Raw genomic sequence first — 57,303 nt, forward strand, 5'->3', positions numbered from 1 at the left:
GTGCCGCCCCCGTCGGACGGTGCGGCGGCGGGCGCGACCGACGGCTGTGCGGGCGCCATCGACGGCTGCGGCGGCACGCCGACGCCCGGACGCGTGGGCGCGGTGCCCTGCGCCGACGCGGGCGCATTCGGCGGGTATGTCACGTGACCTCCCCCTCGGTCGATGACCCGGCCCGTCCTGCCGGTGGTCCGGAAGACGACTGTCCGGCCAGCAGTATGGCCTCAGGGGCCCCACCCGCACACCAGGATTGACTCGATCTTGTACCTATCGTGCCCCATGCCCTCGCCGTCCCCGCAGGCGAACCCCCTACTATCCATACGCCGCCCGGCCGGAATCGGTTCCACCACGAACGGGTGATGGCGGGAACACGGGGACGTTCAGGGGCGCCCCCTCGTGAGGGGGCGCCCCTGAACGGCGAGCGTGCGGGTGTCGGCTCAGGCGTAGTGCTCCCGCAGCCGCGCCGCCGCCTCCGGCCCCGCCGCCACCTCGTCGAGGGCGAGCAGCGCCGCGCCGAGGACCGGTGGCGAGGTGACCACGCCGACCACTGCCTTCGGCGCCTTCACGGCCAGCAACCGCGCGATGTGATCGTCCAGTTGGGGATGGCGCGCGGCGAGCACGCTGCCGCCGAGCATCACCGGCGCCTCCTCGTCGAGCAGCCCGAGCCGCCCGAGCGCCACCGCGGACAGGGCGACGACCTCCTCGGCGAGCCGGTGCACCAGCGAACGGGCGACGGCGTCGCCCTCCGCGCTCGTACGGAACAGCACGGGCGTCAGCTCGTGCCGCCGCTCGAAGGGGACCAGGCCCAGATGCAGCGCCTCGATCAGCGCGTACATCGTCTCCAGACCGAAGTGCGCCGGCAGCGTGCGCGCCAGCGCGGTCGGCTCGCCCCGCCCGTCCTCGGCGCGGGCCGCGAACCACAGGGCCTCCTCGGCGAGTCCGCTGCCGCCGCCCCAGTCGCCGGAGATCTTCCCGATGGCGGGGAAGCGGGCGGTCCGCCCGTCCGGCAGCATGCCGACGCAGTTGATCCCGGCCCCGCACACCACGGCCACGCCGCGCGGCTCGTCGAGACCGGCGCGCAGGATGGCGAAGGTGTCGTTGTACACCTGCACCGACGGGCTCCAGCCCCTCGCCTTCAGGGCGGAGGTCAACGCCGCCTCCTCCACCGGGAGATCCGCGTTGGCGAGGCAGGCGGAGACATGGGCGAACGCCAACGGAAGCCCCGCTTCCGATGCCGCCCGCCCCACGGTCTCCGCGAGACCGTCGAGCGCCGCCTCGACCCCGACCACCGGCGGCTGGAACCCGCCGCCCCGCGCCGCGCCGAGGACGCTGCCGTCCACGCCGACGACCGCGACGTCGGTCTTGCTGTTGCCGGCGTCGATCGCCAGCAGGACTTCGTTCGGGCTCCTTCCGTTCAGGCCCACGCGAGGTGCTCCCGGTTGTGCGCGATCAGCCGGTCGGTGAGCCCCTCGGCGTACGCGTACTGCCCGACCAGCGGGTGGGCGAGCAGCGCCTTGAACACCCGGTCCCGGCCGCCGCGCAGCGCCGCCTCCAGGGCCAGGTCCTCGTAGGCCGTCACGTTCGCGATCAGTCCGGCGTACAGCGGGTCGACCGGCGCCACGGCCAGCGGCGTGGCACCGCCGGCCCCCACCGCGGCCTGCACCTCGATGACGGCGTCGTCCGCCAGGAAGGGCAGCGTGCCGTTGTTGTACGTGTTCACCACCTGGTACGGGGATCCCCCGGATCCCAGCAGCGACGCGGCCAGGTCCACGGCGGCCTCCGAGTAGAAGGCGCCGCCCCGCTTGCCGAGCAGGGCGGGCTTCTCGTCGAGCGCCGGGTCCCCGTACATCTCCAGGAGTTCCTTCTCCATGGCGGCGACCTCGGCGGCGCGCGAGGGCTTGGTGCCGAGCTCCCGTACGACCTCGTCGTGCGCGTAGAAGTAGCGCAGGTAGTACGAGGGGACGACGCCGAGCCGGTCCACGATCTGCCGCTCCATGCGCAGGTCGCCGGCGATGGCGTCACCGTGCTCGGCGAGCAGCCGGGGCAGCACGTTCTCGCCCTCGGGACCGCCGAGGCGGACGGCCGTCTCCCAGGTCAGGTGGTTGAGCCCGACGTGGTCGAGGTGGATGTCGGCCGGTGCCACGCCGAGCAGCCCGGCGAACTTCCGCTGGAAGCCGATGGCCACGTTGCACAGGCCGACGGCCTTGTGGCCGGCCTGGAGCAGCGCGCGCGTCACGATGCCGACCGGGTTGGTGAAGTCGATGATCCAGGCGTCCGGGTTGGTGCGCCGGACCCGCTCGGCGATGTCCAGGACCACCGGAACGGTCCGCAGCGCCTTGGCGAGGCCGCCGGCACCGGTCGTCTCCTGCCCGACGCAGCCGCACTCCAGCGGCCAGGTCTCGTCCTGCTCGCGTGCGGCCTGACCGCCGACCCGCAGCTGCAGCAGGACGGCGTCGGCGCCGTCGACGCCCGCGTCGACGTCCGAGGTGGTGACGATCGTTCCCGCGTGGCCCTGCTTGGCGAAGATGCGCCGGGCGAGCCCGCCGACCAGTTCCAGGCGGTCGGGCGCCGGGTCGACGAGGACGAGTTCGGTGATGGGCAGGGTGTCGCGCAACCGCGCGAATCCGTCGATCAGTTCGGGGGTGTAGGTGGAGCCGCCCCCCACGACAGCGAGCTTCATGTGGCGTATCAGCCCTTCACTCCGGTCAGTGTGACTCCCTCGACGAACGCCTTCTGGGCGAAGAAGAACACGACGATCACAGGGGCCATGACCAGGACGGTCGCGGCCATGGTCAGATTCCAGTCGGTGTGGTGCGCGCCCTTGAAGGACTCCAGGCCGTAACTCAGGGTCCAGGCACCGGGGTTCTCGGAGGCGTAGATCTGCGGCCCGAAGTAGTCGTTCCAGCAGTAGAAGAACTGGAAAAGGGCCACGGCGGCGATGCCGGGCTTCGCCATCGGGAGCACGATCTTGACGAGGGTGCGCAGCTCCCCGCAGCCGTCGATCCTCGCGGCCTCGATGTACTCGTTGGGGATGGTCAGCAGGAACTGGCGCAGCAGGAAGATCGCGAAGGCGTCGCCGAACGCCATCGGGACGATCAGCGGCCACAGGGTGCCGGAGAGGTCCAGCTGCTTCGCCCAGAACAGGTACATCGGGATGATGACGACCTGCGGCGGCAGCATCATCATCGAGATGACGAGCAGCAGCGACAGATGCTTGCCGCGGAAGCGGAACTTGGCGAGGGCGTACGCCACCGGGATCGAGGACACCACCACGAGCGCGGTGCCCAGACCCGCGTAGAGCAGCGAGTTCCTCCACCAGGTGAGGAAGCCGGGGGTGTCGAGGACCGTGGCGTAGTTCTCCCAGTGCCAGGTGTTCGGCGTCAGGTCCCGGGTCAGCGCCTGCTGGTCGCTCATCAGGGAGGTCAGGAAGACGAAGACGAACGGGAGGACGAAGAACAGGGCCGCGGCGATGCCGAGCGAGTGGACGGCGATCCAGTGCAGCAGCGCCGTGCGGCGGGCCCGCTTCTCGGCGGGGCTCACCGTCGCGGGGCGGTCGGGGAGGGTTGTGGTCGTCATGGATCAGTCACCCGAGCCGATCAGGCCGCCGCGCCGGCGCATGAGGAGCGCGGTGAAGGCCATGGAGAGGGCGAAGAGTACGAGCGCCACCACGCACGCCGCGCCGTAGTTGAACTGGCTGAAGCCGAGGCTGTAGACGAGCTGCGGCAGGGTGAGCGTGGAGTCGTCCGGGTAGCCGGGCTGGAAGGTCACACCGGAGCCGCCCATCACCCCCGAGGCGACCTTGGAGGCCACGATCGGCTGGGTGTAGTACTGCATCGCGCCGATGATCCCGGTGACGACCGCGAAGAGCACGATCGGCGCGATGTTCGGCAGGGTGATGTAGCGGAACCGCTGCCACGGGGACGCGCCGTCCAGCTCGGCCGCCTCGTACTGCTCCTTCGGTACGTCGAGGAGCGCGGCCATGAAGATGACCATGAGGTCCCCGACGCCCCACACGGCCAGGACGGTCAGCGCCGGCTTGGCCCAGTCGGCGTCGTTGAACCACGAGGGGGCGGGGATGCCCACCGCCTCCAGGAGCGAGTTCACCGGCCCGGTGCCCGGGTTGAGGAGGAAGACGAAGGCCAGCGTGGCGGCCACCGGCGGGGCCAGGTACGGCAGGTAGAAGAGGGTGCGGAAGACTCCGGCACCCGTCTTGATCTTGGTGATGAGCATGCCGACGCCGAGGCCGAAGACCACGCGGCAGGCCACCATGACGACGGCCAGCCAGAGGGTGTTCTGCATCGCCGGCCAGAACTTCGGCAGGTCGGAGAAGACGTACGACCAGTTCTCCACACCCCGCCAGGTCGGCGGGTTGAGGCCGTCGTACCGCATGAACGAGAAGTACAGCGTGGAGATCAGCGGATAGGCGAAGAAGACGCCGAAGCCGATCAGCCAGGGCGACATGAAGGCCAGGGCGCGCAGCGCGTTCCGCCGGCGCTTGGACTTCAGCGTGTGTGTCCCCCGCGGGGAGGCGGCCGGGACGGCGGCCGCCTCCTTGGCGGGCAGGGTGTCCGTGCTCATGGGTGCGTTGTCCCGGCCGTCACTTCGCCGCGGCGATGTCGCGGTCGATCTGGGCCGCGGTGTCGGCGAGGCCCTTCTTCAGGTCGGTGACCTGGCCCTTCTCGTACTGCTGGGCGAGCCTGGAGAGGGTCTCCTGGTAGGCGGGGCCGTTCACCGCGCCGGCCATGGTGGTGGACTCGGCGTGCTGGGCGATGTCCAGGAAGACCTTGAAACGGTCGTCGAACTTCAGGTTCGGGGACTTCAGCGCCTCCAGGGTGGAGGGGACGTTGCCGATGTCGTTGGCGAAGTTCACCACGGCGTCGGTGTCCGTGGTCATGTACTTGATCAGTTCCCAGGCCGCGTTCTGCTTCTTGCTCTGCGGCGCGATGCCCATGATCGTGCCGGAGAGGTAGCCCTTGCCGTACTCGGCGATCTCGTCGTCGGCGACCGGCAGCGGCGCGACGCCGACCTCGAAGCCGACCTTGGCGTTCTTGACGAAGTTCAGCCGCCACTCGCCGTCCAGCTGCATGGCGACCTGGCCGGTGTGGAAGGGATGCTTGGCGCCCCACTCGTCACCGAAGGTGGTGCGGTACTTGTCGAGTTTCCGGAAGCCGCCCAGGGCGTCCACGAGCGACTTCTGGTACGTCATCATCTCGGCGAACGCCGGGTCCTTGGCGACGTTCGACTTGCCGTTCTCGTCGAAGTACGTGTGGTCCCACTGCGACATGTAGTGCTCCACGACGGTCTCGTAGCCGAGGTAGTTCGGCATGAAGCCGAGCTGCTCGTAGGAGTCCCCCTTGGGCGTGGTGAGCTTCTTGGCGACCTGGGTGAACTCGGACCAGGTCTTCGGCGCCTCCTTGATGCCGGCCTTCTCGAAGGCGTCCTTGTTGTAGTAGAGGCCGTACGCGTCCGAGAGCAGCGGCAGGGCGCAGCGTCTGCCCTCGAACTGGGTGTACTCCTGGAGGACCTTCGGGAAGATCTTGTCGAGGTCCAGCTTGTCCTTGTCGATGAAGGGCTTGAGGTCCGCGAGGGCGCCCGAGGAGCAGAACTTGCCGACGTTGGAGGTGGTGAACGAGGAGACCACGTCCGGGCCGTTGGACCCGCCCGCGCGCAGCGCCTGGCCGAGCTTGTCGTCGTTGATGTCGCCGACGACCTTGACCTTGATGTTCGGGTGGGACTTCTCGAAGCGGGCGACGTTGTCCTGGATCGCCTTGACCTCGGCGGGCGCCGACCAGCCGTGCCAGAACGTGATCGTGGTCTTCGCGTTCGGGTCGTCGCTCGCGCCGCCGGCCGGAGCGCCCGTACAGGCGGAGCCGAGGAGGGCTATCGAGGCGGTGGCGGCGAGCGCGACGGCGGCTCTGCGCGGACGTACGGGCATGACGGAGTCTCCCTGTGACGGAGTACGGAGGACGGAGTACGGGTGAAGGGGGCTGCTGGGGCGGCGGGTTACATGGAGTGCCTGGAGGTGTCGAAGACTTCGTCGCGGGTGGTGACGAGGGCGCTTTCGAGGGCCCCGCGCAGCACGGGGTGCTCGGCGACGGCCCCGAGGACGAGCCGGGGCCGGGAGGCGGCGAGTTCGGCCAGCTCGGACTGGACGCGCTCACGCAGCGGTTCCCCGCCGGCGACGATCACATCGCCGGACAGGACGACGAGCTCGGGGTCGAGTACGGCGACGAGGGAGGCGAGACCGGTCGCCAGGCGCTCGGCGTACTGGTCGAGGAGCGCCGCGTACCGCGGGTCCTCGCCGTGGTGCGCGGCGGCGTGCGCGAGCAGTCCGGAGGCGGTGGGTACGTAGGGCTGCTCGGCGGTCTCGATCCCGAGAGCCCGGGCGATCCGGGGCACCGACTGGACGCCGGCGAGCTCCTGGAAGCCGCCGGAGTTGGCCTTGGTGACCTGCCGCACGAGCGGGGTGCCGGGGACGGGCAGGAAGCCGACCTCGCCGGCGCCGCCGGTGAAGCCGCGGTGGAGCCGGCCGCCGAGGACGAGGGCGGCGCCGAGGCCCTCCTCGTTCCACAGCAGCACGAAGTCCTCATGGTCGCGGGCCGCGCCCAGACGCTGCTCGGCGACGGCGACGAGGTTGACGTCGTTCTCGTACTCGAACGGCATCGGGAGCACCGCCGCCAGCTCCTGCAGGAGCGTGGGGGAGTGCCAGCCGGGCAGGTGGGAGGCGTACCGGAGCCGCCCGGTGGCGGGGTCGAAGGCGCCGGGGGTGCCGATGACGAGCCGGTGCACGTCGGCCGGGGTGATGCCGGCGTCCTTGACGGCGCCGTCGAGGGCGGTGGTGACCTGCCGTACGACGCCTTGCGCGGCGCGCCCCGGGGTCGGGAGCTCGAACTCGCCGACGACCTCGCCGGTGATGTCGGCGACGGCGGCCCGGATGCGGTGCGGGTTCACGTCGAGCCCGGCGGCGAAGGCGGCCCGGGCGTTGACCGCGTACAGCTGTGCGCTGGGGCCGGGCCGTCCCGCGGTGGTCCCGGTGGCGACGACGAGTCCGGCCGCTTCGAGCCGTGCGAGCAGCTGGGAGGCGGTGGGCTTGGACAGGCCGGTGAGCTTGCCGATCCGGGTGCGGGAGAGCGTCCCGTGCTCCAGCAGCAGGTCGAGGGCGGCACGGTCGTTCATGGCCCGCAGCACGCGCGGTGTGCCGGGGGTCCCCGGGGTCGTACCGGCCATGAGAGACGCACCTGCCCTTCGTCCTCCAGTGCGGTGGGGAGACCGCTGCACTGTTAGGAAAGTTTCCTATTCGGTTGGGAGGACCGTAGGACGGCCGTCGCCGGGGCGTCAATACCCGAAGACGCGGGACGCCCCCGGAGGCAACCAAAGTGTTACCTGCGGGGGCGTCGGGGACGAACGGAGCCCTACTTCGAGAGGTTCGGCTGCGACGCCGGGATCGGGGTCGCGGCCGTCGACTGCGGGGAGGTCGCCGAGGCGAAGGCCGAGGGGGCCGCCATGCCGGCCGTCGGGTCCGCCGCGGACTCCTCCGGCTGGGCCGGAACGCCGCCGACGATGCGGATGCCCGCCACGTCCAGGGCGCGCTTGATCCGCCAGCGCAGCTCCCGCTCGACGCCCAGGCTCTTGCCCGGCATCGTCTTGGCCGAGACCCGGATCGTCATGGAGTCCAGCAGGACCTCGTTCAGACCGAGGATCTCCACCGGGCCCCACAGGCGCTCGTTCCAGGGCTCGACCTTGGAGATCTCCTCCGAGACCCCGGTGATGATCTCGTTGATCCGGTCCAGGTCCTCGGTCGGCCGGACCGTGACGTCCACCGCCGCCGTCGCCCAGCCCTGGCTGAGGTTGCCGATCCGCTTGATCTCGCCGTTGCGGACGTACCAGATCTCACCGTTGTCGCCCCGCAGCTTCGTCACCCGCAGACCGACCTCGATGACCTCGCCCGAGGCCACCCCGGCGTCGACCGAGTCGCCGACGCCGTACTGGTCCTCCAGGATCATGAACACGCCGGAGAGGAAGTCGGTGACCAGATTCCGGGCGCCGAAGCCGATCGCCACACCCGCGACACCGGCCGAGGCGAGCAGCGGCGCCAGGTCGATCTTGAAGGCGCCCAGGATCATCAGCCCGGCCGTGCCCAGGATCACGAAGGACGCGACCGAACGCAGCACCGAACCGATAGCCTCGGAGCGCTGGCGCCGCCGTTCGGCGTTGACCAGCAGACCGCCCAGCGCCGTGCCCTCCACCGCCTGCGCGGAGCGGTTCATCCGCTCTATCAGCTTCGTCAGCGCGCGCCGGATCGCCATCCGCAGCAGCAGCGCGACGACCAGGATGAGGAGGATGCGCAGACCGGTGTTCAGCCAGGTGGACCAGTTCTCCTCCACCCAGCCCGCGGCGTTCGTCGCCTTCTCCGCGGCCTCGTCCAGGGTGACGGGGACGGGCTGCGGATCGTCGGCGGTCGGCAAGGCGGACCAGGACACGTGGGAAACCTCCGGGCGTGGCGTACGCGGACCATCCACACTAACGGGGCATCGGATGTACTCCCGTTGTCCTGTTCGAGGGAGAGACCGACTTCACCCGGGGAAGTACCAGGAGACGGTTTCCGTGTGGTCGAGAACACTTCGAGCCCGTTACCGGTACGTGGTGGCGCTTCGACCTGGCATGAGGAGAGACTGAGAGCAGTTCGTCCCGGCGCGAGCCACGCGCCGCCGGCGTATTAGGAGGCATCCGTGCCGCATGTCCTGGTCCTCAACGCGTCGTACGAGCCCCTCGGCGTCGTACCGCTCCGCCGCGCGCTCGTCCTCGTCCTCGAGAACAAGGCCCTCTGCCTCGAGGAGTCCGGCGCCTTCCTGCACAGTGAGACCCGCGTCATCGCCGCGCCCAGCGTGGTCCGGCTGAAGCGGTTCGTACGGGTCCCCTACCGGGGGCCCGTTCCTCTGACCCGCAGAGCGCTCTTCGCCCGCGACGGCGGACGCTGCATGTACTGCGGTGGCGTCGCAACCAGCGTCGACCACGTCATTCCGCGCAGCCGCGGGGGTACGCACGCCTGGGAGAACGTCGTGGCGGCCTGCCGCCGCTGCAACCACGTCAAGGCCGACCGGCACCTGCGGGAACTGGGCTGGCGGCTGCGTCACCAACCCGCGCCGCCCAGTGGCCTGGCCTGGCGGATCATCGGCACCGGTCATCGGGACCCGCGCTGGCTGCCGTACCTGCAGCCGTACGGCGCGGACGATGTGATGGCCCGGATCGACGCCGTCTCCACGGCCCCCACGGGGGCCGTGAAGGCGAGCTGATCCGGGCCTTCGTCGTACGGGGGCGTCTCCTGGAGGCGCCCCTACCCCTTCGGCCGCCCGGACTCTTCGGGCTCCTCGTGCTTCTGGGGCTCCTCGTGTCTCTGGGGCTTCTCGGGCTTCTCGGGCTTGAGCGGCGGGGCGACGGCGTACGTCTCCACCGACCAGAGCGAGTACCCGTACTCCGTCGCCCGCGTGTCGCCCTGCACCCGGAGGAAGCGGGTGTCCGCCGCGTCCATGCGGACCGACTCGCGGCCGCCGCGGCCGTCGGCGACGGTCGCCGCGGTGCGCCAGGTACGGCCGTCGGCGGAGACCTGGATGCGGTAGCGGGAGGCGTACGCGTCCTGCCAGTGGAGGACCACCTGCCCTATCCGGGCCGGTCGCGGAAGCTCCAGCTGCCACCAGGCGCCGTCCTCGGCCGGTGAGGACCAGCGGGTGGTGGGGTCGCCGTCCACGGCCGAGGAGGCCGGGAAGTCGGCGGTCTCGTCGCCCGACGAGGAGGCCGTCGCCGAGCGCGCCAGGTCCGGACCCGCCGTGCGCGGGAAGGCGCGGACCGTCAGGACCCGCTCCTCGCCCGCGAAGGAGACCGGCACCTGGTAGGAGCCGGCCGGTACGTCCGGCGCGACCGAGATCTCCAGCGGCACCGTCGTCCGCGTGCCGCGGGGCACCAGGGCCTCCTTCGGCAGCGTCACGGTGATGCCCTTCGGAGCCCGCGCCGTCAGCGGCCCGCGCACCTCGCCGGCGCGCCGGCCCGTCAGCCGGACGTCCACCCGCCGCACCGGCCCGCCGATCTCGGCGTCCGTCTCGCCCCGGGCCAGCTCCAGCTCGGCGCGCGGCTCGTCCGCGAACCACGGCACCAGGGACCGCACCTCGGGAGCCGAACCGTTCCCCACGACGCGGACGGCGTCCGCGCGCAGCCCCTTCACGTCCGTCTGCGTCCAGCCGGAGGCCGACAGCGGGCCGAGGTCACGCCACCCCTCTCCCGGGACGTACGCCTCCACGCGCGCACCGTCGCCCGAGCCCGGCTCCGTCATCACGGTCACCGTCTCCACCGGACGCGAACGCTCCAGCCGAAGCGTGTACGCGCCCTCCGCCCGGTCCACCGCCTGCCGTCGGTCACGGGCCCGGTCGGCGCCGGTCCAGGCCGCCGACTCGGCCACCGCGCGCGTGAGGAAGGCATCGAGGACGCCCTTGCCGACCGTCACCTCGCTCGCCCTCAGCGCCTCGCGCTGCGTCTCAAGACGCAGCTGCGCCTGCCAGGCCGTCGTGCCGTCGCCGCGTGCCTGGGCGAGCAGCATGTCGACCGCCGTCTCACCCGCGAGGCCGTACCGCGACAGCTGCTCCAGCCAGGGCCGCACCTCGTCGTCCAGGGTGCCGTCCGCCGTCGCCGCCAACCGCCGGGGCGCCTCCCGCATCACGGTGAACGCGGCCCGCAGCTCGCGCGCCGCCCTCTCCCGCGCCGCCCGGTCCGACGCCGTGCGGCTGTTCCAGAACGCGGTCGTCAGCGGCTTCAGATAGGCCGACTCGCCCGCCGGGTCGAGGATCGAGGAGGCGTCATTGCCGGCCAGCGCCCGCAGCGCCTCGCGCGCCGCGGGGTCCGGCCCCGCCAGCTCGTCGACGGCGGCCCGCCAGGACTCCTGCGGCCGGTACCCCTTCGGGTTCCAGGCGTAGTCCGCCGAGGTGAACAGCGGGATGCGGGAGACCGCGGCCTGCTCCATGGCGTTGGCGAGGAACGCGGCCGAACCGGCCGCCACCGCCGGCTCGCGGCCCGTGGAGGGGCCGAGGAAGAGCCGGTCCTCGGCGTAGTCGTTGACCGGGTAGTTGTCCAGGGTGACCAGCGGGCGGCGCAGCGCGTCGCGGGCGCCGGCCAGTTCGCGTCCGGTGATCGTGCGGGGGACGACGCCGACCCCCGTCCAGGCCACCTGCACCCGCTCGTCGAGCCGTGCCGCGAGCGCCGTGCGGTACTCCGTCGCGCCGTCCTGGTAGTACTCCGTCGGCATCAGGGTCAGCGGTTCCGCGTCCGGGTGCCGCTCGGCCAGGTGCCGGGCGACCGCGCTCGCCACGCGCGCGTGGGCGGTGGCCGCGGCCTCGGGCCCCCGGCCGAAGGTGTCCGCGTCCTTCGAGCAGTGCCACTCGGTGTAGCTGACGTCCTGGAACTGGAGCTGGAAGGAGCGCACCCCCAGCGCCCACATCGCGTCGATCTTGCGGGTGAGCGCCGTCACGTCGTCGTCCGACGCCAGGCACATCGACTGGGCGGGCGCCACGGCCCAGGCCAGCGTCACATGGTTCGCGCGCGCCCGTTCGGCGAGCGCGCGGAACCCGGCGCGCTGGTCGGCCGGGTAGGGGTCGCGCCACTGCGTCTGGCGGTACGGGTCGTCACCGGGCGCGTAGAGGTACCGGTTCTGCTTGGTGCGGCCCATGAAGTCGAGCTGGGCCAGGCGCTGGTCCTGGCTCCAGGGGTGGCCGTAGAACCCCTCGGTCAGGCCGCGCACGGCGGTGCCGGGCCAGTCGCGGACCCGGACACCGGGCACCCGGTCTCCGACGCCGGTGAGCTGACGCAGCGTCTGGACGGCGTGGAAGAGACCGTCCTCGCCGACCCCGTCCAGGGCCACCGTGTCCCGGCCCTCGAACCGGCCGGTCGCCAGCCGGTAGCCGCCGCGCGGCAGATCGCCCCGCTCCGGCACACGCAGCGCCCGCAGGGCCTCCTGCGTGCCGGAGGCACCCGAGCCGCCCGGCCCGGCCGCACGCACGACGGTGCCGGCACCCGGCAGGGACGTGTGGACCGTCCGTACCCCCGCCGCCCGCAGCACCTCGCGCAGTGCGGCGACGGCGTACGGATCGGCGTCGGAGTCCGTGAGGAGTGTCACCTCGTCGCCGAGCGGCACCGGGGAGCCGGCCGCGGTGAGGACCTGCGGGCGCGGCCACACGGAGGGCACGGCCCGCTGCTCGTCCGGGGTGGTCACCGGAGAGACCGGTGCGGCCTGGGCGACGCCCGGGACGACCCCGCCGAGGAGGCCACCGATCACCGCGGCGGCCACGGCCGACGCGGTCCGCTTCCTGCGCCCGAGGTGCACGGGGGGACTCCTTTGTCACGAGGGGGTTACGAGCCCACCACCCGCCCGCCGGAGGTGTCAATGCAGCTGGTCGATGTGTCTGCTTTGCCCGGCGGCCTTTCGGCGAGGTGGCACCCCTGCGCCAACTTCGGCCGGTAAAACGGGGTGCGCTGGGTAGGGCTCACTCGTTGTCCCCTCGTCCCACCTTTCGAGACAAACGGGAGCCCCCATGTCCGTGACCACCCCCCACCACCCCACGACCGCCCCCCACCACTCCAAACGCATACCGGTCCTGATCCCGGGACCGCTGACCAGCGAACCCCCGCTCGCCGACGCCGCGCCCCTCACCAGCGAGCCGCCCCTGACCGACGCGGCCCCCCTGACCAGCGAACCCACCGCCCTCGGCACCGCGGGCGGTACCGAGTCCCCCGGAGTCTGACTCCCCCTCGGGCCGCGTCCTCCCGGCCCCGGAGCCCTCGGAGTGTGAAGTGACCCTGGCCCGCCTCGCCGCCCTCCATGGCGTCGCCACGGAGTACGCGCCCTCCGAGGGCGTCATCGTCCAGGTTCCCGACGCCACGGTCGTGGCCGTGCTCGGCGTCCTGGGCGTCGACGCGTCCACGCCGGAGGCGGTCGCCGCCTCGCTCGAAGCGGTGCTGCGAGGCGAGCGGGAGCGCCTTCTTCCGCCCACCCTGGTGCGGTGGCAGGACGGCCCGGTGCACCCGCCGGGCCCGGCCGAGGGGCTGCCGCCCGGCACCCGGCTGCGCGTCACGACCGAGTCCGGTGAGGTGCTGGAGAGCGCCGACTGGGAGGGGCTGCCGCTCGGCGTCCACGAGCTCGACGCGCTCGCGCCCGACGGCAGAGCCGGCCGGAGCACGCTCATCGTCGCCCCCGCGCGCGTGCCCCGGCCCCGGGAGCGGGCGTTCGGCCTGCTCGTCCAGCTCTACTCCGTGCTCTCCGCCCGCTCCTGGGGCATGGGCGACCTGGGCGACCTGCGCGAACTCGCCGCCTGGGCGGGCCGGACGCACGGCGCGGGGTTCGTCCAGGTCAATCCGCTGCACGCGGCCGTGCCCGGGGCGCCCACCGACCCGTCCCCGTACCGCCCGTCCTCACGGCGCTTCCCCGACCCCGTCCATCTGCGGATCGAGGACATCCCCGAGTACGGGTTCCTGGCCCCCGAGTACCGCGACGAGCTGGAATCCGTCCTCGCCGACGCCACCGAGCTCCGTGAACGGGTGCTGCGCAAGGGTGCGCTGATCGACCGGGACGCGGTGTGGGAGGTCAAGCGGCGCGCCCTGGAGCTGGTACGGACCGTGGAACTCGGCCCCGGCAGGCGCGCCGAGTACCGCGACTTCCTCGCGCGGCGCGGCCGGGCCCTGGAGGACCACGCCACCTACTGCGCCCTCGCCGAGCGCCACGGGCACCACTGGCGGTCCTGGCCCGAGGAGCTGCGCGACCCCCGCTCAGCGGCGCAGGCCGTCCGCGCCGACGACGAACTGGCCGCCCGTGTCGACTTCCACTGCCGGCTCGCCTGGCTGACGGACCGGCAGCTCGCCGCGGCCGGCGAGGCCGCGCGGGCCGCCGGGATGGCCGTGGGGATCGTCCACGACCTCGCGGTCGGCGTCCACCCGGACGGCTCCGACGCCTGGGCCCAGCAAGACGCCTTCGCCGCGGGCATGTCGGTCGGCGCCCCACCCGACGCCTTCAACGCCCGCGGACAGGACTGGGGCCTGCCGCCGTGGCGCCCCGACACGCTCGCCGCCTCGGGCTACGCGCCGTACCGCGGGCTCCTCAAGGAGCTGCTGCGCCACGCGGGCGCGCTGCGGATCGACCATGTGATGGGCCTGTTCCGGCTCTGGTGGGTGCCCGAGGGGCGCGAGCCCACCGAGGGGACGTATGTCCGCTACGACTCCGAGGCCATGCTCGCCGTCCTCGTCCTGGAGGCCCACCGCGCGGGCGCCGTCGTCATCGGTGAGGATCTCGGCACCGTCGAGCCGGGCGTGCGGGAGCGGTTGGCCCGGTGCGGGGTGCTGGGCACCTCGGTGCTCTGGTTCGAGCGGGACTGGGCCGGTGACGGCCGCCCGCTCTCCCCGGAGGAGTGGCGCACCGACTGCGTGGCCACCGCCACCACCCACGACCTGCCCTCCACGGCGGCCCGGCTGAGCGGGGACCATGTCGCCCTGCGCCACCGGCTCGGGCTGCTCACCGGCGATCTGGAGCGGGAGCGCGGCCGGGACGCGGCCGAGGTCCGGGAGTGGCTGGGCTGCCTGGAGCGCCTCGGGCTGCTGCCGGAGGGTCCGGGCGAGGAGGAGGCCGAGATCCGGGCCGTCCACCGGTTCCTGCTGCGTACCCCCGCCACGATGGTGGGGGTGTGGCTGCCGGACACGGTCGGGGACCGGCGGCCGCAGAACCTGCCGGGCACCTGGGACCAGTACCCCAACTGGCGGCTTCCGTTGGCCGGCCCGGACGGCCAGCCGCTCGCTCTGGAGGAGCTGGCCGCCTCGCCCCGCCTGCACCGCCTGCTGAGCGTCTTCGGGTCCCGTACGGCACCCCCGGACGCGCGGGCGGTTTAGGTGTTCGCTACGTTTGCACCGTGGACAAGAAGAACGCTCTGCGCGCCGGTGCTGTCGCGGCCGGTACGACGCTGATGATGCTGCTCATGTCGTCCCCCGCGCTCGCGCTCACCCGCGACGACGGTGACGACCCGGCCCCCAAGCTGAGTGTCGTGGAGACCCTCGGCCTGTACGTGGCGGCGCCGATCGTGCTGTTCCTGGTGATCGCCGGTCTGGTGATGGTGCTCGACAAGTCCAAGAAGCGGGCGTAACCCCCAGCCTTTCCTCTTCACGAGGCCTGACGAGGGCGCCGCACGGTACGACGTACCGTGCGGCGCCCTCGCGTGCGTTCAGGCCGTGGTCGCGAGCAGCTTGCGCAGCAGCCCGGCCAGCTGCTCCGCCTCCTCCTCGGTGAGAGCTGACTCCAGGGCCGCCCGCTGCTGGGCGAGACCGGCCCCCACCGCCTGATCCACCAGCTCCCGGGCGTCCTCGCCGAGGGTGACCCGCAGCCCGCGCCGGTCGTTCGGGTCGGGACTGCGGCTGAGCAGTCCGGCCTTCTCCAGCTTGTCGAGCCGGCCCGTCATCCCGCCGGTGGTGATCATCAGGGTCGCGGCGAGTTCGCGCGGCGAGAGAGTGTACGGCTCGCCCGAGCGGCGCAGGGTCCCGAGCACGTCGAACTCCCCGAGCCCCATTCCGTATGGCGCGTACGCCTTCTCGACCCGGCCGCGCATGGCGGCGGCCAGCCGGTAGATCCGCCCGAAGACGGCCATCGGCAGGGTCTCCAGATCGGGCCGGACGGCTGCCCACTGGTCGATGATCGCGTCGACGGCGTCGTGAGCGGGCCCGGGGCCCGGGGTGTGCTTCTCCATGGCGTCAGTCTCCCCTTCCCCTCCACTCGATGACAAGAAAGCCACTTGCAAGTAAGTAGCTTAGTGCTAAGTTAATTACCGCCAAGCCAGTTCGGGGCCCGAAGCCCCGGAGCACCGGCATTCCCGAGGGGGGAACCGTCATGTCCCGTAAGGCCGCCGTCGTCGCGCTCACCGCGCTCGCCCCGATCTCCTGGGGCTCCACCTACCTCGTCACGACCGAGTTCCTGCCGCCCGACCGGCCGCTGTTCACCGGACTGATGCGCGCGCTGCCCGCCGGGCTCCTGCTCCTCGCCCTCACCCGCAAGCTCCCGCAGGGTGCCTGGTGGTGGAAGGCGGCGGTCCTCGGGGCCCTCAACATCGGCGCCTTCTTCCCGCTGCTCTTCCTCGCCGCGTACCGCCTTCCCGGCGGCGTCGCCGCCGTCGTCGCCTCCGTGGGCCCGCTCTTCGTGGTCGGCCTGGCCGCCCTCTTCCTCGGTGACCGCCCCACCGTGCGCTCCCTGCTCACCGCGATCGCGGCAGCCTTCGGCGTCAGCCTGGTGGTCCTGAAGGCGGGGGCGGCGCTGGACCTGGTCGGGGTGGCCGCCGGACTGCTCTCCGCCCTGTCGATGTCCGCCGGCACGGTCTTCACCAAGCGCTGGGGGAGGCCCGAGGGGGTCGGCGCGCTGGCGCTGACGGGCTGGCAGCTCACCGCGGGCGGGCTGATCATCCTGCCGATCGCCTTCCTGATCGAAGGCGCCCCGCCCGCCCTGGACTCCACCAACCTGCTCGGCTACGCCTACCTCGCCTTCGGCAACACGGCGGTCTCCTACTTCCTCTGGTTCCGCGGGATCGAGCGGCTGAGCGCCTCCTCGGTGACGCTCCTCGGACCGCTGTCGCCGATCACCGCGGCCGTCATCGGCTGGGTGGCGCTCGGTCAGGCGCTGGGGCCCGTGCAGCTCGCGGGAATGGCGGTCGCGTTCGGGGCGACGCTGGTCGGCCAGCTGGGCGGTCCGCGGACACCCGCCGCCAAGAAGGCAGGATCATTCGTTTCTTCTGAAAGGAATGGTCAGGAACTTTCGATGGACCTTGAGGGTTCGGGGGTGCGACGGTAGGGCCACCGCAATCGAAAGGACCACCGTGGCACTCCTGGACCGCGTCCGCACCGAACCCAGAACGACCGACGAGCCGGCCACCGCGAAGAACCTCGCGCGGGGAGCCGGCCTCGGCGTTCTCCTCGCGCTCGTGGCCACGGTCGTCTGGTCCGGCAGCTTCGTCGCCGTCCGCGCCCTCGCCGACTCCGTTCCGCCCGTCCAGCACGCCTTCTGGCGCTGGATCATCGCCATCGTCGCCGTCGCCCCGTTCGCGGCCCGCGAGACCTGGCGCCAACGCCGGCTGATCCGCCGCCACTTCGGCTTCGTCGCCCTCGCCTCCCTGCTGGGCGTCGCCCTCTACAACACCCTCGTCCACCAGGCCGGACTCACCACCTCCGCCGGCAACATGGGCATGATCATGGCCGCCTCGCCGGTCCTCATGGCCCTCTACGCCCGCCTCGGCGGCGCCCGACTGGGCGCCCGGCGCGTGACCGGAATGCTGATCGCCTGCGCCGGGGTGCTGCTCCTGGTCGGCAAGGGCACGCTTCCCACCTCGCTCGCCGCCGGCGACCTCTGGATGCTGGCGGCGGCCGTCAGCTTCGCCTCGTACAGCGCCCTGCTCAAGCGCCGCCCCGCCGAACTCGGCGGCGTCGTCTTCCTCTTCACCACCTTCGTCCTCGGCGCGCTGATGCTGCTGCCCGCGTACGGGATCAGCCTCGCCGTCCAGGGCGGCTTCGAGCCCTCCCTCGGCACCCTCGGCCCCCTGGCCTACGTCGGCGTCCTCTCCTCCGCCGTCGCCTTCTTCGCCTGGAACAAGGCCATCGGCCTCATCGGCGCGGCCCGCGCCGGAGTCGTCTACTACCTCCAGCCCGTCTGCGTGGCCCTCCTCTCCTTCGCCCTGCTCGGCGAGGAGCCGGGCGTCCTGGGCGCCGGCTGCATGGTCCTCATCCTGAGCGGGGTGGCCCTCGCCTCGGCGCGCGGGAAGTGACCGCCCCGGTAGGTTGCGCCCCATGACCGAGTGGGACATCAAGAAACTCCAGATCCTCCGTACCCTCCGTGATCGCGGCACCGTCACCGCGACCGCGGAGGTCCTGCTCATGACCCCCTCGGCCGTCTCCCAGCAACTCACCAACCTCGCCAGACAGCTCGGTGTCCAGCTTCTGGAGGCGCAGGGCCGGCGGGTCCGGCTGACCGACGCCGCCCATCTCGTACTGCGCCACGCCGAAGTGGTCTTCGCCCAGCTGGAACGCGCCGACGCCGAACTCGACGGGTACCTGCGGGGCGAGGCGGGACAGGTGCGGGTGGCGGCGTTCTCGACCGCCGTACCCGCCCTCGTCGTCCCCGCCGTGCAGCAGCTGCGCACCGCGCACCCCGGGCTCGACGTCCGCGTGCGCGAGGCCGAGGCGGCGGAGGCGTACGAACTGCTCGCCGCCGGAGAGGTCGACCTGGCGCTCTCGCTCGCCGCCCACGCCCCCTCCGTACGCGACCCCAAGTTCAGCCGCCTCCCCCTCCTTGCCGACCCGCTCGACGTCGCCCTGCCCGCCGGGCACCCGCTCGCCGACGCCCCCGGGCTGCGGCTCGCCGACCTCTCCGCCGAGCCCTGGATCTTCGGCGGCTCCGGCCCCTGGTCCGAGATCACCACCGCCGCCTGCGAGGCCGCCGGCTTCGTGCCCGAGCAGGCCCACAGCGCCTCCGGCTGGACCGCGATCCTCGCCATGGTCGAGGCCGGGATGGGCGTCGCCCTGGTGCCCCGGATGGCCTCCGCCGAGCGCCGCACCGGCGTCGTCATGAGGGTCCTCGCCGCCGACCAGCCGCGCCGCCACATCGTCGCGGCGGTCCGGCGCGGCGCGGAGGAGGGGCCCGCCCTGGCCCGGGTCCTCGCCGCGCTCGGGCAGGCCGCCGCAGCCCGCGAGACCGTTCAGCAGAACTGAAAAGGTACGTCGAAAACATTCGATGGACCGCGAGGCTCCGCAGCGGGCAAGGTCGAGGGCATGAGCAGCTTCGACGAGAACCAGGACCCGCACGCCAACGACGCCGCCCCCTACGGCGGGGGTGACCCGTACGCCGACTACCGCACCGGTGACTTCCCCTTCACCGAGCTGGTCGACCTGGCCGACCGCCGCCTCGGCGCCGGCGTCGTCGCCGCCAACGACGAGTTCTTCGCCGAGCGCGAGAACCTCCTCGTCCGCGAGCGCGCCGTCTTCGACCCGGAGCACTTCGGCCACAAGGGCAAGATCATGGATGGCTGGGAGACCCGCCGCCGCCGCGGCGCCGACGCCGAGAACGTCTTCCCCGCCTCCGAGGACCACGACTGGGCGATCGTCCGCCTCGGCGCCCCCGGCGTCATCCGCGGGATCATCGTCGACACCGCCCACTTCCGCGGCAACTACCCGCAGCGGGTCTCCGTCCAGGCCGCCGCCGTCGAGGGATCGCCCAGCCCCGAGCAGCTCCTCGCCGACGACGTGAAGTGGGAAGAGCTCGTCCCGCCCACCCCCGTCCGCGGACACGCCGCCAACGGCTTCGAGATCAGCAGCGAACGGCGCTGGACGCACATCCGTCTCTGCCAGCACCCCGACGGCGGCATCGCCCGCCTCCGGGTCCACGGCGAGGTCGTGCCCGACCCCGAGTGGCTGGAGCTGCTCGGCACCCTCGACCTGATCTCCGTACTCAACGGAGGGGTGTACGAGGACGCGTCGGACAAGTTCTACTCCTCGCCGACCCAGATCATCCTGCCCGGCACCTCCCGCAAGATGGACGACGGCTGGGAGAACCGCCGCCGCCGGGTGCGCGGCACCAACGACTGGGTCCGCTTCCGGCTCGCCGCCCAGGGCGCCGTACGCGCCGTCGAGATCGACACCGCCTACCTCAAGGGCAACTCGGCCGGCTGGATCGCCCTCCAGGGCCGCAACGGCGATCCCTCCGGAGACGGGGAGTGGTTCGAGATCATCCCCCGCACCAAGCTGCAGCCCGACACCCTGCACCGCTTCAAGCTCCCCGAGCAGGTCGTCGTCACCCATGTCCGCCTCGACGCCTTCCCCGACGGCGGCGTCGCCCGGATGCGGCTGCACGGCACGCTGACGGAACAGGGCGCGGCCGACCTGCGCGCCCGCTACGAGGCGCTCGGCGGCTGACCCCTCCGACGCACAGCTTCCGCCCGGCGGAGCGGCCGCGCACCGACGCCCGCCCGCCGGGCGGACCTCACCACGACGAAGGGGCGCCCCCCGGGGGAGGGCGCCCCTTCGTCGTTGGCCGTGAACCGGCTAGACGGCCGCCGCCGCGTCCGCGGCCCGCGCCTTCAGGGCGCGCTCCACGCCCGCGCGGGACTCGGTCACCATGCGCCGCAGCGCCGGAGCCGGGTCGTTCGCCTCGATCCACGCGTCCGTGGCGTCCAGGGTCTCCTGGGAGACCTGGAGCGTCGGGTAGAGCCCGACCACGATCTGCTGGATCATCTCGTGGCTGCGGGTCTCCGCGATGCCCTTGATCGAGGCGAAGTACTTCGCCGTGTACGGGGCGAGCAGCTCACGCTGGTCGGTCTGGACGAAGCCGCCGATGACCGCCTCCTGCACGGCGTTCGCCAGCTTGTCGGACTCCACGACCGACGCCCACGCCTCCGCCTTCGCGGCCTCCGTCGGACGCGCGGCCCGCGACGTCGCCGCGTGACGCTCACCCGCCGCCGTCCGGTCCCGCGCCAGCTCGGCCGCGATCTCCGGCTCGTCGTAGACCCCGGTCGCCGCCAGACGGTGCACGAACGCCCAGCGCAGCTCGGTGTCGACGGCCAGACCCTCGATCGTCTCCCGGCCCTCCAGAAGAGCGGCCAGCAGGTCGAGCTGCTGCGGGGTCCGCGCCGTCGCGGCGAACGCCCGCGCCCACGCCAGCTGGTGGTCGCTGCCCGGCTCGGCCGCCCTCAGGTGCGCCAGCGTCGCGTCCGTCCAGCGGGTCAGCCCCGCCTCGCGCCACTCCGGCGCCGCGTACAGGTCGAGCGCGGCCTTCACCTGGCCCTGCAGCGACTGCACCACGCCGATGTCGGACTCCTTGGCGATGCCCGAGAGCACCAGGTCCAGGTAGTCGCGCGTGGCCAGCTCGCCGTCGCGGGTCATGTCCCAGGCGGAGGCCCAGCACAGCGCGCGCGGCAGCGACTCGGTGAAGTCGCCGAGGTGCGCGGTGACGTTCTTCAGCGACACCTCGTCGAGCCGGACCTTGGCGTACGACAGGTCGTCGTCGTTGAGCAGCACGACCGCCGGGCGGGCCTTGCCCACCAGCTGCGGCACGGAGGTCAGCTCGGTGGCGGTGACGTCCAGCTCCACCCGGTCCGTACGGACCAGCTTGCCGGCCTCGTCCAGGTCGTAGAAGCCGATCGCGATCCGGTGCGGACGCAGGATCGACTCGCCCTTGGCACCGGCGGGCAGCGCGGGCGCCTCCTGCTTGACCGCGAACGAGGTGATGACACCGGAGGCGTCCGTCTCGATCTCCGGGCGCAGGATGTTGATGCCGGCCGTCTCCAGCCACGCCTTCGACCAGGCCTTGAGGTCACGGCCGGAGGTCTCCTCCAGCGCGCCGAGCAGGTCCGACAGACGTGTGTTGCCGAAGGCGTGCGCCTTGAAGTACGCCTGTACGCCCTTGAAGAACTCGTCCTGTCCGACGTACGCGACCAGCTGCTTGAGCACCGAGGCGCCCTTGGCGTAGGTGATGCCGTCGAAGTTGACCAGCACGTCCTCGAGATCGTTGATCTCGGCCATGATCGGGTGCGTGGACGGCAGCTGGTCCTGGCGGTAGGCCCAGGTCTTCTCCGCGTTGGCGAAGGTCGTCCAGGCGTTCGGCCAGCGGGTGCCCTCCGCGGACGCCTGGCAGGCGACCGAGGTGAAGGTCGCGAACGACTCGTTCAGCCACAGGTCGTTCCACCACTCCATGGTGACCAGGTCGCCGAACCACATGTGCGCGAGCTCGTGCAGGATCGTCTCGGCCCGGCGCTCGTACGCCGCGTCCGTCACCTTCGAGCGGAAGACGTACTGGTCGCGGATGGTCACCGCGCCCGCGTTCTCCATCGCGCCCGCGTTGAACTCCGGCACGAAGAGCTGGTCGTACTTGGCGAAGGGATAGTCGTAGGCGAACTTCTCCTGGAACCAGTCGAAGCCCTGGCGCGTGACGTCGAAGATGTGGTCCGAGTCGAGGTACTCGGCCAGCGACGGACGGCAGTAGATGCCGAGCGGGACCGTCTGCCCGTCCTTCTCGTAGGAGGAGTGCACCGAGTGGTACGGGCCGACGATCAGCGCGGTGATGTACGTCGAGATGCGCGGGGTCGGCTCGAAGACCCACAGGTCGTCCTTGGGCTCCGGCGTCGGCGAGTTGGAGATCACCGTCCAGCCGCTCGGCGCCTTCACGGTGAACTGGAAGGTCGCCTTCAGGTCCGGCTGCTCGAAGGCGGCGAAGACGCGGCGGGCGTCCGGCACCTCGAACTGGGTGTAGAGGTACGCCTGGTCGTCGACCGGGTCGACGAACCGGTGCAGGCCCTCACCGGTGTTGGTGTACGCGCAGTCCGCGACGACCTTCAGCTCGTTGCGGCCCTGGTGCAGATGGGCCAGCGCGATCCGCGAGTCCCGGAAGACCGCCGCCACGTCCAGCGCGTGGCCGTTGAGCACGACCTCGTGCACGGCGGGGGCGACGAGGTCGATGAAGGTCTCCGCGCCGGCCTCGGCGGAATCGAAGTGGACGGTGGTGACGGACCGGTAGGTGCCGCCCTCCTGCGCACCGGAGAGGTCCAGTTCGACCTCGTACGCGTCCACGGTCAGCAGCTTCGCCCGCTGCCGCGCCTCTTCACGGGTCAGGTTTGTGCCAGGCACCCGGTCAACTCCTCGGTTTCGTGACGTTTGGCTCATCCTTCCACGGCGTGCCTCAGCGGCGCACCGCGCATTTCCACGGTCCGTCGCCGCTGATCCGCAGCAGTCCCGGCCCGGGCACGGGAGCGCTGACCCGGACCTCGCCGATCTCGTTGACGAGCAGCTCCTGGTCCTCGTCGTCGTACGCGGGCTCGGCGGGCGGGCGGTGCTGGTGGACGGTGAAGTTGGACTCTCCGTGGTGGATGAAGTCGAGGACTCCCGGCGGCCCGTCGTAGACGACGAGATCGTGCGCGACCCCCTCGATGTGGCTGTCGAAACGGCGTGCGTGGCTCAGCGGCAGCACCCGCAGCGTCCAGGGGGTGTCCGCCTCGACCCGCAGCGTCAGGGGCCGGTCCCGCGGCACGACGGCGACGGTGCGGGCCCGGACGTCGTCCTCGTACGCCATGAGCAGGAAGTCCTCGGCCCGGCCGTAGGCGTCGCAGGACTCGATGGTGGTGGATATCGAGTGGTACGACTCGATCTCCAGAAGTGCCCAGCCCGGCGGGACGGCGGGGTCGCACCGCACGGTCTCCTTGCCGCGGCCCTGGTGGACGGAGGGCCGGAAGGTGGTGGAGAAGGGGTCGGCGGCGGGGCCGGGGCCGTACCCGGTGACGGGGGCGGGCGCCGGGACCGGGGTGTGCGCGGGCGCCGGAGGCGGTGGGGGCGGGACGTACCCCGGGCCCGGGATCGGGGCGGGCACGGCCTCGACCTCGATGCCGAAGTCCGTCGCGAGCCCCGCCAGGCCGGAGGCGTACCCCTGCCCCACCGCCCGGAACCGCCAGCCGCCGTCACTCCGGTAGAACTCGCCGAAGACGAACGCGGTCTCCGTCGTCGCGTCCCCGATCGGGAAGTACGCCGCCGCCGTGCCGGTCAGGTCCGTGACCCGGATGTCCAGCGCAGGCACCCGGCCGAAGGGGACACCGTCGGCGGAGGCGGCGACCACCACCCGCTCGATGCCCGGCTCCAGCCGCCCGAGGTCCATCCACAGCCAGTCCGCCGCCGGGTCTCCCGGGACCCCGGGCGCCGACCTGCCCAGATGCCGTACGGCCCCCGACGGGTGCTCCTGGTGGTTGTAGAAGACGAGATCCGCGTCCCCCCGCACCCGCCCGCCCGCGTCCAGAAGCAGCGCCGAGACGTCCACGTCGGGCACGCCGGGACCGGTCCGCCAGGCGACCGCGACCTGGAGGGCCTGGGCGGGCACCGGCAGCTGGGCGCCCTTCGGTATCTGGGTCATGGGAAGCACTGTGCCACCGCGGGATCACCGGAAGCACCGCGCCACGGCCGGACACGCCGAGGGGCGGCCACCGTCACGGTGGCCGCCCCTTCGTCGCGCGGGTGGGGGCGTCAGCCCTTCAGCTCCGCCGCCACGAGCTCCGCGATCTGCACCGCGTTCAGCGCCGCGCCCTTGCGCAGGTTGTCATTGGAGAGGAACAGCGCGAGACCGTTCTCCACCGTCTCGTCCACGCGGATGCGGCCCACGTAGGACGCGTCCTTGCCGGCGGCCTGGAGCGGCGTGGGGATCTCGGAGAGCTCGACGCCCTCGGCGTCCTTCAGCAGCTCGTAGGCGCGCTCCACGCTGATCGGACGGTCGAAGCGGGCGTTGACCTGGAGCGAGTGGCCGGAGAAGACCGGGACCCGGACGCAGGTGCCGGAGACCTTCAGACCGGGGATCTCCAGGATCTTGCGGGACTCGTTGCGGAGCTTCTGCTCCTCGTCGGTCTCGAAGGAGCCGTCGTCGACGATCGAGCCGGCCAGCGGGACCACGTTGAAGGCGATCGGACGCTTGTAGACGGCCGGCTCGGGGAACTCGACGGCCTCGCCGTCGAACGCCAGCTGGTCCGCCTTCTCGGCCACGGCGCACGCCTGGGTACGCAGCTCGGCGACGCCCGCCACGCCGGAGCCGGACACGGCCTGGTAGGTGGTGGCGACGAGCGCGGTCAGGCCCGCCTCCTGGTGGAGCGGCTTGAGGACCGGCATCGCGGCCATCGTGGTGCAGTTCGGGTTGGCGATGATCCCCTTGGGGCGGTCCTTGATCGCGTGCGGGTTGACCTCGGAGACCACCAGCGGCACCTCGGGGTCGCGACGCCAGGCGGAGGAGTTGTCGATCACGACGGCACCCTGGGAGGCGACCTTCTCGGCGAGCGCCTTGGAGGTGGCACCACCGGCGGAGAAGAGCACGATGTCCAGGCCGGTGTAGTCGGCGGTGGAGGCGTCCTCGACCGTGACACCGTCGACGACCGTGCCGGCGGAGCGGGCGGAGGCGAAGAGCCGCAGCTCGTCCACGGGGAAGTTCCGCTCGGCCAGGATGCTGCGCATGACTGTGCCGACCTGACCGGTGGCTCCGACGATTCCGACCTTCACGGGGACTCCTCCGTACGTATGTGCAGGGTGCTGCCGGTCCATGATGCGTATGTCACGGGGCGCCTTGTCCAATCCATTGTCCAAGGGTCGGGACATCGATCACGACATGGATCACGACGGACGAAGGGCGGGCGCCGGTTCCGGCGCCCGCCCTCCTACCCACTCACCCGGATTTCACCGGCGAGTGGTGTGTGTCACGGCGTGACCTTGCCGATCACGACACTGCCGGAGCCCGCGACCGTGCCGCGCGCGTTCAGCAGCTGGACCTCGCCGAAGAACTGCCGGCCCTCGGGCGCGGCACCGGCGACCAGCACCTCGGCGCCGACCTGGGCGCTCGCGCCGTTGGCCAGCGGCACCGGCTTCGACGCGTCGACCCGCACGCTGCCGAGCGAGGACGAGTAGTACACGTCCTTGTAGTCGAAGGTCGTGCCGCCCTCGGCCTGCACCGAGTAGCCGTCGATCACGATGGTGTAGGTGCCGGCGGCCGGCTTGACCAGCGAGACGGCCTCCTCCGAGTCACCGTCCGCGGCCTGGCCCACCTGCTTGCCGTTGAGCAGGACCGTCAGGTCCAGGTCGGCGGCCTTGTCCGAGGTGTTGCCGATCGCCACGTCGAGCCGCTCGACACCCTCACCGATGGTGACGGTCTTCGTCTGCTGCTCGTGGTGCTTGATCGTCGGGGTCTCGACCTTGGCCGAGCCCAGCGAGCCACCCTTCAGCCTGCCGTCGATGGCGGCGAACTTGTTGGTGACCGTCCACTGGACCGGGGCAGGGGTGCCGACCTTCGCCTCGGCGACGGTCTGCACGGTCGGGTCGAAGTCGGCGCCGAGCACCGAGACGTCGAGCTTGTACGGGTTGTCCAGGTCGGGCGAGGTGCGGCGCGCCTCGACCTCGATCTCCCAGACGCCCGGCGTCGGGTTGGCGTACGAACGCAGGTCCGCACGGCAGCCGTTGCCCGGGTTGTAGTGCGGGTAGCAGACGTTGGACGCGGTGGACTCGATGGCCACGCCGTACGGGTGGATCGCGATGAACCGGGTCTGGCTCTTCTCCTTGAGACCGCCGATGGCGACCTCAAGGGTCTTGGCGCCCGCCGGCACGTTCACGAAGTACGACGCGTGGCTGTTGCGCTGCACCGAGCCGGCGCCGGAGAAGCCGTAGCCGGGCGCGACCAGGTCGTTCGCGACGACGACGGTCGACAGGATCTGCTTGTCGACGCCCTCGGTGCGCTCGTCGTCGGCCTCCAGGATGACGCTGTGCACACCGGCGGAGCGGGGCTGCGCCTGGACCTTGACGGTGACCGGCTTGTTCAGCGGCAGGTCGATCTCGTCGTCGCCGAGGATCCGGAAGGTGCCGTCGTTGTACTTCAGGTCCAGCTCGTGCTCGATGGCCCGGTTCGGACCGGTCGTGCGCGTGACGGTGACGTCGTAGACCTTCTTCTGGCCGACCTTGAGGCCGCCCTCACGGTCGTACACACCGGTGCCGGTGTGCGGGGCCGGGAAGATCACGGTGTCGACCGGGGCCTCGACCTTGTAGTCGTGGGCGGTCGCGCCGTCCTTGATCGAGTCCCAGGCGTCGTTGATGTCGATCAGACCCGAGCCCTGCTCGTGGGCCGCGACACCGGGGATCCGGTTCGCGGTCGAGGTGAGCGCGGTGCGCAGGGTGAGCGGGGAGAGCTCGATGCGCTTCTGCTTCGCGGCGGAGAGCAGCAGCGCGCTCGCGCCCGCGACCTGCGGGGAGGACATCGAGGTGCCGTTGAGCATGCCGTAACCGGCGGGCAGGGCGTAGCCGGCCTCCGGCACACCCGCGCCCGCCTGCCAGGTCGGGATGGTGTTCACGGCCGAGCCCGGACCGGTGATGGTCGGGGTGAAGCCGCCGTCCTCACGCGGGCCGCGCGAGGAGAAGGGGAACATGGCGTACGACTTCTCGACGGCCGAGCCGTAGTTGGCGGCCCAGGTGGACCTGGAGATCGCCGCGCCGACCGAGAGCACCTTGTCGGCCAGGCCGGGGTCGCCGATCGTGTTGATGCCCGGACCGGAGTTGCCGGCCGAGATGACCAGCTGGACGCCGTACTCGTCGATCAGACGGGTGTAGAGGCGCGAGCGGACGTTGTCGCCGTCGTTCTGCGCGGGCAGGCCGCCGATCGACATGTTGACGATGTCGACGCCACGGTTGACGACGAGGTCCGTCATGCCCTCGGTCAGGGCGGTGTTGGTGCAGCCGCCGGTCCAGGTGCAGGCGCGCGAGGAGACGATCTTCGCGCCGGGGGCGGCGCCGTTCATCTTCCCGCCGAACAGGCTGTGGGCGGCGGTGATGCCGGCCACGTGCGTGCCGTGCGAGGACTCGACGATGCCGATGTTGACGAAGTCCCGCTTCTGGCCCACCCAGGCGCCGCCCAGGGGGTCCATCGCGACGTCCTTGCGGATCTCGACGACGAACGGCGTCTTCTCCGCGACCTCGGTGGCCGGGTTGTCGGTACCGAACCAGCCGACCTGGTTCCCGTCCTTGTACGGCTTCATCGGCGCGTTGTCCGTGAAGTCGTTGTTCTGGTCGGTGTCCACGCGGACGGTGCCGGCGGCGGCGTCGTACAGCATGCCGAAGGTGTCGGTGGTGTCGCCGTCGCGGTTGATGTCACCGGCCGGGTCACCGCCCGCGGTGATCGACTCGGCGAAGCGGCTCCACTGGTAGGAGCCGTCGGGCGCCTTCCAGCTCTGCGTCGCGGCGGTGAAGACCGGGCCCGTGACCGGGGTGATCTGGGCGCGCCAGGTGGCGTCGCCCTCGGTCAGCGGGTCGGTGGCGGTGACCCAGTCGACGATCTTGCGCTCGCCGGTGGTGGTCTTCTGCAGCGCCGGGTGGCCGAGGTCGACACCGGAGTCGAGGATGCCGATCGTCACACCGCGGCCGTCGGCCTTGGGGTGGTCCTGGACGAACTCGACCGCGCCGGTCTCGTGCGACGGGTTGTACGGGTTCTTCGCCGGGGTGTTCTTGCCCGGGGCCGGGTACGTCGTGGTGACGGTCGTGCCCTCGACGGCGCCCGCGGTGCCCGCGTCCGGGGTCGGGTCGTCCAGCTTGATCTCCGCCTGGAGGTCGATCGACTGGACGGAGGTGAGCTTGGTGGCCGCCTTGATGGCGGCGTCCGCCTTGCCCGTCGGGATCGTGGCGCGGACGTAGCCGAGCTTGTCGTCCTGCCTGCCGACGGACGCGCCCTGGACGGCGTCGAGCTGGCCGGCGACCTGCTCGGTGGCGCCGGGGGCCGTGGCGACGAGGATGGTGACGTTCTGCTCGCCGGCGGCCTCGGCCTCGGACAGACGCTGGGCGTCGGTCGCGCCGAGCTTGTCGGCGGAGTCGGCGGACTTCACCGGGGGAGTGGTGGTCGCCGGTTCGTCGGCGGCCAGGACCGGAGCAGCACCGGCCGCGATGAGCGCGGTCACAAGTCCGGCGGCGGCGGCGATACGGGCCGCGCGTCTGTGTCCGGGGGTCGAGCGCCCGGGTATGGAGCTCTGAGATTCGGGGGTGGTCATTTACATCCCTGTTTGTGAAAAGAGAGGGTCCGGATTTCGGTACCGGATGACCGCTCAGCCTTTCGCAAGTGACAGGGGTTTGTGGAGGGTTGTCGGGGGCGGGTTACGGCCGTGGCATACATCCGCCACCGCGCGCAATGCGCCACAGAGGACGAAACGGGACCGAACGGGGCGAGCCGACTCGCCCGCGGCGCCGGTTAGTTGTCCTTCGTACGTGCGTAGTGCCGCGAGGCCTTGGCGCGGTTGCCGCAGGTCGTCATCGAGCACCACCGCCGCGTGCCGTTCCGCGAGGTGTCGAAGAAGTGCAGGATGCAGGCGTCGTGGGCGCAGGACCGGATCCGGTCGGGGGCGGTGCGCAGCAGATCGAGGTAGTCGCGGGCGGCGGTCCAGCCGGGCCCCCAGGCCGGGTCCTCGAACTCCGGCTCCTCGCCCGGTCCCTCGGCGGTGAGGGTGGCCCGGATGCGGCCGTGTCCGAGGACGGCGTCGACGCGGGTGACGGCGTTCGGGTCGCCGGGGCGGTCGGCGAGGGCGAGCAGGGCGTCCCGGGCGGTGAGGGTGTGCCGGAGGGTCGTCGCGTCGGCGGTGAAGCGGCCGTCGAGCCCGTTGGCCACGAGCCAGACGGTCAGCCCGGCCGGGTCGGTGAGCAGGTCCTGACGGACGCCGTCCTTCATCCACCGGGTGTTCAGCAGATCCAGGGAGACGGGCTCGCCGAGGAGCGGACGAGGGTCGGTGACGGTCATCGCGGGGCCCCTTTGCCGTGGTCTAACCACTCAAGAGTACGTGAACGGGTTGCACCGACCGACGGCTAACCCCTAAAGTCGAGTTAAGCGGTTAGCCCGGAGGGGGTTGGCCACACTTCGAGGGGACAGTCATGTCTGCCATCGGCACGCTGCGCACCGGTCACATCGGCCTCAACGTCACGGACCTGGAACGCTCGCTCGCCTTCTACGGCGACGTCCTCGGCTTCCAGGTGATCGGCGAGGGCAAGGAGGAAGGGCGGCGGTACGCCTTCCTGGGCCAGGACGGGCAGCTCGTCCTCACCCTCTGGCAGCAGGCGGAGCAGCCCTACGACTCCGCCCGCGCCGGCCTCCACCACCTGGCCTTCGAGGCCGAGTCGATCGACCGGGTCAGGTCGGCCGAGGCCGCGCTCAAGGCGCGGAACGTCTCCTTCGCGTACGAGGGCGTGGTCGCCCACCGCGAAGGCGCGGCCTCGGGCGGCATCTTCTTCCACGACCCGGACGGCACGCGCCTGGAGATCTACGCCCCGCAGGGCGCGGAGGGCGCGGCGGCCCCGTCGGAGTCGGCTCCCACGTGCGGCTTCTTCTAGGAGCCACCCCCTTGTAGGCAATCGTTCCGCAGGGGTCCCCCCAGGGCGAAGCCCTGGGGGAGGAACGGGTGGGCACAACCACACGAACGCGCCCACCGCGCCGAGGGCCCGCACCCCGCCCCCCGGACCCGCACCCCAGCCCCCCGGACCCGCACCCGAAAGGCCCCGCCATGAACGCGTACAACAAGGGCTCCCTGGCCGTCCAGGAAAGGGTCGGGGTCCGCGAGCTCGCCGCCCACGTCGGCCGCTCCATCACCCCCGGCATCCGCCCCGTCGCCGCCGCCTTCCTCGAGCACCAGCCCATGCTGGTGCTCGGGGCGGCCGACGCCGAAGGCCACGTCTGGAGCACCCTCCTGACCGGCGCCCCCGGCTTCGTCCGGGCCACCGGTCCGCACACGATCTCCGTCGCCACCACCATCCCCGTGGTGGACGGAGCCCCCGTCGGCACGATCGCCCTCGACCCGCGCACCCGACGCCGGATGAGGCTCAACGGCATCGCCCGGCCCAGCGCACGCGGCTTCACCGTCGACGCGGAACAGGTCTTCTCCAACTGCCCGAAGTACCTGCAGAAGCGGGAGCTGTACGCACCCGACCTCGCCACTCCGGCCGGTGTCGCGCGGCGCGGCGCGGCGCTCACCCCCGACCAGGAGCGGTTCGTCCGCGCCGCCGACACCTTCTTCCTCGCCACCGTCGCCCCCGACGGCGCGGACGCGAGCCATCGGGGCGGCAACCCCGGCTTCGTCCGGGTCGACTCGCCGACGGAGCTGAGCTGGCGGGACTACCCCGGCAACGCGATGTTCCTGTCCCTCGGCAACCTGGAGTCCGACGGCCGCGCCGGACTCCTCTTCCTGGACTGGAGCACGGGCACGACGCTCCAGCTCAGCGGCCACGCCCACACCGAGTACGGCCTCGAAGGCGCCCGCACCACCCGCTTCCGCGTCGAGCGGACCGTCGAGATCCCCTCGGCCAGCCCCCTGCGCTGGTCGCGGCCCGAGTACTCCCCGGCCAATCCGTCCCTTCCCCAGGACTCCGCATGACGACCGCCCCCGCCCGCCCGCACCCCCGTGCCGTCGCCCTCGCCACCGCCGTCAGCGTCGCCGCGCTCCTCGCCCTCGTCGCCGTCGGCACCGCGCTCGACCAGCCCCTGCTCATCCCGCCCCTCGCGGCCAGCATGGCGCTGGTCGCGGGGGCACCGGACCTGCCGCTCTCCCAGCCCCGCTCCGTCGTCGGCGGCCAACTGCTCTCCGCCCTCACCGGATTCGCCGTCCTCCTGTTCACCGGGCCGGGCCTCTGGGGCGCCGCCGTCGCCGGCGGCCTCGCGCTCGGGGCGATGATGCTCGCACGCACCCCGCACTCACCGGCCGCCGCGACCGCCGTGATCGTCACCCTCCAGAACCCGCCGTTCTGGACCTTCCTGGCGCTGCTCGCCCTCGCCTCCGTCCTGCTCGTCGCCGTCGGCCTCGCGGGCGCCCGTGCCGCGGGACGGACCTATCCCGCGTACTGGCTCTGACCTCCCGCCTCGGGGATAACCTCGGTACATGAAACAGGAGTTGAGGGTGGCGGCCTACGCCGTGTGCGTACGCGACGAGCGGGTACTGCTCGCCCGCTGGGTGGACAGGGCCGGCGCCAAGCGATGGACGCTTCCCGGCGGCGGCATGGACCACGGCGAGGAGCCGGTCGCCACCGTCGTCCGGGAGGTCGAGGAGGAGACCGGGTACACCTGCGAGCCCACGGCCCTGCTGGGCATCGACTCCATCCGCAGGGGCTGGCTGCGCCGGCTGTCGGTCCCCGGCGACTTCCAGGGCCTGCGGATCATCTACGAGGCCCGGATCACCGGAGGCTCCCTGCGCAACGAGACCGGCGGCTCCACCGACCTCGCCGCCTGGCACCCCCTCACCGCCGTCCCCGAGCTCGACCGCGTCGAACTCGTGGACATCGGCCTCGACCTGTGGCGCGAACGGCCCGCCGTCGGGCGCTCCCGCCTCGCCGATCCGGCGAACGGCTGAAAACCGCTCAACCGTCGAGGACGCCCTCAACCCTCCCGTCCGACCCGGTGTCCCCTCCCGTGACCGCAGTACGCACACCAGGGGAGCCCGCACATGTCAGCCGTACGCACCGCTCGTACCACCCGCACCGTCCGTACCGTCGTGGCCGCCACCCTCGTGACCGGTCTGGCCACCACCGTCCTCGCGACCCCCGCCCTCGCGGCGCCCGCGCGGCAGGACCACCGCGCCACCCAGCAGGCCCTCGACGCAGCGGTGGAGGCCGGGGTGCCCGGGGCCGTCGCACAGGCCCGCTCCGGCCGGGCGGCCTGGACCGGTACGGCCGGGGAGCGTGGGGGCAAGGACCGTTACCGGGTCGGCTCCATCACCAAGACCTTCGTCGCCACCGTCCTCCTCCAGCTCCAGGCCGAGGGCCGACTGGACCTCGACGACTCCGTCGAGAAGTGGCTGCCCGGCGTGGTCCGAGGCAACGGCCACGACGGCCGGAAGATCACCGTCCGCCAGCTCCTCAACCACACGAGCGGCGTCTACGACGTCACCACCGACGCCGGATTCCAGGAGAAGGTCTTCGGCCCCGCGTTCCTGGAACACCGCTACGACACCTGGACCCCCGAGCAGCTCGTCGCCGTCGCGATGGCCCACGAGCCGGACTTCGCCCCCGGCACCGACTGGAGCTACTCCAACACCAATTACGTGCTCGCCGGCATGGTCATCGAGGAGGTCACCGGCCGCCCGTACGGCAAGGAGGTCGAGCGCCGCATCATCAAGCCCCTCAGGCTGCGCGCCACCAGCGTTCCCGGTACGGACGTGACGGTGCCGAAGCCGAGCTCACGGGCGTACTCGAAGCTGTCCCGCGACCCGAACGCGCCGACGATCCACGATGTCACCGAGCTGAACCCGTCCCTTGCCTACGCCGCGGGCGAGATGATCTCCGACTCCAACGATCTGCAGACCTTCTACCGCGCCCTGCTCAAGGGAAGGCTGCTGCCGAAGGCGGAGCAGCGGGAGCTGACCGACACCGTCGCCACCGGCATCGAGGGCGTGCAGGTGCGTTACGGCCTGGGGCTGATGCAGATGAAGCTCAGCTGCGGCAAGGAGGTCTGGGGCCACGGCGGCGGCATCCACGGTTCCTCGTCCCAGGCCCAGGTCACCCGGGACGGCGAGCACTCGCTCGCCATGAACTTCAACGCCGACTGGACCGGCGACAGTCAGACCGTCATCGAGGCCGAGTTCTGCGGTACGGCCCCGAAGAAGTAGCGGCACCTCACCGGGGCAGGACGACGACATAGGCGGCCGGCTGCCGGTCCGTCGCGGCCATCAGCGCCGTACGGACCACGGTGGCCTGCTGGTCCATCGCCTCGCGCAGCTTGCGCGGGGTGATGTGGACGACCGTGATGCCGAGCCGCTCCAGGTGCTCGCGCTTACGGGTGTACTCCGACCACAGCTCGTCGTCGTCCTGCCTCGGCGCCCGGGTGTCCAGTTCCACGGCCACCGCCTGGTCCGGCCAGTAGGCGTCGACTCCGCCGAGGTGCGGGCCGCCGGGCAGTCGCAGATCCACGTTCCACAGTGGGTCGGGGAGCGCGAACTCCCGCACCATCTCGTAGAGCCGCTCCTCGGCGATCGACCGCCCCTCGGCGAGCAGCGCGTCGACCGCGTCCACGACATGGGGCCGGTTCAGCAGCCTGGCCCGGTTCAACTCCCTTACCACCGCGCTGGGTTCGCAGTGTCCCGCGCTCACGGCCTCGGTGAGCAGGCGGCGTACCGCCCCCGCGTCCTCCAGGCCGCAGAGCGCGTCGGCGAGCGCCCGCGCCACCGGGGCGACCGGCACGGCGGCGACGTTCAGCGGCTCCGGCAGGTCATGGGCGCGCACCACCCGGACCCAGCCGGTGGAGCGCAGCCGGCGGGTGCGGGGCACCAGCACGTCGATCCGGTCCAGGGAGAGCAGTGGGGGCGCGGAGGAGAAGCGGTACAGGGCGAGCGCGGCCAGCCCGGTGATCATCGCCTCGGGCCCCTGGGTGGGGACGGTGCCGCGGCGCCGGGCGTAGTGGAGCGCCTCGTGCAGCCGGTCCTCGCCGGAACGGGGGAGGGGGCGGGGGGAGATGGGGGTGTTGTGGTTCATGCCGGGGGTCTTCCGCGGGCCGAGCCTGCGCTAACCGCTGTTACAAAGCCGTCGACATTCAGGGACAAGCTCGTCCTAAAGTACGCGCGTTCGAGTGCCGATCATGCCCCCTCGCCCGACCGCCCGCAATACGCGGACGGCCCCGGTGGCGAGCACCGCTCACCACCGGGGCCGTCCTCCGGACTCCAGGTCCGCCCTACGCCCCGCTCGCTACGCCGCGCGGCCGTCGCACGCCTGCGCGCGCAGCGCCCTCGCCAGGTCGTCCCGCGACTCCAGGACCAGCCGGCGCAGCGCCGGGGCCGCGTCCTCGTGCGCGGAGAGCCACGCGTCCGTCGCCGCCAGCGTCCGCTCGTCGTCCTGCAGCCCCGGGAACAGCCCGCGGACGACGTCCATCCCGATCTGGATCGAGCGCTCGGCCCACAGCCGCTCGATCGCCGCGAAGTACTTCTCCGCGTACGGCGCGATCAACTCCCGCTGGGAGGGCTGGACGAAGCCCGCGATCGTCGCCTCCACCAGCGCGTTCGACAGCGTGTCCGACTCGACGACCTGCGCCCACGCCTGGGCCTTGACCGCGGCGGACGGCCGGGCCGCCAGACAGCGGACCTGGTGGCGCTTGCCGGTCGCGGTGTCGTCGCGGGCCAGCTCCTCGCCGATCCGGGCCTCGTCCGCGCGGCCGTGCGCGGCCAGCGGCTCCAGGAACGACCAGCGCAGCTCCTGGTCGACCTCGAGCCCGTCGATCGTGGCCGTGCCCTCGAGCAGTCCCTCCAGGAGCTGGAAGTCCGCGTCGGAGGAGGCCGTGGCGGCGAGGAACCGCGCCCAGGTCAGCTGGTGTTCGCTGCCCGGCTCCGCCAGCCGCAGCTCGCGCAGCCCGCCCTCGGCGAGCAGCCGGCCGCCCTCCGCACGCCACTCGGCCGCCGCGTAGTGCGTGACCGCCGACCGCGCCCAGGCATGGACCATCTGCAGTACACCGATGTCCGTCTCGCGGCCCGCGAACTCCAGTGCGACCGCGACGAAGTCCCGGGCCGGCATCAGGCCGTCCCGCGTCAGGTTCCACAGCGCCGACCAGCACAGGGCGCGGGCCAGCGGGTCGGTGATGTCGCCGAGGTGCCCCCGCAGCGTCGCCAGCGAGCCCTCGTCGAAGCGGACCTTGCAGTAGGTCAGGTCGTCGTCGTTGACCAGCACCAGGTCGGGCCTGGCCGACCCCGCCAGCTCGGCCACGACCGTCCGCGCCCCGGTGACGTCCGTCTCGGCTCGTGCGTACCGCTCCAGCTCGCCCGCCGCCGAAAGCCGGTAGAGCCCGACGGCCGCCCGGTGCGGTCGCAGCTCGTCGCCTTCCTGGACGACGGCCAGTTCGGTGATCCGGCCCTCCGCGTCGTACGTCACCACCGGCGTCAGCGTGTTGACCCCGGAGGTCTCCAGCCAGGACCGCGACCAGGCCTTCATGTCGCGGCCGGAGGTCTCCTCCAGGACGGAGAGCAGATCACCCAGGCGCGTGTTGCCGTACGCGTGGCGCTTGAAGTAGCGGCGCGCCCCCTCCAGGAACGCGTCCCTCCCCGCGTACGCCACCAGCTGCTTGAGCACCGAGGCACCCTTGGCGTACGTGATGCCGTCGAAGTTCAGCTTGGCGTCCTCCAGATCACGGATGTCGGCCGTGATCGGGTGGGTGGAGGGCAGCTGGTCGGCCCGGTACGCCCAGGACTTGCGGTTGTTGGCGAAGGTCACCCAGCTGTTGGTGAACCGCGTCGCCTCCGCGAGCGAGAACGAGCCCATGAAGTCGGCGAAGGACTCCTTCAGCCACAGGTCGTCCCACCACACCATCGTGACCAGGTCGCCGAACCACATGTGCGCCATCTCGTGCAGGATGACGTTCGCCCGGCGCTCGTACGCGGCCTGGGTGACCTTGCCCCGGTAGATGTACTCCTCGCGGAAGGTCACCATGCCCGGGTTCTCCATCGCGCCGAGGTTGTACTCGGGGACGAAGGCCTGGTCGTACTTCCCGAAGGGGTACGGGTAGTCGAAGTTGTCGTGGAAGAAGTCGAAGCCCTGCTTCGTGATCAGGAAGACGTCGTCCGCGTCGAAGTGCTTCGCGAGCCCCTTGCGGCACATCGCGCCGAGCGGGATCTCGATGTCCCCGCGCTTGTAGGTGTCCGTGACGTAGTGGTACGGCCCCGCGACGACGCAGGTGATGTACGTCGAGATGGGCGCCGTCTCCGCGAAGCGCCACACGCCGTCGGCGCCCCGCTCGCCCACCCCGTTCGACCAGACCGTCCACCCTTCCGGCGCGGTCACCTCGAAGCGGTAGGGCGCCTTCAGGTCGGGCTGCTCGAAGTTCGCGTACACCCGGCGGGCGTCGGCCGGCTCGTACTGCGTGTAGAGGTAGACCTCGCCGTCCTCCGGGTCGACGAAGCGGTGCATGCCCTCACCGGTCCGGCTGTAGGCGCACTGCGCGTCGACCACCAGCACGTTGTCGTCCGCGAGACCGTCGAGCGCGATCCGCGAGCCGTCGAAGACGGCCGCCGGGTCCAGCGCGCGCCCGTTCAGCTCCACCGAGGTCACGGCCGGGGCCACGAGGTCCACGAAGGTCGCCGAACCCGTCCCCGTATGCCGGAAGCGGATCGTCGTCACCGAGCGGAAGGTCCGCACCGTCCCCCCGCCCTCGGCGGGGGTACCCCCATCGCCGGACTCGCCGACCGCCGAGCGCAGGTCGAGGGCGACCTCGTACCCGTCGACGGACAGCAGCTCGGCCCGCTCGCGGGCCTCGTCGCGGGACAGATTCTCACCGGGCACGGTCACTCCTTCGTGGCTCGTTCGAAACAGCACCGATCCTCCCATGTGGGCCTGACACGCGGCACTCGGGGAATGCCCGTGGTGACCGGTGGCGTTGCTCTTGTGGCGCATAGAGATCCGTACCCCGAGGAGTGACATGTCCGAGAGCAGGACCACCGCCGACTTCTGGTTCGACCCGCTGTGCCCGTGGGCCTGGATGACCTCCCGCTGGATGCTCGAGGTGGAGAAGGTGCGCCCGGTCGATGTGCGCTGGAAGGTGATGAGTCTGGCCGTCCTCAACGAGGACAAGCTGGACGAGCTCCCGGCCGAGTACCGCGACATGCTGGAGACGAAGGCCTGGGGTCCGGTCCGTGTGGTGATCGCGGCCCAGCAGCTGCACGGTGACGAGGTGGTCGGCAAGCTCTACACCGCGCTCGGCACCCGCTTCCACAACAACGGCGATTGCCCCACGCGCGAGGCGATCTCGGGCGCCCTCGCGGATGTCGGCCTGCCGGCCGAGCTGGTCGACTACGCCGAGAAGGACACGTACGACACCGAGCTGCGCGCCTCCCACAAGGAGGGCATCGAGAAGGTCGGCCAGGACGTCGGCACGCCGGTCATCTCCGTGCCGGGCTCGGACGGCGACCACATCGCCTTCTTCGGCCCCGTGGTCACCCCGACCCCGCGCGGCGAGGCGGCGGCCCGGCTGTGGGACGGCACGCTGCTCGTGGCGTCGACGCCCGGCTTCTACGAGATCAAGCGCACCCGGACCGCGGCACCGAGCTTCGAGTAGTTCCAGTCGCCGTCGGCCGGTGGGCCGGCACGGAAGAACCCCCGCGATTCACGTCATCGCGGGGGTTCTTCCTCTTTCCGCCCGCAGGTGAAGGTTGAGAAGACGATCACGAGCAGGACGCGTGGGTGCCGGTCAGAGGCGGATCCGGAGGCAGGTCCGGAGGAGGATCAGAGGGAGATCAGCGGGACCGACGTCTTGGCCGCCTGGTAGCGCCTGCTCACGTCCTGCCAGTTGACGACCTGCCACATGGCCTCGATGAAGTCCACCTTCTGGTTCTTGTACTGCAGGTAGAAGGCGTGCTCCCAGGCGTCGAAGACCAGGACCGGGATCGAGCCCTGGCCGACGTTGCCCTGGTGGTCGTAGACCTGCTCGACGATCAGCCGGCCGCTGACCGGCTCGTACGCGAGGACGCCCCACCCGGAACCCTGGGTGGTCGCGGCGGCCTTGGTCAGCTGGGACTTGAACCTGGCGAACGAGCCGAAGGACTCGGTGATCGCGTCCGCGAGCTCACCGACGCCGTCGGCCGCCAGCGGCTCGCCACCGCCGCCGTCCTTCGGGCTGTCCATGTTGTTCCAGTAGATGGAGTGCAGGATGTGGCCGGAGAGGTGGAACGCGAGGTTCTTCTCCAGGCCGTTGATCGAGCCCCACTGCTCCTTGTCGCGCGCCTCTTCCAGCTGCTCCAGGGTGTCGTTCGCGCCCTTGACGTAGGCGGCGTGGTGCTTGTCGTGGTGCAGCTCGATGATCTGCGGATTGATCACCGGCTCCAGCGCCGCGTAGTCGTACGGCAGTTCCGGAAGGGTGTAGATCGCCATGTGCCGAGCCTCTCGCTGCTGGTGCTTATTGCAACCTATATGCAAGTGCAGGCTAGCAGCAGTAGGCCTCCGAGTTGATCAGCCCTTGGGCCTAGGTCCCGCGTCGCAAAGAGGCCTCGGAAAGAGGCCTCGCGAAGAGGCCTCGCGCCGGAGAAAACGCGAGAACCCCCGGCCCTGTCGGTCCGGGGGTTCTCGCGTACGCGGGGGAGGAGCGGTGGGGCTCAGGCGTCCCGCGACGCCGGCTCGCGCAGCTTCTGCAGGAGGAAACCGATCGCGGCGAGCATCACCGTGAGGCCGCCCGTCCAGTACAGCTGCACCCGGGTGCCCTCCTCGCGCGCCATCAGGAAGAAGATCGCCGCCATGCCCGCCAGCGCCACCCAGGTCAGCACCGGGAACGCCCACATCTTCACGACCAGCTTCTCGGGCGCCTCGCGCTCGGTCCGCCGGCGCAGCAGGAGCTGCGAGACGGCGATGAAGAACCAGACGACGAGGATGATCGCGCCGATGGTGTTCAGCAGCCAGATGAAGATGTCCTCGGGGCGCCAGTAGCTGAGCAGCACGCACACGAAGCCGAAGACCGAGGAGACCAGCACCGCCGGACGCGGCACGCCGCCGAAGGTCCGGCCCAGCACCTTCGGGCCCTGCCCGCGGGCGACCAGCGAGGTGGCCATCCGAGAGGCGCCGTAGATGTTGGCGTTCATGGCCGACAGCAGGGCGATCAGCACGACCACGTTCATGATCTGACCAGCGGCGGGGATGCCCAGGTGGTCCAGAGTGGCGACGTACGGGCCCTTCTCGACGACCGCCTTGTCGCCCCACGGGACGAGCGTGACGATGACCGCCATCGAGCCGACGTAGAAGAGCGCGATGCGCCACATCGCCGTACGGACGGCCTTGGCGACGCCCTTGACGGGATGCTCGGACTCGGCCGCCGCGATGGTGACGGTTTCCAGACCGCCGTACGCGAAGACGGAGGCGAGGAGTCCGACGATCAGGCCCTCGGAGCCGTGCGGGAAGAACCCGCCGTCACCGGTGAGGTTCGCGGCGCCGGGGGCGTCCGTGCCGGGCAGGACGCCGACGATGGCGAGCACGCCGATGCCCAGGAAGAGGACGATCGCCCCCACCTTGAGGGCGGCGAACCAGAACTCGAACTCGCCGAAGTTCTTCACCGCCGCCAGGTTGGTCCCGCAGAACACCAGCATGAAGAGGGCCACCCAGGCCCACTCCGGGGTGCCGGGGAACCAGCCGGTCATGATCTTGGCCGCTCCGATGCCCTCCAGGCCGACGGCCACGCAGAGCAGGAACCAGAAGGCCCAGCCCGCGGTGAAGCCGGCCCAGGGGCCGATGGCGCGCTCGGCGTGGACGGAGAAGGAGCCGGAGGCCGGGTTCGCCGCCGACATCTCGCCGAGCATGCGCATCACCAGCATGACGAGCAGACCGGAGATCGCGTAGGCGACCACGATCGAGGGACCGGCGGCGGCGATGCCGGCTCCGGAGCCGACGAAGAGTCCGGCGCCGATGACGCCGCCGAGGGCGATCATCGAGAGATGGCGCTGCTTGAGGCCGTGCGAGAGGCCGTGCGAGGAGGTCGCCGGGTCGTCCTTGCGGTCGACGGGCGCGGGCGCGGTGGTCCGGGACAAGGGGCCGCCCTGTTCATTGGCCGATACGGGGAACGCGCCACAGTCTGGGTGGGGGCACCGCTTACAGGGAACAGATGTCCGCTATACGGGCACGAGCTTCACACAAGGTGAAGGACTACCTGCGCTTCGTGCGCAATTCTCGCACCCCGGCCACGAGGAGGACCGCCCCGGTGGCCGCACCCGACCACAGCACCTGCGGCCGCGCCCCGTCGTCGGTCAGCATCAGGACCAGCACCGCACCCATCGCGGCCAGCGCCGCCCACGTCAGCCAGGGGAAACCCCACATCCGCAGCGTCAGAGTCTCGGGCGCCTCCCGCTCGATCCGGCGGCGCAGCCTCAGCTGCGAGACCGCGATCAGGCCCCACACGAAGAGCAGCACGGCGCCGACCGCGTTGAGCATGTAGAGGAAGACCGAATCCGGCCACTTCAGATTGAGCAGCACCGACACGAAGCCGAACGCCACCGACGCGAGCACGGCCCGGCGCGGCACCCCGCCGCCCGTGACCTTCAGCAGACCCCGCGGTGCCTCACCGCGCTCGGCGAGCGAGAAGACCATCCGCGAGGAGCCGTACAGGTTCGCGTTGAGGGCCGAGAGCAGCGCCACGAAGACCACGATGTTCATGATCTGGCCGGCCGACGGCACCCCGATGGCGTCCAGCACAGCGACGTACGGGGACTCGCCCGGCTCCATGGAGGTCCACGGCAGCAGAGTCACGATGACCAGCATCGAACCGACGTAGAAGAAGAGGATCCGCCAGACCGCGCTGCGCACCGCCCGTGCCACGTTGCGCGCCGGGTCGTCCGACTCGGCCGCCGCGATCGTCACGACCTCCAGACCGCCGAAGGCGAAGACGACGGCGAGGACGCCGGAGATCACGCCCTCCCAGCCGTTGGGGAGGAAACCGCCCTGCCCGGTCAGGTTCACCGTCCCCACCGGGTCGGTGTCGGGCAGCCATCCGACGACGGCGAGGACGCCCAGGACGAGGAAGAGGACGATCGCGCCGACCTTCAGGGCGGCGAACCAGAACTCGAACTCGCCGAAGTTCTTCACCGCGGCGAGGTTGGCGACGGTGAACACGACCATGAAGACCAGCACCCAGCCCCACTGCGGCACGCCCGGCACCCAGCCGTGCGCGATCCGGGCCGCGCCCGTGGCCTCCACCGCGAGGACGACCACCAGCAGGAACCAGTACAGCCAGCCCACCGAGAAGCCCGCCCAGCGGCCGAGCGCCCGCTCCGCGTGGACCGAGAAGGCGCCGGAGGCCGGCATCGCCGCCGACATCTCGCCGAGCATCCGCATGATCAGCATCGCGAGCGTGCCCGCGATCAGATACGACAGGACGATGCCGGGACCGGCGACCGCGATGCCCGCGCCCGAGCCGACGAACAGTCCGGCGCCGATCACCCCGCCCAGGCCAAGCATCGTCAGGTGACGCTGCTTCAGTCCGTGGGACAGCGGCTCCGGTTCGGGGGCGAGGGGAGCCGAAGGGGCGGGCGGCGCGTCGTGCATGGGAAGGGCTCGTGCTCTCGCTGGATTCGCAATGGGATTTATGGAGACCCCACAGTCTCCCCGGTGACCGACCCCTGACGCAAAAGGGACCTCTCGGCGGGGTTCCCAGTGACAAGCATCACGTGGCGCGAGGGTTGGTCACCGGCCTTTGTCCGAACTCCACGAAGGGCTCAACCTCCGCTTTGTGGGCGGCTGATGGTGATCGAGCGTTCACTCCTCGACTACGGTCAAGCTGTCCCCGTCACTCTCACCCCTGCGGAGTACCGATGAGCACCGCCGCCGCACCCGTCCGTCCCCTCCGCCCGGGGACGGTTCTCGCCGACCTCGTTCCCGCCAGCCGGGCCCGCGACATCGCGCTGGTCGTCGGCGGCGCCGCGCTCACCGGCATCGCCGCTCAGATCGCCGTCCCGGTCCCCGGCTCGCCGGTCCCGGTCTCCGGCCAGACCTTCGCGGCCCTGCTCGTCGGCACCGCGCTCGGCGCCCGTCGCGGCTTCCTCTCCCTCGCGCTGTACGCCCTCGTCGGCATGGCGGGCGTGCCCTGGTTCGCGCAGGCCTCCTCGGGCTGGGCGATGCCCTCCTTCGGCTACATCCTCGGCATGCTGCTCGCCGCCACCGTCGTCGGCGCCCTCGCGCGCCGGGGGGCCGACCGCTCCGTCCTCCGGACGGCGGGCACGATGGCGCTCGGCTCCCTGATCATCTACGCGGTGGGCGTGCCGTACCTCGCCCTCGCCACCGGCATGTCGCTGCCGCAGGCGGTCGCGGCCGGCCTGACCCCGTTCCTGATCGGTGACGCCCTCAAGGCCGCGCTCGCGATGGGCGTCCTGCCCACCGCCTGGAAGCTCGTCGGCCGCAAGGGCTGAGCCGCCCCGGAGCGACATCGCGCCTGCGGCGCGCCGACCGGGCCCGGGCCGTGCGGCGCGGAAGACGCCGGTGGCGGTGAAAAGACGACAGGAGGCTCTCCGTTCCCCAGAGGAACGGAGAGCCTCCCTCGTATGTCCGACATCGCCCGCCGGGTGGCGGAACTACGGGCGCGTGGCCTTCTTGAGCCGCTCCTTGACCAGCGCGATCACCAGGACCAGGGCCGCCACCAGCAGGGACAGCACGACCTGCTCCCGCGCGCTGCCGCCGTCGTAGACCATGTAGCCGAGGACGAAGACGATCATCGCGATCGTCGCCCAGGTCAGGTACGGGAAGAGCCACATCCGCACGATCAGCTTCTCGGGCGTCTCGCGCAGGATGATCCCGCGCATCCGCAGCTGGGTCACACAGATGACCAGCCAGACGAAGAGCGCGACGGCGCCGGAGGAGTTCAGCAGGAAGGCGAAGACGTCGTCCGGCCGCCAGTAGTTGAAGAACACCGCGACGAAGCCGAAGACCACGGAGGCGAGGATCGCCGCCGTCGGCACGCCCCGCTTGTTGGTACGGGCGAACGCCTTCGGCGCGTCACCGCGCTGCCCGAGCGAGAAGGCCATGCGGGAGGCGGTGTAGAGGCCCGAGTTCAGACAGGACAGGACGGCCGTCAGCACGATGACGTTCATGATCTGGCCGGCGTGCGGGATGCCGATCGTGTCGAGCGCGGCGACGTACGAGCCCTTCTCGACGATCGACTTGTCGTTCCACGGCAGCAGCGTCAGGACGACGAAGATCGAGCCGAGGTAGAAGACGCCGATCCGCCAGATCACGCTGTTGGTGGCCTTGGTGACGGCCTTCTGCGGGTCCTCGGACTCGCCGGCGGCGAGGGTGACGATCTCGCTGCCCATGAAGGAGAAGACGACCATCAGCACACCGGTGAGGATCGCGCCCGCGCCCATCGGGAAGAAGCCCCCGGCGTCGCTGAGGTGGGCGAAGCCCGCGCCCGGGTTGTCCGAGCCCGGCAGCACACCGAAGACGGCGAGGAGACCGACGACGACGAACGCGGCGATCGCGACGACCTTGATGCCGGCGAACCAGAACTCGAACTCTCCGTACGAGGAGACGGAGGCGAGGTTGGTCGCGGTCAGCACGACCATCACGATGAGCGCCCAGGCCCACTGCGGCACGGCCGGGATCCAGGACTCCAGGATCACCGCGCCCGCGGTCGCCTCGACGGCGAGCACGACGACCCAGAAGAACCAGTACAGCCAGCCGATGGTGAAACCGGCCCAGCGGCCCAGGGCCTGGTCCGCGTAGGACGAGAAGGAACCGGACGACGGCCGGGCGGCCGCCATCTCGCCGAGCATCCGCATCACGAAGACGACCATCGTGCCGACGAGCGCGTACGAGAGAAGGATGGCGGGACCGGCCGCGGCGATGCCGGAGCCGGAGCCGACGAACAGGCCGGCACCGATGACGCCACCGATGGCGATCATCGAGAGATGGCGGTTCTTGAGACCGGCCTTGAGTCCGTCGGAGGGCTGGGAATCACCGGGGGTTCCGGTGTTGCCGCCTTCCTTCGCAAGGGTCGGCTGCGTGGTCATGAACGCTTCCTTACGTCTGGGGGGCGCTCGGGTCACGAGCCCGAGCATTGAACACCGGGACCCGAGGTGATCGGAAGGCCTGATTCCGTATCGTTGTGCGAGCGTCGAAGGTCTGGACCGGGAGGGGTGAGGGTCCCGACCCCGCTGACCGCTACCCCGCTCCGGTCGTGCCACACTCGGAACCATGCGCGTGTACCTCGGCTCCGACCATGCCGGCTTCGAACTCAAGAACCACCTCGTCGAGTGGCTGAAGGCCCATGGCCACGAGCCCGTCGACTGCGGTCCCCACATCTACGACGCCCTGGACGACTACCCGCCGTTCTGCCTGCGTGCCGCCGAGCGGACGGCCGCGGACGCGGACAGCCTGGGCATCGTCATCGGCGGCTCCGGCAACGGCGAGCAGATCGCCGCGAACAAGGTGAAGGGGGTCCGCGCCGCCCTCGCCTGGAGCGAGCAGACCGCCGCCCTCGGCCGCGAGCACAACAACGCCAACGTGGTCTCCATCGGCGGCCGGATGCACACGCAGGAAGAGGCGACGAAGTTCGTCGAGATCTTCCTCTCCACCCCGTACTCCGGTGACGAGCGTCACACCCGCCGGATCGACATGCTCTCGGCCTACGAGACGACCGGCGAGCTCCCCCCGATCCCGGCCCACCACCCGCAGGAGCCGACCGCCTGATGCCCGAGGGGCACACGATCCACCGACTGGCCGCCGACCACCGCGAACGGTTCGGCGGCCGGCCTGTGCGTGCCTCCAGCCCGCAGGGCAAGTTCGCCGACTCGGCGGCCCTGCTCGACGGAACGGTCCTGGAGACCACCGAGGCCCACGGCAAGCACCTCTTCCTCGGCTTCGGCGGCCTCGGCGAGGAGTGGGTCCACATCCACCTGGGCCTCTTCGGCAAGGTGAACTTCGGCGACGCCCCGGCGCCGCCGCCCACCGACACCGTCCGGCTCCGGCTCGCGAACCCCGAGTCGTACGTCGACCTGCGCGGCCCCACCACGTGCGCCCTCATCACGGACGCCGAGAAGCAGGCGATCCACGACCGCCTCGGCCCCGACCCGCTGCGCGACGGCGACTACGCCGACGGAGCTGCCAAGGCGTGGCGCCGGATCTCGAAGTCCCGTACGACGATCGCGGCCCTGCTCATGGACCAGAAGATCGTCGCGGGCGTCGGCAACGTCTACCGCGCCGAGGTCCTCTTCCGCCACGGCATCGACCCCTACCGCGCGGGCAAGGACCTGACCGCGCGGGAGTGGACCGCGATCTGGGACGACCTCGTGGAACTCCTGCGCGAGGGCGTCCGCCTCAACCGCATCGACACCGTCCGCCCCGAGCACACCCCCGAGGCGATGGGCCGCCCGCCGCGCGTCGACGACCACGGCGGCGAGGTCTACGTCTACCGCCGGGCCCACCTGCCCTGCCACATCTGCGGTGGCGAGATCCGCACCGCCGGCCTCGCCGCCCGCAACCTCTTCTGGTGCCCGGGCTGCCAGCAGCGCTGATCGCGACCCAGCCTCAGAACCCGTGCGGCAGCCACGGCGCCACCGGGGACCCGAACGCCACGGACGCCTCCACCAGCGCCGCGCCGCGGAGCTCCCGCACCCGCCCGGCCGCTGCCAGCGACACCAGCGAGGTCCCGCCCAGGTACGCCGCCCCCAACTCCCGTACCGACAGTGAAAGGTCGGCCGGGTCGGCGGTCCGCACGCACATCGCGCCCTTACCGTCCCCCGTCAGCCGCCAACGCCCCTCGTTCCAGGGGCAGAACGCGTCCGCGACCTCCAGCACCACATCCACCGGCGCCTGGTAGCGCCGCGCCTCCAGCGCCGCCGCCAGGTCCACCAGGCGCACATGCAGCGAGTCCCGCTGGGTCGGCGCGCAGCGCCGGATGTCGCTCACCAGGTGCTGCCACCCGTCGTCCACCGGCCTGCTGTGGATCCGGACCGACGAGGTGAGGTCGATCGAGCAGAGGAACCGCCACAGCGCCGCCTCCGCCACCGGATCCAGCGCCTCCAGGTCCTTCAGCAGCACACTGCCGTCGGCGCCGGCGGGCGTCCACTCCGGCTTGATCGCGAACAGCGCGTACCCGACGACCTCTCCGTCCCGTTCGGCCACCACGCACTGCCGCGGCGACGCGCCGCCCCGCTCGCCCTCCGGGTCGAGGAGCGGCACCCGCTCCCACCCCGGCTCCCGCACCAGCATGCCCGGACGGGCCGTCACCCGGCGCGCGTACACCGCCTCCCGCTCCGCCGTGCTCTTCGCCGGGTCGACCTGCCGCAGCACCACGTCGTCCGTACCGTCCGGCACCGAGAGCCGCACCCGGGTCGTGTCGATCGTCGCCCGCGTCGCGTAGGCGCCGACGCCGTAACCGAACCGCCCGTAGATCTCCGGCTCCGAGGCCGTCAGAACGGCCAGCGGCTCACCCCACGCCCGTATGTCGTCGAGCTGACGCCGCATCATCGAGGTGAGGATCCCGCGCCGCCGGTGCGTCGCCGCCACGCTCACCATCGTCACGCCCGCCGCCGGCACGATCGCCCCGCCCGGTACGGACAGCCGGAAGGTGAACGCGCCCGCCGTGCCGACGCAGCGCTCGCCGTCCCAGACACCGATCGAACGGTCGTACCGGGTCAGCTCCTGCCAGGCCTGCCGCTCCTCGGGAGACTCCGGAACCCCGCCGAACGCCAGCTCCAGCGTCCCGTACCAGTCGTCCCACTCGGCCGGGTCGAGCACCCGAATTTCCATCGTCATATGCCATCGATATCAGCGCCGACCCGGCCGACGCGACCGATTTCGCGCGCAATGTCTGAGGGGTCCCCCTGCACGAGGTCCGACCGGATGGATAGGGTCCAGGCCAATGAGAAATCGCGTGGGTGTCGCCTCGTACACGGCCCGGATGCGCAAGAGCGCACACCGGGTCCGCAACGCGCTGCGCAGATCCGGTGTCGACTACTTCCGCGGCGAGGGCTCCGACTGGCTCGCCTTCGCCGGTCTGATGATCACCATCCCGGCGATCACCTGGGGATCACTCACCAATCCCGTCTGGTGCTCGCCCGCCGCGCTCGTCCTGCCCATCGTGGCCGGCGGCCTGCTGCTGCGCCCCGCGAGCCTCCTCGGCCTGTACGCGACGGCCGCCGGCGCCCTCATCGTCGAGTCGGTCGTCCTCGGCCCCTACACACAGGGCCCGGCCCGCGTCACACCGGGAACGGTCCTGGTGGTCGCCGCCTGCGGACTCTTCGGACTCCTCATCGCCCAGTTCCGGGCCCGGGTCGGCGTGCCCTGGCGGCGCGGCGGAACCATGCTCTTCGACCTGCGCGAACGCATCCGGGTCCAGAGCGCCCTGCCCCGCCTTCCCCAGGGCTGGCACCACGAGATGGCGCTGCGCCCGGCCGGCGGCCAGTCCTTCTCCGGTGACTTCGTCGTCGCGGCCCGCACCAACGGCGGCCGGACGCTGGAGGTCCTGCTCACGGACGTGTCCGGCAAGGGCATGGACGCGGGCTCCCGCGCCCTGCTGCTCTCCGGGGCCTTCGGCGGGCTGCTCGGCTCGCTGCCGCCGCACGGCTTCCTGCCAGCCGCCAACGGCTATCTCCTCCGCCAGGACTGGGACGAGGGCTTCGCCACCTCGATCCACCTCGTCCTCGACCTGGAGTCGGGGGACTACGAACTCCTCTCCGCCGGCCACCTTCCCGCGCTCCAGCTCCACGCGGGCAGCGGGCGCTGGGAGGAGAAGGCCGGCGAAGGCCCGCTCCTCGGCGTCTACGACGGTGCGGAGTTCCACCCGGTCAAGGGATCGCTGCAGCCCGGCGACGTTCTGATGCTCTTCACCGACGGCCTGGTGGAGTCCGCGGAACGGGACATCGCCGAGGGCATCGACCGGCTGACCGGGGAGGCCGACCGCTATGTCGCCTCGGGCTTCGAGGGCGCGGCCTGGCACCTGATCGAAGCGTGCGCCAAGGACGTCAACGACGACCGTGCGCTGCTGCTGATCAGCCGCCGCTGAGGCCACCGGAGGCCACGCGGCCGCACGCGGTCTCAAGCCGTACTCCCGCCGTCGCGCGTGATCTTGAGCACGACGGTTCGTCACAACCCAGCGTGGGCAGGGGGGTTGATGGCACGATGGATGCAGCGGGGGGTGCAGTGCGACGTGCGCTCCCTGGCGGGCAAGGCGGGACCGACCGAGGGTGTGATCAGTTGTGGCCATTTCGCTGTCTGTGGTGTTGCTGTTGGCAATCATCCTGGTAGTGCTGATCCGCGGCGGAAACCTCAAGGCCGGCCCGGCCGTCGTCGCGGTGCTCTTCGGCTTCTTCCTTGCCTCCACGGGCATGGCCGACGACATCCAGCGCTTCCTCGACTCGATAACGCAGACCGTCAGCTCCATCAAGTTCTGAGCCGACGCCGGGCCCCCGCCGAGACCGACGGAGGCCCGCGAACGCGCCCCGGTGCGCTTCAGCGTGCACCGGAAAAAACTCCGGCCCGGTCCCTCGGAAGGGACCGGGCCGGAGCCATATGGAGCGGGCGACGGGAATCGAACCCGCGTAGCTAGTTTGGAAGACTAGGGCTCTACCATTGAGCTACGCCCGCACAGGTCGCGCCGCAGGTCACGTGGGCCGCGGCACGGACAGCATCGTAGCGGGTCCAGGGCGGTCCCCGCACGCCCCTGTGAACAGGGGGCGTCGCACTGTCTCCGTGCATGTACCCTACGTGTCGCACCGACGGGGTGTGGCGCAGCTTGGTAGCGCGTCCGCTTTGGGAGCGGAAGGCCGTGGGTTCAAATCCCGCCACCCCGACCAGCCAGCGTCGACGGACGCAACCAAGATCACGTTGTTGGCCGCGTCCCGCTTGCGGTTACTATGCAAGCTGCGTGCCCGTGTGTCTCTCTGACCGGGCCGATCGGCCGGAACCGTCACCAAGCGGCGTCGGCAGAATCCAAGAATCAGCCACCAAGGAGACCGAACCGTGAAGAGCGCCGTGGAGACCCTGAACCCGACTCGGGTTCGGCTCACTGTCGAGGTGCCCTTCGAGGAGCTCAAGGACAGCCTCGACGCGGCGTACAAGAAGATCAACCAGCAGGTCACGGTCAAGGGCTTCCGTAAGGGCAAGATCCCGGCTCGTGTGATCGACCAGCGGTTCGGCCGTGGTGCGGTGCTGGAGGAGGCCGTCAACGACGCGCTCCCGAAGTTCTACACCGAGGCCGTCAACGAGGCCGAGGTCAACCCGCTGGGTCAGCCCGAGGTCGACATCACCGAGCTGAAGGACGGCGAGCTGCTGGCCTTCACCGCCGAGGTCGACATCCGCCCGACGATCGAGATCCCGGACTACTCCGGCATCGAGGTCACCGTCGACGCGGTCGAGGTCACCGACGAGGACGTCGACAAGTCCGTGGAGCAGCTGCGCGAGCGCTTCGCCTCCACCAACACGGTCGAGCGCGCCGCCGCCGAGGGTGACGTCGTCACCATCGACCTCGAGGCCAAGGTCGACGGCGAGGTCCTGCCCGACGGTGTCGCCGAGGGCGTCTCGTACACCATCGGTTCCGGCGAGCTCCTCGACGGCATCGACGAGGCCGTCACCGGCCTGGAGGCCGGCGGCGAGGCCACCTTCACCTCGCAGCTGAAGGGCGGCTCCGCCGAGGGCAAGGACGCCGAGGTCACCGTCAAGGTCACCGCCGTCGCGGCCCGTGAGCTCCCCGAGCTGGACGACGACTTCGCGCAGCTCGCGTCGGAGTTCGACACCCTCGACGAGCTGAAGGCCGACAGCCGCAAGCGCCTCGAGAACATGAAGCAGTTCGACCAGGCCACCCAGGCCCAGGAGCGCGTCCTCGACGAGCTGCTGAAGCTGGCGGAGGTCCCGATCCCCGAGAAGCTCCTCGAGGACGAGATCAACACCCGCAAGCACAACCTGGAGCACCACCAGCTCGGCCAGATGGGCCTGACCCTCGAGAAGTACCTGGAGATCCAGGGCAAGACCGAGGAAGAGTTCCTGGCGGAGACCAAGGAGCAGGCCGAGAAGGGCATCAAGACGCAGTTCATCCTCGATGAGCTCGTCAACAAGGAGAAGCTCAACGTCAGCCAGGAGGAGCTCACCGAGCACCTCATGCGCCGCGCCGCCTCCTCCGGCATGAGCCCCGACCAGTTCGCCCAGGCCGTCGTCGAGGGTGGCCAGGTGCCGATGCTCGTCGGCGAGGTCGCCCGCGGCAAGGCCCTCGCGGTCGTCGTCGAGGCCGCCAAGGTCGTCGACACCAACGGTGAGACCGTCGACCTCGAGGACGACGAGGACGAGGCCGAGGCCGCCGCCGAGACGGTCGAGGCCGCCACCGGCGACGCCGAGGCCGCCGAGGAGAAGAACGAGGCCTGAGCCTCGCGCTGAACCGGTCCACGGGCCCGGACGCACTGCGGTGCGCCCGGGCCCGTGACCGTATGCGGAACGTATGCGCGGAGCCCACGGCCACGCCCTCAACTACCTTGCGCTCCCAGCGAACAGTTCGGGAAGCGGGATGGCGTTGTCCTACCTGCGCGTTAGGGTCCATGAATACGAGGGCAGGGTCGTACCCCGTCCCCAGTACGAGAGACGCTGAGACGGCCGGAGCCGTCAGAGACGAGCAGGTGGATACGTGACGAATCTGATGCCTTACGCCGCGGGTGAGCCGTCCATCGGTGGCGGCCTCGGCGACCATGTCTACAACCGGCTGCTCGGCGAGCGCATTATCTTCCTCGGCCAGCAGGTCGACGACGAGATCGCCAACAAGATCACCGCGCAGATGCTGCTCCTTGCCGCCGACCCGGACAAGGACATCTACCTCTACATCAACAGCCCCGGTGGCTCGGTGACGGCCGGCATGGCCATCTACGACACCATGCAGTACATCCCCAACGACGTCGTCACCATCGGCATGGGCATGGCGGCCTCGATGGGCCAGTTCCTGCTCACCGGTGGCGCCACCGGCAAGCGCTTCGCGCTGCCGAACACCGACATCCTGATGCACCAGGGCTCCGCCGGCATCGGCGGTACGGCCTCGGACATCAAGATCCAGGCCGAGTACCTCCTTCGTACGAAGAGGCGCATGGCCGAGATCACCGCGCTGCACTCGGGCCAGACCGTCGAGGCGATCATCCGCGACGGCGACCGCGACCGCTGGTTCACGGCGGAGGAGGCCAAGGAGTACGGCCTCATCGACGAGATCATCTCTGCCGCTTCGGGCGTTCCGGGCGGCGGCGGCACGGGCGCCTGAGCGCCCGCGGCCCCACCGCACCGATCCAAGCCCGCTGAACGCCACCAGGATGGTGAACACCCCAATGACCCCGAACTTCTCCGCGAGCGGCCTCTACACCGGCCCCCAGGTGGACAACCGGTACGTCGTCCCGCGCTTCGTCGAGCGCACCTCGCAGGGCGTGCGCGAGTACGACCCGTACGCCAAGCTCTTCGAGGAGCGCGTGATCTTCCTCGGTGTGCAGATCGACGACGCCTCCGCCAACGACGTCATGGCCCAGCTGCTGTGCCTGGAGTCGATGGACCCGGACCGCGACATCTCCATCTACATCAACAGCCCCGGTGGCTCCTTCACCGCGCTGACCGCCATCTACGACACGATGCAGTTCGTGAAGCCGGACATCCAGACGGTCTGCATGGGCCAGGCGGCCTCCGCCGCGGCCGTGCTGCTCGCCGCCGGTACGCCCGGCAAGCGGATGGCCCTGCCCAACGCCCGTGTGCTGATCCACCAGCCTTCCGGCGGCACCGGCCGTGAGCAGCTCTCCGACCTGGAGATCGCGGCCAACGAGATCCTGCGGATGCGCACCCAGCTGGAAGAGATGCTGGCCAAGCACTCCTCGACGCCGATCGAGAAGATCCGCGACGACATCGAGCGCGACAAGATCCTGACCGCCGAGGACGCCCTGGCGTACGGTCTCGTCGACCAGATCGTCTCGACCCGCAAGAGCACGGCCGCCGCGGCAGCCTGACGCTCGACCTTCCCTGGCACGGGGAGCATGGTGGGGGACGATGGCGGATTCCCGTTCATGTGAACCGTGCCAAGGGGGGCCCGAACGGGGGGCCCGGCAAGGTACCGTCGAATATGAGGCACCAGGAGTCGCTGAACCAAGCGCTCCCAGGCGAAGGGGAAGCACCTCGTGGCACGCATCGGTGATGGCGGCGACCTGCTCAAGTGCTCGTTCTGCGGAAAGAGCCAGAAGCAGGTGAAGAAGCTCATCGCAGGACCCGGTGTGTACATCTGCGATGAGTGCATCGACCTCTGCAACGAGATCATCGAGGAAGAACTCGCCGAGACGAGCGAGGTGCGGTGGGAGGAGCTCCCCAAGCCCCGCGAGATCTACGAGTTCCTCGAGGGGTACGTCGTCGGGCAGGAGCCCGCGAAGAAGGCCCTCTCGGTCGCGGTGTACAACCACTACAAGCGCGTCCAGGCCGGCGAGAACGGCGGCGGCGCGGGGCGGGACGACGCCATCGAGCTGGCGAAGTCCAACATCCTTCTGCTGGGCCCCACCGGGTCCGGCAAGACGCTGCTCGCCCAGACCCTGGCCCGGATGCTCAACGTCCCGTTCGCCATCGCGGACGCGACGGCGCTGACGGAGGCGGGCTATGTCGGCGAGGACGTCGAGAACATCCTGCTCAAGCTGATCCAGGCGGCCGACTACGACGTCAAGAAGGCCGAGACCGGGATCATCTACATCGACGAGATCGACAAGGTCGCCCGTAAGAGCGAAAACCCGTCGATCACCCGCGATGTCTCCGGCGAGGGCGTGCAGCAGGCCCTGTTGAAGATCCTGGAGGGCACGACCGCCTCCGTACCGCCGCAGGGCGGCCGGAAGCACCCGCACCAGGAGTTCATCCAGATCGACACGACGAACGTGCTCTTCATCGTGGGCGGCGCGTTCGCCGGCCTGGAGAAGATCATCGAGTCGCGGGCGGGCGCCAAGGGCATCGGCTTCGGGGCGACGATCCGCTCCAAGCGCGAGATCGAGGCGAGCGACCAGTTCCAGGAGGTCATGCCGGAGGACCTGGTGAAGTTCGGGATGATCCCGGAGTTCATCGGCCGTCTGCCGGTCATCACCTCGGTCCACAACCTCGACCGCGAGGCCCTGCTGAAGATCCTCGTCGAGCCGCGCAACGCACTGGTCAAGCAGTACCAGCGCCTCTTCGAACTCGACGGTGTGGAGCTGGACTTCGACCGCCCCGCTCTGGAGGCCATCGCCGACCAGGCGATCCTGCGCGGCACGGGCGCGCGTGGTCTGCGGGCCATCATGGAAGAGGTCCTGATGTCGGTGATGTACGAGGTCCCGTCCCGCAAGGACGTGGCCCGCGTGGTCATCACGGCGGACGTGGTGCGCAACAACGTGAACCCGACGCTGGTGCCGCGGATCGTGAAGAACGACGGGCGGCACGAGAAGTCGGCCTGAGCAGGCCGCGGACGAAGGGGCGCCCCGCCAAGTCGCTTGGCGGGGCGCCCCTTCGTGTGGTCCGCGTCAGGCCTTGACGCGGACCTCCTTGCGGAGCTTGGCGGTGAGGGCGGCGGCTTCCTCCGGGGAGCCGGCCTTGCCTGTGGCCATGGACGCCATGTCCATCGGCGTCACGAAGCCCACCGTGCTGTGGTCGGCCCACACGCAGAACGTCATGGTGAACGCCGGTGTGGAAGTGCCGGCATCCGCCTCCGACTTGGCCTGCTGGCACTTGAGGACGGCGCCGTCGAGCTCCGCGGGCTCGTACGCCTGCGGGCTGCCGACCAGCGTCGGCTCGTTGGGCTTGCCCTTGTCCTTGTCGGCCTCCGCCTTGATGCTGGCGAAGACGTCGTCGACCACCTGCTCGGGGTCGGCGACCTCGCCGTAGAGACCGCTGAAGGAGATGATCTTGGTGCCGAGCGGGTTGGCCTCGTTCTTCACCTCGTAGCCGGCACTGACGTTCGTGGCGTTCTTCACGCCCTTCTGCTGGGCGTCCTTGAGGGAGTCCTTCTCGCCCGAGCCCTCGCTGCCCGGCTTCTTCTTGTACTCGGTGAGCACCGTCTCCGGCGTCGTCAGCTTGTGCGGGCCGTCGTCGGCGATCGAGGAGCCCGCGCCACCGCCGGCCGTGAAGTACCAGGCGCCACCGGCGATCAGCGCGAGCGCCACCACGGCACCGCCGATGATCAGGCCGGTCTTCTTCTTCGGAGCGGCCGGCGGATGCGGCATGTAGCCGCCCGGGCCCGGAGCCTGGCCGTACGGGGGCTGCTGCGGAGGCTGTCCGTACGGACCGGGCTGCTGCTGCGGGTAGCCGTACGGCGGCTGCTGGGGCGGCACACCCTGGGGCGCCTGCTGCGGGTAGCCGTAACCGGGCTGGGGCGCCTGCGGCGGCTGGCCGTAGGGGCCCGGCTGCTGGCCGTAGGGACCAGGCTGGCCCGGCTGACCGTACGGCCCGGGCTGCTGGGGCTGACCGCCGTACGGGCCCGGCTGGTTGTAGCTCATGGACAGGTTCCCCTCACAGGATGTTTATGCGTAGCGAACATCCTGTCGGAACGGCCGCCTGGCCGGGGCGGCGGGGGCCACACCGTTACGGAACAATCGAGTTCAGGACCACCCCGCCGCACCCCTAAACTGGCCCCGTGACCGAGAACACTCAGCAGCAGCCAGCAGCCAACCCCGAACTGCCGACCCAGTACGCGCCGGCCGAAGTAGAGGGGAAGCTGTACGAGCGCTGGGTAGAGCGCGGTTACTTCGAGGCCGACGAGAACAGCGACAAGCCGCCGTACACCATCGTCATCCCGCCGCCGAACGTCACCGGGTCGCTCCACCTGGGCCACGCCTTCGAGCACACGCTGATCGACGCCCTCACCCGCCGCAAGCGGATGCAGGGTTACGAGACGCTGTGGCAGCCGGGCATGGACCACGCCGGTATCGCCACCCAGAACGTCGTCGAGCGCGAGCTCGCCAAGGAGGGCAAGTCCCGCCACGACCTGGGCCGTGAGGCGTTCGTCGAGCGCGTCTGGCAGTGGAAGGCCGAGTCCGGTGGTCAGATCTCCGGCCAGATGAAGCGCCTCGGCGACGGTGTCGACTGGTCCCGCGAGCGCTTCACCATGGACGAAGGCCTGTCCCAGGCCGTCAAGACCCTCTTCAAGAAGCTCTACGACGACGAGCTGATCTACCGCGCCGAGCGCATCATCAACTGGTGCCCGCGCTGTCTGACGGCCATCTCGGACATCGAGGTGGAGTACCAGGACGACGACGGCGAGCTCGTCTCCATCCGGTACGGCTCCGGGGACACGGAGATCGTCGTCGCCACCACCCGCGCCGAGACGATGCTCGGTGACACCGCGGTCGCCGTCCACCCGGACGACGAGCGGTACAAGCACCTGGTCGGCACCGAGATCGAGCTGCCGCTCACCGGCCGCCGTATCCCGGTCGTCGCCGACGAGCACGTCGACCCCGAGTTCGGTACCGGCGCCGTCAAGGTGACGCCCGCCCACGACCCCAACGACTTCGAGATCGGTCAGCGTCACAACCTGACCAACCTCGCGATCATGGACGAGCGTGCGGTCATCACCGCCCACGGCCCCTTCCAGGGCCTGGACCGTCTGGAGGCCCGCTCCGCCATCGTCGCCGCCCTGCGCGCCGAGGGCCGGATCGTCGCCGAGAAGCGTCCGTACGTCCACTCCGTCGGCCACTGCTCGCGCTGCAAGACGACCATCGAGCCGCGCCTGTCGATGCAGTGGTGGGTCAAGGTCGGCCCGCTCGCGAAGGCCGCGGGCGACGCGGTCCGCGACGGCCGGGTCAAGATCCACCCGCAGGAGATGGAGAAGCGGTACTTCGACTGGGTCGACAACCTGCACGACTGGTGCATCTCGCGCCAGCTGTGGTGGGGCCACCGCATCCCGGTCTGGTACGGCCCGAACGGTGAGATCGTCTGCGTCGGCCCCGACGAGCAGCCGCCGACGGGCGAGGGCTGGCATCAGGACACGGACGTCCTGGACACCTGGTTCTCGTCCGGTCTGTGGCCGTTCTCCACGCTCGGCTGGCCCGAGCAGACGGACAGCCTCGCGAAGTTCTACCCGAACTCCGTCCTGGTCACCGGCTACGACATCCTCTTCTTCTGGGTCGCCCGGATGATGATGTTCGGTCTGTACGCGATGGACGGCACCCCGCCGTTCCACACCATCGCCCTGCACGGCATGGTCCGCGACCAGTTCGGCAAGAAGATGTCGAAGTCCTTCGGCAACGCGGTCAACCCGCTGGACTGGATGGACACCTACGGCTCCGACGCCGTCCGCTTCACCCTGGCCCGTGGCGCGAACCCCGGTGTCGACGTCCCGATCGGCGAGGACTGGGTCCAGGCGTCCCGGAACTTCGCCAACAAGATCTGGAACGCGACCCGCTTCGCACTGATGAACGGCGCGACGGTCGAGGGCCCGCTCCCGGACCCGTCGCAGATGACGGCCACGGACCGGTGGATCCTCTCCCGTCTCAACAAGACGGTCGCCGAGGTCGACGCGTTCTACGACGACTACCAGTTCTCGAAGCTGTCGGACTCCCTCTACCACTTCGCGTGGGACGAGGTCTTCGACTGGTTCGTCGAGCTGTCGAAGACCACGTTCTTCGCGGGCGGCGAGCAGGCCAAGGTCTCCGGCCGGGTCCTCGGCGAGGTCCTGGACGTGACGCTGCGACTGCTCCACCCGGTCGTTCCGTTCGTCACCGAGACGCTCTGGACCACGCTCACCGGCAAGGAGTCGGTCGTCATCGCCGACTGGCCGGTCGACTCCGGCTTCCGCGACGAGGCCGCCGAGCGTGAGATCGAGCTTGTGCAGCAGGTCGTCACCGAGGTTCGCCGGTTCCGATCCGACCAGGGCCTGCAGCCCGGCCAGAAGGTCCCGGCCCGGCTGGACCTGACCGGCACCGAGCTCGCTCCGCACGAGGCCGCCATCCGCCAGCTGCTGCGTCTGCAGCCGGAGGGCGAGGGCTTCTCCGCCACCGCCTCCCTGCCGGTCGCGGGAGCCACGGTCGCGCTCGACCTGTCCGGCACGATCGACGTGGCGGCGGAGCGCAAGCGGCTCGCCAAGGACCTCGCGGCCGCCGAAAAGGAGAAGGCGCAGGCGAACGGGAAGCTCGGCAACGAGGCGTTCCTGGCGAAGGCGCCGGACAACGTGGTCGACAAGATCCGTACGCGGCTCGCCAAGGCGGACGAGGACATCGCCCGCATCCAGGCACAGCTGGACCGCCTGCCGCAGGCGTAAGCGCTGACGAGGGGCCCGGAACCGGTCGGTTCCGGGCCCCTCGCGTTTGCCCGGGGCGCGTGGCATCACCGGGGCGCGTGACATCCCTGGCCCGCAGCCGGTGG

General features: G+C 70.9%; 46 protein-coding genes and 2 tRNA genes. 25 read left to right on the forward strand and 23 right to left on the reverse strand.

What is annotated here, in order from left to right:
- Positions 1–434: 434 nt before the first annotated feature.
- The 7 genes from J7E93_RS03440 to J7E93_RS03470 form a co-directional block, all read right to left on the reverse strand.
- Positions 435–1,421, reverse strand: coding sequence for a BadF/BadG/BcrA/BcrD ATPase family protein (locus J7E93_RS03440; protein ID WP_308367680.1), 987 nt, complete (start codon positions 1,419–1,421; stop codon positions 435–437).
- A complete protein-coding gene (locus J7E93_RS03445; protein WP_215065729.1) occupies positions 1,412–2,677 on the reverse strand; it encodes a 6-phospho-beta-glucosidase in 1,266 nt (421 codons plus the stop codon). Before J7E93_RS03445 ends, J7E93_RS03440 begins: the two co-directional genes overlap by 10 nt.
- 8 nt (positions 2,678–2,685) lie before the next feature.
- Complete coding sequence (locus J7E93_RS03450) at positions 2,686–3,573, reverse strand: carbohydrate ABC transporter permease (RefSeq protein WP_215065730.1); 888 nt, start codon at positions 3,571–3,573, stop codon at positions 2,686–2,688.
- Between the two features lie 3 nt (positions 3,574–3,576).
- On the reverse strand, positions 3,577–4,458 hold the full coding sequence (locus tag J7E93_RS03455) for a carbohydrate ABC transporter permease (protein WP_374105355.1): 882 nt from the start codon (positions 4,456–4,458) through the stop codon (positions 3,577–3,579).
- A 136-nt stretch (positions 4,459–4,594) separates the two neighbouring features.
- Positions 4,595–5,932, reverse strand: coding sequence for an ABC transporter substrate-binding protein (locus tag J7E93_RS03460; RefSeq protein WP_215065732.1), 1,338 nt, complete (start codon positions 5,930–5,932; stop codon positions 4,595–4,597).
- Positions 5,933–6,000: 68 nt separating this feature from the next.
- Positions 6,001–7,224, reverse strand: a complete 1,224-nt coding sequence (locus J7E93_RS03465; protein ID WP_215065733.1) for an ROK family transcriptional regulator — start codon at positions 7,222–7,224, stop codon at positions 6,001–6,003.
- 185 nt (positions 7,225–7,409) lie between these two features.
- The gene (locus J7E93_RS03470; protein WP_215065734.1) at positions 7,410–8,477 is read right to left on the reverse strand and encodes a mechanosensitive ion channel family protein; all 1,068 of its coding nucleotides are present in this window, start codon (positions 8,475–8,477) and stop codon (positions 7,410–7,412) included.
- A 249-nt stretch (positions 8,478–8,726) separates the two neighbouring features.
- Here J7E93_RS03470 and J7E93_RS03475 point away from each other — a divergent pair, with 249 nt between their 5' ends.
- A complete protein-coding gene (locus J7E93_RS03475; protein ID WP_215065735.1) occupies positions 8,727–9,290 on the forward strand; it encodes an HNH endonuclease in 564 nt (187 codons plus the stop codon).
- Between the two features lie 41 nt (positions 9,291–9,331).
- Here J7E93_RS03475 and J7E93_RS03480 read toward each other — a convergent pair whose 3' ends face one another.
- Complete coding sequence (locus tag J7E93_RS03480) at positions 9,332–12,361, reverse strand: beta-N-acetylglucosaminidase domain-containing protein (protein WP_215065736.1); 3,030 nt, start codon at positions 12,359–12,361, stop codon at positions 9,332–9,334.
- A 208-nt stretch (positions 12,362–12,569) separates the two neighbouring features.
- On the opposite strand from J7E93_RS03480, the gene J7E93_RS03485 reads away from it, so the two are divergent.
- From J7E93_RS03485 to J7E93_RS03495, 3 genes are read left to right on the forward strand one after another with little or no spacing between them, the layout of a single operon-like run.
- Complete coding sequence (locus J7E93_RS03485; RefSeq protein WP_215065880.1) at positions 12,570–12,779, forward strand: hypothetical protein; 210 nt, start codon at positions 12,570–12,572, stop codon at positions 12,777–12,779.
- 49 nt (positions 12,780–12,828) lie between these two features.
- Positions 12,829–14,910 (forward strand): 4-alpha-glucanotransferase, encoded by a 2,082-nt coding sequence (gene malQ / locus J7E93_RS03490; RefSeq protein ID WP_215065737.1) that lies wholly within the window; start codon positions 12,829–12,831, stop codon positions 14,908–14,910.
- A gap of 20 nt (positions 14,911–14,930) precedes the next feature.
- Entirely contained in the window at positions 14,931–15,161 is a 231-nt protein-coding gene (locus J7E93_RS03495) for a hypothetical protein (RefSeq protein WP_215065738.1), read from the forward strand.
- A gap of 78 nt (positions 15,162–15,239) precedes the next feature.
- On the opposite strand, the gene J7E93_RS03500 is transcribed toward J7E93_RS03495, so the two are convergent.
- Complete coding sequence (locus J7E93_RS03500; protein WP_215065739.1) at positions 15,240–15,758, reverse strand: MarR family winged helix-turn-helix transcriptional regulator; 519 nt, start codon at positions 15,756–15,758, stop codon at positions 15,240–15,242.
- A gap of 140 nt (positions 15,759–15,898) precedes the next feature.
- Between J7E93_RS03500 and J7E93_RS03505 the strand changes: the two genes are divergently transcribed.
- From J7E93_RS03505 to alc, 4 genes are read left to right on the forward strand one after another with little or no spacing between them, the layout of a single operon-like run.
- Positions 15,899–16,849 carry an EamA family transporter gene (locus J7E93_RS03505; protein WP_215065740.1) on the forward strand — a complete coding sequence of 317 codons (951 nt, stop codon included), beginning with the start codon at positions 15,899–15,901 and terminating at the stop codon, positions 16,847–16,849.
- A 25-nt stretch (positions 16,850–16,874) separates the two neighbouring features.
- Positions 16,875–17,816 carry a DMT family transporter gene (locus tag J7E93_RS03510; protein WP_308367685.1) on the forward strand — a complete coding sequence of 314 codons (942 nt, stop codon included), beginning with the start codon at positions 16,875–16,877 and terminating at the stop codon, positions 17,814–17,816.
- 22 nt (positions 17,817–17,838) lie between these two features.
- Positions 17,839–18,759 carry a LysR family transcriptional regulator gene (locus tag J7E93_RS03515; protein ID WP_215065742.1) on the forward strand — a complete coding sequence of 307 codons (921 nt, stop codon included), beginning with the start codon at positions 17,839–17,841 and terminating at the stop codon, positions 18,757–18,759.
- 60 nt (positions 18,760–18,819) lie between these two features.
- On the forward strand, positions 18,820–19,959 hold the full coding sequence (alc, locus tag J7E93_RS03520; RefSeq protein ID WP_215065743.1) for an allantoicase: 1,140 nt from the start codon (positions 18,820–18,822) through the stop codon (positions 19,957–19,959).
- A gap of 129 nt (positions 19,960–20,088) precedes the next feature.
- Here alc and pepN (J7E93_RS03525) read toward each other — a convergent pair whose 3' ends face one another.
- The 5 genes from pepN (J7E93_RS03525) to J7E93_RS03550 form a co-directional block, all read right to left on the reverse strand.
- On the reverse strand, positions 20,089–22,665 hold the full coding sequence (gene pepN / locus J7E93_RS03525; RefSeq protein ID WP_215065744.1) for an aminopeptidase N: 2,577 nt from the start codon (positions 22,663–22,665) through the stop codon (positions 20,089–20,091).
- A 52-nt stretch (positions 22,666–22,717) separates the two neighbouring features.
- A complete protein-coding gene (locus J7E93_RS37740; RefSeq protein WP_285440870.1) occupies positions 22,718–23,935 on the reverse strand; it encodes a TerD family protein in 1,218 nt (405 codons plus the stop codon).
- Between the two features lie 110 nt (positions 23,936–24,045).
- Positions 24,046–25,062, reverse strand: a complete 1,017-nt coding sequence (locus J7E93_RS03540; RefSeq protein ID WP_215065746.1) for an aspartate-semialdehyde dehydrogenase — start codon at positions 25,060–25,062, stop codon at positions 24,046–24,048.
- Positions 25,063–25,256: 194 nt separating this feature from the next.
- Entirely contained in the window at positions 25,257–28,577 is a 3,321-nt protein-coding gene (locus J7E93_RS03545; RefSeq protein ID WP_215065747.1) for a S8 family serine peptidase, read from the reverse strand.
- A 197-nt stretch (positions 28,578–28,774) separates the two neighbouring features.
- Positions 28,775–29,317: a CGNR zinc finger domain-containing protein gene (locus tag J7E93_RS03550; protein WP_215065748.1), complete on the reverse strand. Its 543-nt coding sequence runs from the start codon at positions 29,315–29,317 to the stop codon at positions 28,775–28,777.
- A 131-nt stretch (positions 29,318–29,448) separates the two neighbouring features.
- Here J7E93_RS03550 and J7E93_RS03555 point away from each other — a divergent pair, with 131 nt between their 5' ends.
- The 5 genes from J7E93_RS03555 (at position 29,449) to J7E93_RS03575 (ending at position 33,164) form a co-directional block, all read left to right on the forward strand.
- Entirely contained in the window at positions 29,449–29,904 is a 456-nt protein-coding gene (locus tag J7E93_RS03555) for a VOC family protein (protein ID WP_215065749.1), read from the forward strand.
- Between the two features lie 170 nt (positions 29,905–30,074).
- Positions 30,075–30,941 carry a pyridoxamine 5'-phosphate oxidase family protein gene (locus J7E93_RS03560; protein WP_215065750.1) on the forward strand — a complete coding sequence of 289 codons (867 nt, stop codon included), beginning with the start codon at positions 30,075–30,077 and terminating at the stop codon, positions 30,939–30,941.
- Positions 30,938–31,414 carry an HPP family protein gene (locus J7E93_RS03565; RefSeq protein ID WP_215065751.1) on the forward strand — a complete coding sequence of 159 codons (477 nt, stop codon included), beginning with the start codon at positions 30,938–30,940 and terminating at the stop codon, positions 31,412–31,414. Before J7E93_RS03560 ends, J7E93_RS03565 begins: the two co-directional genes overlap by 4 nt.
- A 28-nt stretch (positions 31,415–31,442) precedes the next feature.
- On the forward strand, positions 31,443–31,910 hold the full coding sequence (locus tag J7E93_RS03570) for an NUDIX hydrolase (RefSeq protein ID WP_215065752.1): 468 nt from the start codon (positions 31,443–31,445) through the stop codon (positions 31,908–31,910).
- Positions 31,911–32,003: 93 nt separating this feature from the next.
- On the forward strand, positions 32,004–33,164 hold the full coding sequence (locus tag J7E93_RS03575; RefSeq protein ID WP_215065753.1) for a serine hydrolase: 1,161 nt from the start codon (positions 32,004–32,006) through the stop codon (positions 33,162–33,164).
- A 7-nt stretch (positions 33,165–33,171) separates the two neighbouring features.
- On the opposite strand, the gene J7E93_RS03580 is transcribed toward J7E93_RS03575, so the two are convergent.
- The gene (locus J7E93_RS03580; protein WP_215065754.1) at positions 33,172–34,026 is read right to left on the reverse strand and encodes a hypothetical protein; all 855 of its coding nucleotides are present in this window, start codon (positions 34,024–34,026) and stop codon (positions 33,172–33,174) included.
- Positions 34,027–34,236: 210 nt separating this feature from the next.
- The gene (gene pepN / locus J7E93_RS03585) at positions 34,237–36,813 is read right to left on the reverse strand and encodes an aminopeptidase N (RefSeq protein WP_215065755.1); all 2,577 of its coding nucleotides are present in this window, start codon (positions 36,811–36,813) and stop codon (positions 34,237–34,239) included.
- A 136-nt stretch (positions 36,814–36,949) separates the two neighbouring features.
- On the opposite strand from pepN (J7E93_RS03585), the gene J7E93_RS03590 reads away from it, so the two are divergent.
- The gene (locus tag J7E93_RS03590) at positions 36,950–37,585 is read left to right on the forward strand and encodes a DsbA family protein (protein ID WP_215065756.1); all 636 of its coding nucleotides are present in this window, start codon (positions 36,950–36,952) and stop codon (positions 37,583–37,585) included.
- A 167-nt stretch (positions 37,586–37,752) separates the two neighbouring features.
- Here J7E93_RS03590 and J7E93_RS03595 read toward each other — a convergent pair whose 3' ends face one another.
- The 3 genes from J7E93_RS03595 to J7E93_RS03605 all read right to left on the reverse strand — a co-directional run bounded on the left by J7E93_RS03595 (position 37,753) and on the right by J7E93_RS03605 (position 41,547).
- Positions 37,753–38,397: a superoxide dismutase gene (locus tag J7E93_RS03595; RefSeq protein ID WP_215065757.1), complete on the reverse strand. Its 645-nt coding sequence runs from the start codon at positions 38,395–38,397 to the stop codon at positions 37,753–37,755.
- 221 nt (positions 38,398–38,618) lie between these two features.
- Positions 38,619–40,037 (reverse strand): amino acid permease, encoded by a 1,419-nt coding sequence (locus tag J7E93_RS03600; RefSeq protein WP_215065758.1) that lies wholly within the window; start codon positions 40,035–40,037, stop codon positions 38,619–38,621.
- Between the two features lie 115 nt (positions 40,038–40,152).
- On the reverse strand, positions 40,153–41,547 hold the full coding sequence (locus tag J7E93_RS03605) for an amino acid permease (protein WP_215065759.1): 1,395 nt from the start codon (positions 41,545–41,547) through the stop codon (positions 40,153–40,155).
- A gap of 266 nt (positions 41,548–41,813) precedes the next feature.
- Here J7E93_RS03605 and J7E93_RS03610 point away from each other — a divergent pair, with 266 nt between their 5' ends.
- A complete protein-coding gene (locus J7E93_RS03610; RefSeq protein ID WP_215065760.1) occupies positions 41,814–42,407 on the forward strand; it encodes a biotin transporter BioY in 594 nt (197 codons plus the stop codon).
- A gap of 162 nt (positions 42,408–42,569) precedes the next feature.
- On the opposite strand, the gene J7E93_RS03615 is transcribed toward J7E93_RS03610, so the two are convergent.
- Positions 42,570–44,003, reverse strand: a complete 1,434-nt coding sequence (locus J7E93_RS03615; RefSeq protein WP_215065761.1) for an amino acid permease — start codon at positions 44,001–44,003, stop codon at positions 42,570–42,572.
- A gap of 184 nt (positions 44,004–44,187) precedes the next feature.
- On the opposite strand from J7E93_RS03615, the gene J7E93_RS03620 reads away from it, so the two are divergent.
- Complete coding sequence (locus J7E93_RS03620; RefSeq protein WP_215065762.1) at positions 44,188–44,682, forward strand: ribose-5-phosphate isomerase; 495 nt, start codon at positions 44,188–44,190, stop codon at positions 44,680–44,682.
- Positions 44,682–45,506, forward strand: coding sequence for an Fpg/Nei family DNA glycosylase (locus J7E93_RS03625; protein WP_215065763.1), 825 nt, complete (start codon positions 44,682–44,684; stop codon positions 45,504–45,506). Before J7E93_RS03620 ends, J7E93_RS03625 begins: the two co-directional genes overlap by 1 nt.
- Positions 45,507–45,519: 13 nt before the next feature.
- On the opposite strand, the gene J7E93_RS03630 is transcribed toward J7E93_RS03625, so the two are convergent.
- Positions 45,520–46,749, reverse strand: coding sequence for a GNAT family N-acetyltransferase (locus J7E93_RS03630; RefSeq protein ID WP_215065764.1), 1,230 nt, complete (start codon positions 46,747–46,749; stop codon positions 45,520–45,522).
- 106 nt (positions 46,750–46,855) lie between these two features.
- Between J7E93_RS03630 and J7E93_RS03635 the strand changes: the two genes are divergently transcribed.
- Together J7E93_RS03635 and J7E93_RS03640 are read left to right on the forward strand one after the other, a co-directional pair.
- Entirely contained in the window at positions 46,856–47,998 is a 1,143-nt protein-coding gene (locus J7E93_RS03635) for a PP2C family protein-serine/threonine phosphatase (protein WP_215065765.1), read from the forward strand.
- 193 nt (positions 47,999–48,191) lie between these two features.
- Positions 48,192–48,386 (forward strand): hypothetical protein, encoded by a 195-nt coding sequence (locus J7E93_RS03640; protein WP_147978023.1) that lies wholly within the window; start codon positions 48,192–48,194, stop codon positions 48,384–48,386.
- A gap of 119 nt (positions 48,387–48,505) precedes the next feature.
- On the opposite strand, the gene J7E93_RS03645 is transcribed toward J7E93_RS03640, so the two are convergent.
- Positions 48,506–48,579, reverse strand: a tRNA-Gly gene (locus J7E93_RS03645).
- 132 nt (positions 48,580–48,711) lie between these two features.
- Between J7E93_RS03645 and J7E93_RS03650 the strand changes: the two genes are divergently transcribed.
- The 5 genes from J7E93_RS03650 (at position 48,712) to clpX (ending at position 53,402) form a co-directional block, all read left to right on the forward strand.
- Positions 48,712–48,788 (forward strand) — tRNA-Pro (locus J7E93_RS03650).
- Positions 48,789–48,954: 166 nt separating this feature from the next.
- Positions 48,955–50,349 (forward strand): trigger factor, encoded by a 1,395-nt coding sequence (tig, locus tag J7E93_RS03655; RefSeq protein WP_215065766.1) that lies wholly within the window; start codon positions 48,955–48,957, stop codon positions 50,347–50,349.
- Between the two features lie 268 nt (positions 50,350–50,617).
- Positions 50,618–51,223 (forward strand): ATP-dependent Clp protease proteolytic subunit, encoded by a 606-nt coding sequence (locus J7E93_RS03660; RefSeq protein ID WP_215065867.1) that lies wholly within the window; start codon positions 50,618–50,620, stop codon positions 51,221–51,223.
- A 49-nt stretch (positions 51,224–51,272) separates the two neighbouring features.
- Positions 51,273–51,950 carry an ATP-dependent Clp protease proteolytic subunit gene (locus J7E93_RS03665; RefSeq protein WP_285440871.1) on the forward strand — a complete coding sequence of 226 codons (678 nt, stop codon included), beginning with the start codon at positions 51,273–51,275 and terminating at the stop codon, positions 51,948–51,950.
- A gap of 168 nt (positions 51,951–52,118) precedes the next feature.
- Positions 52,119–53,402 (forward strand): ATP-dependent Clp protease ATP-binding subunit ClpX, encoded by a 1,284-nt coding sequence (clpX, locus tag J7E93_RS03670; RefSeq protein WP_158987286.1) that lies wholly within the window; start codon positions 52,119–52,121, stop codon positions 53,400–53,402.
- A 66-nt stretch (positions 53,403–53,468) separates the two neighbouring features.
- On the opposite strand, the gene J7E93_RS03675 is transcribed toward clpX, so the two are convergent.
- Complete coding sequence (locus J7E93_RS03675; RefSeq protein ID WP_215065768.1) at positions 53,469–54,440, reverse strand: hypothetical protein; 972 nt, start codon at positions 54,438–54,440, stop codon at positions 53,469–53,471.
- Positions 54,441–54,577: 137 nt separating this feature from the next.
- Between J7E93_RS03675 and J7E93_RS03680 the strand changes: the two genes are divergently transcribed.
- A complete protein-coding gene (locus J7E93_RS03680) occupies positions 54,578–57,199 on the forward strand; it encodes a valine--tRNA ligase (RefSeq protein WP_215065769.1) in 2,622 nt (873 codons plus the stop codon).
- The last annotated feature ends 104 nt before the right edge of the window (positions 57,200–57,303 follow it).

Origin of the sequence: Streptomyces sp. ISL-36 (assembly GCF_018614205.1) — a bacterium.
Taxonomy (GTDB): domain Bacteria; phylum Actinomycetota; class Actinomycetes; order Streptomycetales; family Streptomycetaceae; genus Streptomyces.

What these genes read in the sequence shown, in the direction of transcription:
- J7E93_RS03445 (WP_215065729.1), bottom strand. Translation starts at nt 2,677, where the DNA reads ATGAAGCTCGCTGTCGTGGGGGGCGGCTCCACCTACACCCCCGAACTG.
- J7E93_RS03450 (WP_215065730.1), bottom strand. Translation starts at nt 3,573, where the DNA reads ATGACGACCACAACCCTCCCCGACCGCCCCGCGACGGTGAGCCCCGCC.
- J7E93_RS03455 (WP_374105355.1), bottom strand. Translation starts at nt 4,458, where the DNA reads ATGTCGCCCTGGCTGATCGGCTTCGGCGTCTTCTTCGCCTATCCGCTG.
- J7E93_RS03460 (WP_215065732.1), bottom strand. Translation starts at nt 5,932, where the DNA reads ATGCCCGTACGTCCGCGCAGAGCCGCCGTCGCGCTCGCCGCCACCGCC.
- J7E93_RS03465 (WP_215065733.1), bottom strand. Translation starts at nt 7,224, where the DNA reads ATGGCCGGTACGACCCCGGGGACCCCCGGCACACCGCGCGTGCTGCGG.
- J7E93_RS03485 (WP_215065880.1), top strand. Translation starts at nt 12,570, where the DNA reads ATGTCCGTGACCACCCCCCACCACCCCACGACCGCCCCCCACCACTCC.
- J7E93_RS03500 (WP_215065739.1), bottom strand. Translation starts at nt 15,758, where the DNA reads ATGGAGAAGCACACCCCGGGCCCCGGGCCCGCTCACGACGCCGTCGAC.
- J7E93_RS03505 (WP_215065740.1), top strand. Translation starts at nt 15,899, where the DNA reads ATGTCCCGTAAGGCCGCCGTCGTCGCGCTCACCGCGCTCGCCCCGATC.
- J7E93_RS03515 (WP_215065742.1), top strand. Translation starts at nt 17,839, where the DNA reads ATGACCGAGTGGGACATCAAGAAACTCCAGATCCTCCGTACCCTCCGT.
- alc (WP_215065743.1), top strand. Translation starts at nt 18,820, where the DNA reads ATGAGCAGCTTCGACGAGAACCAGGACCCGCACGCCAACGACGCCGCC.
- J7E93_RS37740 (WP_285440870.1), bottom strand. Translation starts at nt 23,935, where the DNA reads ATGACCCAGATACCGAAGGGCGCCCAGCTGCCGGTGCCCGCCCAGGCC.
- J7E93_RS03545 (WP_215065747.1), bottom strand. Translation starts at nt 28,577, where the DNA reads ATGACCACCCCCGAATCTCAGAGCTCCATACCCGGGCGCTCGACCCCC.
- J7E93_RS03550 (WP_215065748.1), bottom strand. Translation starts at nt 29,317, where the DNA reads ATGACCGTCACCGACCCTCGTCCGCTCCTCGGCGAGCCCGTCTCCCTG.
- J7E93_RS03555 (WP_215065749.1), top strand. Translation starts at nt 29,449, where the DNA reads ATGTCTGCCATCGGCACGCTGCGCACCGGTCACATCGGCCTCAACGTC.
- J7E93_RS03560 (WP_215065750.1), top strand. Translation starts at nt 30,075, where the DNA reads ATGAACGCGTACAACAAGGGCTCCCTGGCCGTCCAGGAAAGGGTCGGG.
- J7E93_RS03565 (WP_215065751.1), top strand. Translation starts at nt 30,938, where the DNA reads ATGACGACCGCCCCCGCCCGCCCGCACCCCCGTGCCGTCGCCCTCGCC.
- J7E93_RS03570 (WP_215065752.1), top strand. Translation starts at nt 31,443, where the DNA reads ATGAAACAGGAGTTGAGGGTGGCGGCCTACGCCGTGTGCGTACGCGAC.
- J7E93_RS03575 (WP_215065753.1), top strand. Translation starts at nt 32,004, where the DNA reads ATGTCAGCCGTACGCACCGCTCGTACCACCCGCACCGTCCGTACCGTC.
- J7E93_RS03580 (WP_215065754.1), bottom strand. Translation starts at nt 34,026, where the DNA reads ATGAACCACAACACCCCCATCTCCCCCCGCCCCCTCCCCCGTTCCGGC.
- J7E93_RS03590 (WP_215065756.1), top strand. Translation starts at nt 36,950, where the DNA reads ATGTCCGAGAGCAGGACCACCGCCGACTTCTGGTTCGACCCGCTGTGC.
- J7E93_RS03595 (WP_215065757.1), bottom strand. Translation starts at nt 38,397, where the DNA reads ATGGCGATCTACACCCTTCCGGAACTGCCGTACGACTACGCGGCGCTG.
- J7E93_RS03605 (WP_215065759.1), bottom strand. Translation starts at nt 41,547, where the DNA reads ATGCACGACGCGCCGCCCGCCCCTTCGGCTCCCCTCGCCCCCGAACCG.
- J7E93_RS03610 (WP_215065760.1), top strand. Translation starts at nt 41,814, where the DNA reads ATGAGCACCGCCGCCGCACCCGTCCGTCCCCTCCGCCCGGGGACGGTT.
- J7E93_RS03615 (WP_215065761.1), bottom strand. Translation starts at nt 44,003, where the DNA reads ATGACCACGCAGCCGACCCTTGCGAAGGAAGGCGGCAACACCGGAACC.
- J7E93_RS03620 (WP_215065762.1), top strand. Translation starts at nt 44,188, where the DNA reads ATGCGCGTGTACCTCGGCTCCGACCATGCCGGCTTCGAACTCAAGAAC.
- J7E93_RS03625 (WP_215065763.1), top strand. Translation starts at nt 44,682, where the DNA reads ATGCCCGAGGGGCACACGATCCACCGACTGGCCGCCGACCACCGCGAA.
- J7E93_RS03630 (WP_215065764.1), bottom strand. Translation starts at nt 46,749, where the DNA reads ATGACGATGGAAATTCGGGTGCTCGACCCGGCCGAGTGGGACGACTGG.
- J7E93_RS03635 (WP_215065765.1), top strand. Translation starts at nt 46,856, where the DNA reads ATGAGAAATCGCGTGGGTGTCGCCTCGTACACGGCCCGGATGCGCAAG.
- J7E93_RS03660 (WP_215065867.1), top strand. Translation starts at nt 50,618, where the DNA reads ATGCCTTACGCCGCGGGTGAGCCGTCCATCGGTGGCGGCCTCGGCGAC.
- J7E93_RS03665 (WP_285440871.1), top strand. Translation starts at nt 51,273, where the DNA reads ATGGTGAACACCCCAATGACCCCGAACTTCTCCGCGAGCGGCCTCTAC.
- J7E93_RS03675 (WP_215065768.1), bottom strand. Translation starts at nt 54,440, where the DNA reads ATGAGCTACAACCAGCCGGGCCCGTACGGCGGTCAGCCCCAGCAGCCC.